Genomic DNA, 57,671 nt, shown 5'->3' with positions numbered 1-57,671 from the left:
GGACTACGAGTGGACACGGACCACCTTGATCTCGGGCAACTACGAGGCGGTCGGCGAGTGCTCGACCGGGGTGCACCAGATCGACAGCGACGCGCCCTTTGGCCTGTGGGTGTGGGGGTGGGGGACGCCGGAGACCCAGGAGTACACGCAAAACCGCTCCTACGGCTACCCGGGGGGCATGAACATCCGACCGATCAACGACGTGATCCTCGACCCGCAGGGGTGAGCGGAGCGGGTAGGGCGGATCAGGGCTCGAGCGCTGGGCTGGGGCGAGCTTCGCCCTGACCCTCGCTCCCAGCCTCGACCGCGTCGCGGGCGAGGCGAGCGATCGGCCGGAGCACCAACCGGGCCATCGCCCGGGCCTGGGGCACGTCACGGATCATCTTGGCCAGGGTCGGGCCGTAGGCGTAGTACATGCGAACCATGTCGTGGGCGAGGGGCTTGCCGACCATGTACTCGTCGCGGAACCATCGCAGAGCCTGGAGCTCCTCGCCCCAGCCCTTGCCCCACGCGGCCGTAGCGATGAAGCAGGCGCCGTCGATGGTCTGGAAGGGTTGGACCGGGGTGGTGACGTCCATGTAGGCCGGCGGCGACTCGTTGGTGCAGTTGTCTTCGTAGGTCACGCCGACCGTGTAGGTGTAATTGCCGAAGAGCTGGGGGATCGAGACGCTGATCTCTTCGCCGGGCAGGGCGTCGACGCACAGGCGGGTGTCGACCCCGTTGCAGACCGTGGGCACGCCGCTGATCTCGGTCGACTGGGTGGGGTCGAGGACGGCGACCTCGGGGGTCTTGTAGTAGGCGTGCAGGTGGGTGATCTCGACGCCCTCGGGGAGCTCGGGGACGCGGAAGCTGGCCTCGACCTCGTCGAAGGAGGTGGCCTCGACGACGAGCGCTTCGAGTGGGGGGAGGTCGACGTCGAAGCAGCTCCCGCCGGTGTCGCTGTCCTCGCCGGGCTCCGTCCAGCCGTGGCTGTAGACGCCAAAGCGCGCGCTGGCGTCGAACTTGTCGAAGGCCTGGAGGCGGTCGGCGCCGCTGCCCTCGGTGGTCGAGATGGTGTCGTCGGGGGGGTGGATGGTGCCCGTGGCCCCGTCGAGGTCGGCGTAGCCCTCGTACGCGGTGATCGGGTAGTAGCCGGGCTCGGCGGGGTCGAACTCGACCTTGTAGACGACCGCCGGCTGGCCGAGGAACTCGCGGCCGTAGGCTGGGAGCTTGGGGTCGACCCAGTGGTCCTCCTCGCGGTCGAAGTCCCAGTCCTCGTTCTCGTCGCGCTCGAGCGAGACCTCGATCCACGCGGTCAGCGGCCCATCGGCGATGTCGCCCCGGCGCAGGCGGTGGCCGAGGAGGTAGGGGCCGGCCGAGGGGGTGGCTCGGGTGACGCCGTCGAGCTCGTTGAGCGCGGCATACTCCTTGGCGTCGGGAGAGTCGTCGTCGTCCTCGAAGCTGGTCAGGTCGTTGCGCGGCGGGTAGACCGAGGTCTGGTCGGAGAACTCGCCCTTGTCCGACTGGAAGGTGGCCGGCGAGGGGCAGGTCATGGTGTCGACGATCGCCTCGTCCTCGCTCGGGGTCAGCGGCCGGCAAAAGTAGGTCTCGGCCGAGCTCGAGCCCTCGTGGAAGCCCAGCGAGGTGTGGTTGCTGGTGTTGGCGTCGTGGAAGATGATCTTTGGGTAGGTCTTGCCCCGGCGGTGGGCCCAGATCGGGAGCACGCTCTCGCGCGGGCCATAGGGCGCGCGCCAGCTCGACACGAACTCGAACAGCCCGGGGCGGTTGGCGATGCCGAGCTTGCCGGTGGCCTGGGTGACGAACACGTCCTCGATGAAGTTGCCCTCGGCGTCCTCGAGCCAGATCGCAATCTGGAGGTCGGCGACGGGGCTGAAGTGGAACTCGAGCAGGGCCTCGTCGTCGGCGCTGTCGGCCGCGCTGGGCTCGGGGGTGGGGGCGTCGGGCGTGGGGCTGTCGCTGGCGCCAGGGGCCGCGTTGACGGGGGTCACGGCCCACGCGACGGCGAGGGCGGCGGCGCCGAGGGCCGGGGCGGCCAGGGCGAGGGCTCGGAGGGGTCGGCGAGGCGAGGCCATGAGCGTGCTCAGTATAGTGGAGGCGCCGCAGGGGACCGCGCGAGGCGGCGGCCTGGCGGGCGCGAGGCCACGTCGCAGGCGACGCGGAGCGAGCCGCGAAGGTGCGCCGTGCACGGCTGGAGTGATCGAGTCTTCACGCGACGCGGCGTGCGGAGAGGGCTTAGAGGCGCAGGCGTAGCCGTGAGCGAGATGACCTGCGCGGCGGTGAAAGGTGCGGCGGAGCACGGAGGCGTTCGCTCGCGGTGTCGCGGGTGCGGCGGATCACGGGGGTCCGCGAGGGCCCTGCGTATGCTGGCCCGGCATGGTGAGCACGGCCACGACGCAGCTCGGGGCGGACGCCCGGCGGCGGCTGATCTGGGGCATCGCGCTGCTCGGCCTGGGCGTGCTCGCCCCGGCCATGGCGGGCGTCGTCGCCTGCTCGGCCAGCGGCGCGTCGGCGAGCCAGCCCGCGGCGGCGATCCCTGCGGTCGGTGAGCTGCCCGAGGGCCCGCCGGCACCGGTCGACGGCCTGCCCATGCCCAGCCTCGACCTCGACTGGCAGCCGCCGATCGCGGTCGCGGGCGACCTCGAAGGCCTGCGCGAGGCCCTGACCAGGTACCCGCGCGTGGGCCTCGGCGTCGCGCCTGATCTCGCGCGGGCGGGGGAGCTCGACGCGGCGCAGGTCAGCGCCGCCATCGCTCGGCTGGCGCCGGGCACCGCGCTGCGCTCTCTGGTCGGGCGGGGCGGGGCGGGCGTGGCTCTCGACGAGGTCGTGCTCGAAGACCCGCCCCTCGTCGCGAGCCTCGGCGAGGACGGGCGCACGCGCTGGCAGCTGCCCGAGGACCTCGACCTCGACGAGGAGCGCCTCGCCAGCTGGGCAGAGAGCGGGGACCCTGCGGTGCTCTTGCTCGGGCCGGTCGCGGTCGACAGCGCGAGCTGGCGCGAGCTGGCCGTCGGCGCCGTGGGGAGCTGCGAGCCCGCGCTCGCCGGCCTGCTCGACGGTCAGGCCCGCAGCCTCGAGCTGATCGAGCCGTTTTTGGATCACGCCGACGCGGTCCTCGGGGCCATCTATCTGCGCGAGCTCGCCCCGGTGGTCGCCGAGCTCGACGGGGCCCTGAGCGGCTACCAGACCCCGCGCGGGCGCGAGGCCTTCGCCAGCGACGAGGCCTGGGCGCGGCAGCAGTGCGGGGAGCGCTACCACGCCTACCTCGAGGGCTTCGCCGGGTGCGTGGCCGGGGGCGACCCGCAGGCCTGCCCCACGGCGCCGCGCATGTTCCTGACCGGGGCGGCGCGGATCGGCAGCGTCGAGCCCGGCGGCTACATCCCCGACGACTGCCCCGCGAAGTTTGGCCGCGACGTGGTCGAGGATCTGCGCGGGCCGGCCCGGGTCGCGGCGGAGCTCGGCGGCGAGCAGCTCGACGCGCGCTGGATGATCCTCGCCGAGCGCCTCGCGACCTTGACCGAGGTCTACGGCGCCCTCGACGAGCTGTGCACCCCGGCGCGCAGGCGCTTCTCGCCGGGGGATCTCGAGACCTTGAGGACCGAGGTCGCGGCCCTGGGCGAGCTCTACCGCCGCGAAGAGGCCCCGGCCTACGACGCGCGCTTTTTGGCCAACGACGGCAGCTTCCGCGTGCCCGGCCTGGGCATGGTCCGCCAGCTCGCGCGCTACGACGCGGGCACGGGCAGCGCCGCGCGGGCCCTGTCCGTGGGCGCCAGGCAGCTGCGTCGCTTTGGCGACGAGCGGGCGCGCTGCGAGCCGGCCGTGGGCGCGCCGCCGGTGATGGCGCTGCTCGTCGACACCAGCACGGCCGAGGCTCGGCTGCTCAGCTTCTTCTACGCCGAGGAGCTGTGGTGCGGCACGCTCGGCGCCCTGGAGCGCTGACTTGCACCGCGCGCGCGCGTGCCGGATCATCGTTGGGTGACGCCACCTTCGCGCGCTCGGCTGCGTGGCTCGTCGCTGGCGAGCGCGCTGTCGATCGTCGCGGTGACGCTGCTCGCCGCGCTCGCGCCGACCCGCGCCCAGGCGAAGCTCCCCGCTGAGTCCCCGCTCTACGGCGAGCCCTACCGCAGCGGCCCCGGCCTGGAGGTCGCCATCGGCGTGGCGCTGTGTCAGCCCGGGCTCGTCTTTCAGGGCCGCTGCGCCCGGGGAGACTCGGACAGCCCCGCGCTGCCTGGGCTGGCCTTGCGCCTCGGCCTGGGCTGGCGCCTCGACGATCACTGGTGGGTCGGCGGCGGCTGGGTCCGGCAGATGCACCGCCCGGCCGGGCCCTTCGTCGGCGGGAGCGCGGACGGGGGCGTGGTCACGGCTCGGGGGATCGTGATCTTGCCGCGCCGCGATGGCCGCGACAGCGCCGCGGAGCTCGGCTTCGAACTCGGGCTGGGGCTGTCTCGGCGGGTGCTGCTCGCCGACGCCGCGCCCGCTCGGCTGAGCTCCTTTGGCGCGCTGGTCCGCCCGGCGATCGTGCTCGAGGGCTGGGTGATCGCAGATCTCGCCTTGGGGGTGGAGATCGCCAGCCACATCAACATGCACTGGCGCCACTGCGCCGACGCGCTGTGCGAGGGGGCGCCAGGCCCGTGGATTGGAGATGGGCTCGACGCGCGCTTCGTCGACGGGTTCACGGTCGCTCTGCGCGCCACCGGCTTGATTGTCGGTTTGTTCCGTTGAACGGCGTTATGGAGGGGGGAGCTAATGGGATCGTTCGTCGTGATCACTACCAAAATCGATGCAAGCCACGCTCGTGACCAATGGCCAGACCCCCGCAGCGCTCCGCCCCGTGTTGGCTGTGAGCTCGCCGCGCTCCACGTCACTGCGAGACTCCCTCGAGTCCCTCGCGGGCGAGCTCGAGTCGATGGTCGCCGATGACGGGGTCGAGCAAGCGGTCGAGATCGGCCGGCTGATCATCGATCGCCTCTACGACGGCGACCTCTCGAGCTGGCGGCGGCGGGGCCCCAAGTCCGTGTCCCTGCGCGAGCTCGCCCGCCAGCTCGACCGCCCGCTGAGCTGCTCGGGCCTGTACCGCGCCATCGCGCTCTACGAGCTCAGCGAGGGCCTGGGTGGCATCGATCGCTGGGTCGACGCGGGCATGGGCAGCAGCCACCTGCGCGTGGTCCTCGGGCTCCCTCGGGAGGAGCAGCGCCGCCTGCTCGACGCCGCCATGGAGCGGGCGTGGACCGTGGCCGAGCTCGAGCGCGAGGCCCAGCCGATCCGCGAGCGCCTGCCCCAGCGCGCGCGCCGGGGCGGGCGCCCGCGCCTGCCTCGCTTCGTCAAGAGCCTCAACCGCCTGCGCAAGTGCGTGGCGGACCGCGGCGAGTTCTTTGGCGACCTCGACGCCGTCGGCGAGATGTCGAGCGAAGAGCTCGCCGCGCTGCGCGAGCAGCTGGCCGAGGTTCGCGAGCGCTGTGATGAGCTCGAGCAGGCGCTGGCCACGGCCAGCTGAGCCTCCCCGCCCGGGGGAGGACATCTCGTTCAAGTCTGGAGGCTGCGCTCGGGCTCGTGGCGCTTGGCCTCGCGGGCGACGCCGCCGAGCGCGGCCAAGGTCGCGCCCACGCTGTCGCGCAGCGTCGCGCTCGGCAGCCCGCCGCGGCTGAGCACGCCCAGGCCGTGGATGGCGTTGGTCAGCAGCCGGGCGAGGGCGCGGAGATCCTGGTGGCTGCGCAGCTCCCCGGAGGCCTGGGCCTGGGCGAGGGCGGTGAAGAAGCGCTCCTCGACGCGCTGGAGGTGCTCGCAGACGCGCTCGCGAACGGCTTGATCACGCTGACCGAGCTCGAGGGCAGAGTTTGCCATCAAGCACGAGCGGTGATCTGGATGTTCGACGACGGCGCCGAGCACCCAGTCGAAGACCGCATGGATCCCCGCGAGTCCGGAGTCGTGCTTGGCGAAGATGTCCTCGAGGGTCTCGTGGGTGCGCTCTTGGTAGCGGTCCATGACCGAGAGGAAGAGGCTCCGCTTGTCGCCGAAGGTGTCGTAGAGGCTCTGGCGGCTGATTCCCATGAACTCCAGCAGCTTCGCCATTGACGTCCCGTCGTAGCCGCGACGCCAGAATAGCTCGACTGCACGATCGAGGGCTTCATCGGGATTGAAGGCTTTGGCCCGGGGCACGGTGCCAGAATGGGCGGACTGACCGAATTGGTCAATCCGCCGAAGTGGCTAGATCACGCTTTGAGCCTCGGGTTGAGGGTGTAGGTACCCGTGAGGCTGGCCTCGGCGAGGATGTGCCCGCGGATCGCCTCCCGGGCCAGCTGGCCGGTAAAGTTCCCATCGAGATTTAGACTCTCGATGTCGAGGGCGTAGATCGTGAAGTGATAGTGATGGAGCAACTCGTCATTCCAGGGCGGGCAGGGGCCATCGTAACCACCGTAATCTCCCGACATATCCGCGTCTCCAGCGAACCAATTGGTGTAATCGTTAATACCCTGTTTGCCGGCGGGGGCAGGTCCTGGAGACTTTCCTCGCGCAGTCACACCGTCACTATGTGTGCCCGCGCCAATCTCGCGCAAGCCGGCTGGCAGGTTGATCAATACCCAGTGGAAGAAGTCGACACGAGGGAGCGCGGCGGGGACGCTCCTGTCTTCTCGATTGACGTCGTCACCCTTCGAGGGGACGTCGGAGTCGTGACAGATGATCGCGAAGGACTTGGTGCCTTCGGGGACATCGGACCAGGCGAGGTGCGGGTTGCGGTTGGGCGCGAAGGTCACGTGGCCTTCGTCGGCGGGGACACAAAATGCGAACTCTCCGGGGATGCGGTCGCCGTCGGTGAATGACTCGCTGCGCAGCTTCATGGTCGCCAGGGTACCGACTGGCAACCCGCGGTGAAAGCCGCCGGTGCCCATGGCCAAAACCTCGCGGTGACTATGGGTCTTCGAAGTCGAGCTCGTGATCGAGGCTCTCGCCAAAGGCGAGATCTTCGTCCGCTGGTTCGAACGCGTCGAGGACCTCGGGGGGGAGGTCTTCCCACCAGGGGGCGTCGAGGTGCGCGGGTGGAGCGTCGAGCTCGTGGGGAGGAGCATCGAGATGGTGGGGAGGAGCGTCGAGATGGTGGGGCGGGGCGTCGAGCTCGTGGGGCGGGGCTTCGAGATGGTGGGGAGGAGCGTCGAGGTGCGCGGCGTCTGGGCTCGAGGGGGGCGCGTCGAGATGTGCGAGGGGGGCGTGTGCGGGGGCGCCATCCGCGGGGGGCGGGGGCGCCATGTCGGCGGGAGACTCGGTGTCGTCTCGCTCGTCTCGAGTGTCAGGCGCGAGGCTCCAGCAGCGGCCGAGGTGCACGCAGGTGCCACAGCGAGACTGGTGCTCGAGCTTTGGCCACGGCTCCTCGTCGACCCCCGGTGCCCCTCCGGCGTCGGCGAGGAGCTCGACGGCGAGCAGCCGGCCGGCGCTCCGGCGCAGGCGCTGTTCGAAGCTGGCCAAGGTCGCGGGCGCGAGGGTGACGAGGCCGGGGTCGGCCGCGGCCTCGCGCAAGAACACGGCACCGGCGCGCAGGGGGATCTCGGGGCCCCACATGCGGCGCAGGGCCCAGGCCTGGGTGAGGCGGCGGAAGCCCGCGACGGACTCGGGGTCGAGGGCGAGCTGGGCGAGCTCGCTGCTGTCGTCGTCGTTGCCACCGCTGTCGTCGTCGCCGCGCGGCGCCCGGGCGTACTGCCAGTCGACGAGGTTGAGCCGGCCGGCGTCGTCGATCCACACCAGGTCCATGCGGCCGCGAACGATCACCCGCCCGCTGGGCAGCGCGGCCGGACCCGTGGTCGGTGGCGGGGCGAAGAGGTCGAGCTGCGGCCGCAGCCGGGCCTCGTCGTCGCGGGCGGGGGCCTCGTGCTCGGCAACGACCTCGAGGGCGAAGGGCAGGCCGCGGAGCACCCGGCGAGGATCGCTGCGGTGGATGGCGACGAGCTCGCGCACCCACGGCCGCTCGGCCAGGCGCAGCAGGTCGCCGCGCAGCTCCTGCCACAGCCCGTCGGGGATGTGGTCTTGGCTGGCGAAGGCGTCGAGGGCCTGCTGGGGATCGCGGCCGAGGCGATCGAGGTCGACGCGGCCGAGCAGGTAGTGGACCAGGCGACCGCGGGCGCGGGCCTCGGCGAGGCTCGGCGGGCGGTGATCTCCGGGGTCGTCCTCGTCCGCGCCGCGGCGGGGCACGAAGGGCAGGAGCTGGAGGCCGCGCATGGCCTCGCGCTCCTGGGTGGCGGGGGTGTCGACGCCGACGACGTGGGACAGGAGGTAGCGCCGGGGGCACTTGTCGAACTCGGCCAGGCCGGAGAGCGAGAGCTCGAGCTCGCAGTCCGTCAGGCTCAGGGCGTCGCTGCGCGCGAGGGCGGCGTCGAGCTCGGCGAGGTCCTCGCGCGGGCCGAGGGGATGCTGGCGCTCGGGCGTGGGCGCGGCGGTCTGGTCTGGGTTTGGGTTTGGGTCCGAGTCTGGGTCTGGGGTCTCGTCTCGATCCCGATCCTGCTCCGCGCGCGCGTCCTCGGCCGCGCTCGCCTGGCCGCCGCTCGACGTCGCCGCGCGCACTCGAGCCACGCGCTCGAGCAGCCAGCCCATGGCGTCGTCGCTGCCCTCGTCGTCGTCACGGGTCGCGCCGGGGGCCTCGACGACCTCGACGAGGTCGCCGAGATCCGGGAGCAGGGTGTCGAGCATCCGCCGCCAGTTGCCCTCGCTGCCGCGGCCCTCGGGGGCCTCGCCCAGGAGGATCAGCAGGTCCCGCGCGCGCGTGGTCGCGACGTAGAGCAGGCGCCGGCTCTCGGCGTCGCGGCGCGCGGCGAGGCGCTCGTGGATGGCTTGCGCGTGGGGGCTGGGCCGGCGGCGGCCGACGAGGTCGGGGCTGAGCACGGCCAGGCCGAGCTCGCGCTCGAAGACCACGGGGCCCTCCTGGCCGCGCGGCTCGGCGCCGAGCTCGGGGACCACGACCACGGGGAACTCGAGGCCCTTGGCGGCGTGCACGGTCATGATGCGCACGGCCTTGGGATCGGCCGCGGCGGCGACCTCGGCCGGGGCCTCGCGGTCGAGCACGTCCTCGCTGCGCTCGAGCAGGCGCCGGGCCGCGGCCTGGGCCCCGAGCCCGGCGAAGGCCCGCGAGCCGAGCAGGCTCAGCAGCTTGTCGACGTTGGCGATGCGCTGCTCGCCGGCGTCGTCCCAGGCCAGGACCTCGCGCACGGCGAGGCGGTCGACGGCGAAGCGCAGCACTCGGGCCGGGCCGAGGCGATCGAGCTCGTGGTGCAGGCGGTTGACGAGCCGACCCATGTGGGTGATCGCGGCGACGGCCGCGGGGTCGTCGAGGTCCTCGACGCTGCAACCCTCGGCGTGGGCCGAGAGGGCGACCTCGCCGGCGCTAGCGAGGGTGACCAAGCTGGCGTCGTCGATGCCCCAGATCGGCGAGCGCCACACGGCGGCGGAGGCCAGCTTGTCGCCGGGGTCGGCGATCGCCAGCATCAGGGCGACGAGCTCGCGGACCTCGCGGGCGGCGTAGAAGCCCCGGCCGCCGACGACCACCGAGGCCACGCCGCGCTCGCGCAGGGCTCGGCGGTAGCGGGCCACGTGGCCGTGGGTGCGCATCAAGATCGCCACGTCGGCGCCGCGCAGGGGCGCGGGGGCGCCATCGGGTCCGGCCCGGCCGAGCGGGGGCGCGGCCTCGAGCAGCAAGGCGATGTGCTCGGCGAGCAGCTCGGCCTCGTGGCCGCGGCGCAGGCGAGGGTCGAGCTCGGGGTCGCTGCACAGCAGCTGGACCGCGGGGAGCTCGGCCTGGCTGGGGTGATCCTCGCGCACGGGCTCGAGGGTGTCGACCTCGTCGATCCAGTCGACGGCGAAGCCGGCGGGGTCGTCGCTGATCAGCAGGCGCGAGAAGGTGGTGTTGGCGAAGGCGACCAGCCCGGGGCGCGAGCGCCACGAGCGGCGCAGGGCGGCCAGGCGCAGGCCGTCCTGGCCGCCGCGGGCCTGGGCGGCGAGGCGCTGGAAGATCGCCACGTCGGCGCCGCGAAACTCGTAGATCGACTGCTTGCGATCGCCGACCGCCGCGAACAGGCGCGCGCCCAGGGGCAGGTGCTCGCTCGCCCGCTGGCCGCGGCCGAGCTCGCGGAGGTGATCGCGGGCCTCGGCGAGCAGGTGGACCAGGTCGAGCTGGAGGCCGTTGGTGTCCTGAAATTCGTCGACGAGCAGCGCGCCGACCCGGCGCTGGAGCTGGTCGCGGACCATGCGATCGTCTCGCAGCAGATCGTGAGCGCCGCGCACGAGGTCGACGAAGTCGAGCACGCCCTGGCGGCGCTTTTCTTCGGCGTAGGCCCGCGACAGAGCCGAGAGCAGGGCGACGAGGCGCGCGGCCAGGGCCTGCTCGGCGAGGCTGGCGACGGCGTCCTGGACCCGCTCCCAGGCCGCGGCGAAGGGCTCCCAGACCCGGCGGGCGCGCTTGGGCAGGCTGCCCTTGCCGCGGCGCTGGGCGGCGACGCGGACCAGCGCCGGGTACCAGCGCTCGACGGCCTCCGACTCACAGCCCCCGATGCGCCGGCGCTCGATGGCCAGGGCGCGCAGGGTCGGCTGGAGCCGGTCTTCGCTCGACGGCTCGAGCAGGGCGATGGCTTCGGCGAGGGCCTCGCAGGCGTCGACGAGCTCGCGGCGAGACGCGAGGGCGTCGAAGCCCGACTGCGGCCGGCCGTCGCCGTCGACGAGCAGCGACTCGGGGTCGCGGCCCTCCTCGCCGAGCTTGGCGTGGAGCCGGCGCAGGGCCCCGCGCAGCTGGGTCGGCCCGCCCAGGGCCCGGGCCACGGCGCGCGCGTTGGAGTCCTCGGTCTCGAGCTCGCGCAGCAGGACCTCGTCGAGGACGAGCTCGAAGAGCTCGCCGGCGCCGGCCTCCTCGAGCACCTCGAAGCTGGGATCGACGCCGGCCTCGACGGCGAAGCCGCGCAGGACCTGGGCGCACAGCGAGTGGAAGGTGCCGATGGGCGCGAGCGGGAGCTGCTCGACGATCGCTCGCCAGCGCCCGGGGGGGACGGGCGCGCCGCGGGCTTCGATCAGCGCGGCGAGCTCGGGCTCGGCGAGCAGGGCCGCCTGGGGATCCGCGGCCAGTGCCGCCGCGCGATCGAGGATGCGCTGGCGCAGCTCTCGGGCGGCCTTGTCGGTGAAGGTCACGGCCCAGACCTCGGCGGGATCGAGGGCAGGGCGGCCGCTGGCGCCGGCGCCCACATAGAGGCTCAGGGCCACGGTGACCAGGGCGTGGGTCTTGCCCGCGCCCGCGCCCGCGGCGAGCACCAAGTTGGCGTCGAGCTCGAGGTTGGGGCCCGCGTCGGCGGGTTCGCTGGCTTCGCCGAGCTCGCTGAGCACGTCGGTCATGCGCTCGGCTCCTCGCGATCGTCGCCCCGCTCGACGCGACAGATCGCGCCGTAGGGGCAGTAGCGGCACACCCGGCCGGGGTCGTAGGGGCGCACGTCGAAGCGCCCCGCGGCCACGCCCGCGAGCAGCGACCACACGTTGTCGGCCAGGTTGCGCTGGCCCGTGGTCGGGAGGTCGAGGGCGCCCACGGCCACCAGGCCGTCGCGCTCGGCGTCGGTCGCTGCGCGCGGGTCCGTGCCCGTGTCCATGTCCGGAGCTTCGTCCGCATCGTCGAGCGCCCCGAGCTCGCCGCTGGGCTCGAAGCGGCGGGCGCGTAGCTCGGCCCGGGTGGCGGGGTCGAGCTCGAGCAGGCCGTCGAGCTCCATGCTCGACAGCGAGAGATCGAGCAAGCTCGCCCGCGAGCGCTCGCCGTCGCGCAAGGACACGTAGGCCGCGTCGGTGTAGCCGAGCTCGGGGTGGCGCGTGGCCAGCCAGGCGGCGTAGAGCGGGAGCTGGAGCTGGGTGCGGGCGAGCTGGTCGTAGCGCAGGCGATCGCCGACGCGCCCGGACTTGTAGTCGAGGATCAGCCCCTCGCGCTCGCGCCTGTCGCCGCGGTAGTCGATGCGGTCGACGCGACCGACGAGCTCGAGGCGGCGAGCCCCGCGGCGATCGGGGATCGCCAGGGGCGGGCCCTCGATGCGCGCGGGCGCCTCGGGATCGGGCAGACCAAAGCCGCGCTCGAATTCCTCGGGCTCCCAGCCCTCGATGGCCACGCGGCGCTCGCCCTCGAGCAGGCGCCCGAGGTCGCGGTGGACGAGGTCGCGGTGCAGCAGCCACAGCGGCCACGGCCCGGTGCGCTCGACGCCCTGCCAGCGATCGAGGATCTCCTCGCATATCTCGTGCGCGCGGCGATCTTCTCGCTGGGTCTGGTCGCCGCCGATCAGCGGCGTGAGCCCCTCGCGGCGCATGGCCTGCATGGCCGCGGCGAGGACCTCGTGGCGGATGCTGCCCTGCTCGGCGGTGCTCAGGTCGTCGCGGATCGAGGGCCGCGGGCGCAGGTGGAGCACGCGGGCGGCGTGGAAGCGGAAGGGGCAGGCGGCGTAGTCCTCGAGGGAGGTGGCGGAGCCGCGCCAGACCAGGCCGGGGGTGAGCGGGAGGGTGGCGAGCGCGGGTTCGGGCGCTGGCTCGGGTTTGGACTCGGGGACAGGCGGGCGCTCGCCGGACCACACGAAGCCCAGGCGCGCGTGGGCGCGGTCGAGGGCGGGGCCGTCGAGGTTGATCTGCGCGCCCTCGAGGGTCTCGGCCCGGGCCTGGGCCCAGTCGAGCGCGCGGGCCAGCTCGGGCCGCGTGCGCGCGGCGGCCTCGAGGCGGGCGCGCGCCGAGTCGGGGCTGGTCCGCAGCATGACGACCCGGGTGAGCACCTGCCCCCGGGCGCTGCACTCGACGAGGCTGGGGACGACGCCGGCGGGGCGCGGCTCGACGCTGGCGTGGCCGAGGGCCGTGGCCAGGGCCACGAAGTAGCGCGAGCGCACGACCTCGCGGCCGCCGGCGTCCTGGCGGTGGCAGGTGATCATCGCGCGCCCGCGGACCGCGGCCATGGCCATGGCGAAGGCGCCCGCGTCGGCGCCCCGGACCGCGGCCAGCACGGGCCGACCGGCGGCGCGATCGAGGGCGGCGCGATCGTCCTCGTCGAGGAAGGGCAGCGGGCGCCCGGGGCCGGGGAGCTCGCCCTCGACGGCGTGGAGCAGCACGAGCACGTCGCAGCGCGAGCCGGCGACCTCGTCGAGGTCGCGCAGGGCCACGCCGGCTCCGCGCACGCCGGGGGGGCGCTCGCGGACGCCGGCGAGGGCGGCCTCGAGGTGCGCGCGGAAGTCGGCGAGGGGGACGGGCTCATCGGCGAGGCCGACGGCGGCGGCGGCCTGGTCGAGGCCGTGGCCGGCGATCTCGAGGGACTCGAGGGCGGCGCGATCGCGGGCCAGGGCCGCGACCGCGTCGCGCTCGAGGCGACGCTCGCGGCTGCCCTGGCCGAGGTCCGGGAGCGAGAGGCAGCGCCGCGGGATCCCCAGGGCGCGCAGGGCCGCGAACACGGCGTCGAGGTGCGCGCGCAAGGTCGCGCGCCGAGGCAGGCGCAGGCGCTCGAAGAGCCGCTCCCAGCGATCGGCGAGCATGAAGTAGCGCGCAGACTTGGCCGCGCGGCGCTCGGGCTTGTCGAGGCCAAAGGGCGAGGGCTGGGCGAGCTTGGCCGCGTGGGCGCGCAGCCGGCCGAGGTGACCGACGCCGCGATCGTCGCGCGAGCCGGCGTCGCGCAGGGCCGCGAGCAGCAGCGGGGCGTCGCGGCGCGCGACGTAGGCCGACTCGAGCACGGCGGCCAGGGCCTCGCGGGGGAGGTCGCGCTCGGCCGCCTCGATCAGGGCGAAGGCCAGGCGCAGCGGGGCCGCGTCCATCACCGGCTGGCCGCGCGACTCCTCCACGGGGATCTCGGCCGCGTCGAAGGCCGCGAGCACGCGGGCGCGGGCGATGCCCAGGCGCGGGAGCGCGACGGTGATCCGGTGGGGCGCGACCTTGGCCTGGAGGAGGGCGCGGATCTTCGCGCAGGCCGAGCGCAGCTCGGCGCGCTCGTCTCCTGCGTCGATCAGCTCGAGCTTGCCGCGCAGCGCCGGGTCGACGAGGCGCGCGGCCTGGGTCTCGGGCACGAAGGGGATCAGCCCGGCGGCGGCCAGCGGGCCCGCGCCCTCGCCCGTCAGCGGGCGCGAGATCAGCTCGACGGCCGGGGCCTCCTCCACGAGGTTGCGGCGCAGGATCTCGAGGGCCGTGGCGAGCTCGGTGGTCAGCCCCGCGCCGCCGAGCTCCGCACCGGCGAGCGCAGGGGGGAGCACGGGGACCTCGGCGCGGACCTGGAGGCCGCGGCGGGCGAGGGCCTGCCACAGCCGCGCGCGGATCACCGGGAGCTCGCCGCCGACGACGACCTCCAGGCAGCTCGCCCCGTCGACCAGGGCGCGCAGCCGGGCGTCGCCGAGGCGCTCGCGATCAGCCACGCGCTCGGGCAGGCGGGCCCGAGCGCCGACGCCATCGAAGACCCCGCGCTGGCCCAGTTTTGTTTCATAGGCCGTCGCGATTTCTGCGAGGGCCGTGAACCGCCGCCCGGTCAGGCTCTGCCCGCGCCGCGAGAGCCGGGCCGCGAGCTGCGAGAAGCCGCGGGCGTCGAGGCCCGCGCGGCGCAGGTTGTCCCAGAGCACCAAGAAGGACTCGGCGAAGCCCGGCTCGCGGGCGAGCTGGGCGAGGGTGGTCCCGCGCGCGGCCGCGGGGGCGACGGCGGCGAGGGCCAGGCGCGCCTCGGTGGTGCCCACGGGCTCGAGCGCACAGGCTCGCAGCAGGCGATCTTCGAGGCTGCGAAGATCGATCAGCCCCAGCGCCAAGGCCACGCCCTGCGCCCGCACGCGCTCGCGCAGCGCCTCGGCGACGTGCTCGCGGGTCGGGAGGACCCGCAAGACCCGCTCGGGCGGGGCTGCTCGGCCGAGGCTCATCCGCGCAAGATAACCAAAGCTGCGCGCGCTTGTCCGCGCTCGGTGCCCGGGATATAGCTGGGGCGAGGATGTCGACCGTAGACGAGGACGAGGGCAACGATGATGGCGACGAGCGTCACCTGTGCACGGCCGCGGAGCACCCCGAGCACCCCAGGCCCCGCTACGACGACGCTGCGCGCGAGCGCGCCGTCCGCTTGTTCAAGATGCTGGGGGACGAGGCGCGCCTGCGCACCCTCGAGATGCTCGTCGATCGTGAGGCCTGCGTCAGCGAGCTCGCGGCCGCGGGCAACGAGCAGATCTCCACGGTCTCGCACCGGCTGAAGCTGCTGCGCGCCGAGGGGCTGGTCAGTCGTCGTCGCGAAGGGCGCCACGTCTACTACGCCCTCGCCGATCGCCACGTGTTCGAATTGATCCAAAACGCGCTGGCCCACGCGACCGAGTAGCAGCGACCCCCGAGGCCCGCGCCAGACCTCGCGGCCAGCTTGTCAGTGGATTGGAGCTGGTCCAAGGTCGAGCGTCGGTAGCGACGAGGATGTCTGCGGTCGTCTTGCACTACCCGGAGCGCTGGCGCTCCGAGCTCAGCCCACACGCGGAGGAGATGGAGCGTCAGACCCTCGCGCGTGCACACGAGGCCGGGCTGGTGATCCGCGGGACCGGGCTCCACGAGCGCCTCAAGATCATCCGCGTGGGCTACTTTGGCGGCTACTCCTACCCGCGGGCGGACCAGGTCCACCTCCAGCCGATCTGTGACTTCTTCGCGGTCTGGCTGCTCCTCGACGACGAGCTCGAGCACGCCTTGCTCGAGCTCCCGCCGGCCTCGCGGCGCAGCTACTGTGCGCGCTACATGGAGGCCCTGGCCGCGGGCTACAGCGGGGACGAGGCCGACGTGTTCATCCGTGGCCTGGCCAACGTCGGCCGGCGGATCAAGGCCAACTCGGCGACCCCGGCCTGGTATCGCTTCTTGACCTCGATGGCCGAGTACTTCGAGGGCTTGCTCATGGAGATCGAGGTCCGCGAGCGCGGGGTCGAGCCCACGCCGCAGCGCTACATCGGGTTTCGGACCCACGCCGCGGGGGCCTTCCCGGTGCTCGAGCTGATCGAGTGTGCCCACGACTATGTGCTGCCCCTGACCGTGCGTGACAGCCACGAGATGGCGGCGATCCGCCTCAACGCCGCCAAGGTGATCTGCTACTCCAACGACCTGGCCTCGCACACCAAGGACGTGGCCGAGGGCACCACGAACATGGTCATCGCGCTTCAGGGGCAGGGCATCAGCGAGCACGAGGCCCTGACCGAGACCGCGCGCATGCACGACCAAGCCGTCGCCGAGCTCGACGAGATCGCTGACGGGCTGGTCGCCGCGCACGGCGACGACCAGATGATCCGGGCGCACTTCGGTCATGTCCGGGCGCTGGTCCGCGGGCTGATCGAGTGGCAGCTCCAGGCCAAGCGCTACCAGTCGCTCGAGAGCGGGCGATCGGTGACGATCTCGAGCAGCGTCGTGGCGAGCGGCTGAGCCCCGCGCTCGAATTGGGACACAGGGAGGCGAGTCGCTGTGTTCGAGCGCGACGCAGCCTGGGCGCGCGTGCTCGACAATCTGCGCTCTGGCGAGCGTCACCCTCACGCCAGATCAAATAAAGACACGCGGGCGCGCCGCTCGCCGATGAGAGATTGGCAGGCCCCCTGCCCATGGGCTAGCTTCGCTTCGACGCGATGCCTGATCTCGAGATCAACGTGCCCGACCCCAGCCGCGACGAGGTCAAGCTCGGCTGGGCCTTCATGGGCCCGGTCATGCTGACCTGCGGCGCCTCGGGAGACATGCCCCCGCGGCGCTTCGACGAGTGGATCACGGCCATGGAGACCCACGACTTCGAGTATGTGCTGGGCTCGACGATCGGCGCGACGAGCATCAGCGGCATGCAGCGGAGGCGGGTGGTCGAGGCCCTCAAGCACCGGCGCAAGACCGTGGTGATCATCGACAGCCGAGTGATGCGCGGGATCCTCACCGCGCTCGGTTGGCTGGGTCTCAAGGTCCGCTCCTTCAGCTGGGACGCCCTCGACGAGGCCGAGGCCTACCTCGACGTGCCCGGCTTCGACAAAGGCGCCCTCGTCGACGCGCTGTGGACCCTGCGTCAGGCGACCACTGGTGAGCGGCGAGCCACGGGCTCCTAGAGCGCGCGCTGGCTTGTGGGCCGCCAGCGTGTGAGGATGGCCCGAGGATGAGTGGCACCCAAGAGCGCCAGCCAACCCGGGGGGACGCCCTCGAAGGTGACACCGAGCGCGCACCGGTCATCGAGGTCCGCGACGTCGACATGGGCTTCGAGGACAAGATCCTCTTCGAGGGCCTCGAGCTCACGGTCCGCGAGGGCGAGGTGCTGGTCATCCTCGGGTTCTCGGGCTGCGGCAAGAGCGTGCTGCTCAAGCTGATGAGCGGGCTGATGCGCCCGCAGGAGGGAGAGATCCTCCACCTGGGTGAGGACATCGCGGACATGGACGAGGCCAGCCTCGTCGAGATGCGCAAGTCGATGTCCTACGTGTTCCAGAACAACGCGCTCTTCGACTCGCAAAGCGTGCTCGAGAACGTGGCCTTTGGCCTGCTCGAGCACACCAAGATGGGCGACGCGGAGATCCGCGAGCGGGTGCTGGAGTGCCTCGGCTACGTCGGCCTGCACCCCGACGTGCTCGGCTACGACATCCTCCCGCGCATGCCGGCCGAGCTGTCCGGCGGCATGCGCAAGCGCGTGGCCCTGGCGCGGGCCGTGGCCACGCACCCGCGGGTGATCCTCTACGACGATCCAACGGGCGGCCTCGATCCCCAGAGCGTGACGCGGATCGGGGACATGATGGAGAAGCTCCAGTCGGACCTGAACTTGACCTCGGTGGTGGTCACCGGCGACATGAAGATCGCCTTTCGCGTGGCCGACCGCATGGCGCTGATCCACGATCATCATGTCGCGCACCTCGGTACGCCCGACTACTTTCGTGAGTGTGACGCGCCCGAGGTGGTCGAATTCGTCCGTGATCCCGAGGGTCGAACGGTCCGCTATTGATATCGCATGCTCGTGGTGGCCAGTCTGGCGCTGCGGCTGTGTTCGCATGCTGATAGACTGGGGCATGACCTACATTCGTAATATTGGGCCGTGTCTGGCGCTCGTCGTCGCTACGCTCACCCTTGGCTGTGGTGACGACATCGCCATCGGCCAGACGGGCTCTGGTTCGGGATCTGGTTCGGGATCTGGCGACGACGAGATCGGCGGCTCGGGGACGGCGGAGTCCGAGAGCGCGGGCGCGGAGCAGGGCTCGACGAGCGAGGACGCGGACACGGACACGGAGTCGTCGAGCGCGGACACGGACACGGAGTCGTCGAGCGAGACGGGGACCGACACGGGCACGGAGACGGGGACGGACACGGACACGGAGTCGACGAGCGAGACGGGCACGGACACGGGGACCGATACCGATACCGATACCGATACCGAGTCATCGAGCGAGGACACGGGGACCGACACCGACACCGACACCGACACATCGAGCGAGGACACGGGGACCGACACCGGCACGGACACTGACACCGGTACGGACACGGATACGGACACGGAGACCGACACCGACACGACCGACACCGGCGGCATGGAGATCTGCGATCCCCAGGTCGACGACGGGCTCTGTGTCAGCTGCGTCAAGGACTCGTGTTGCACGCAGCTCGAGAGCTGCCTCGATGACGCGAGCTGTGCGTGCGCCTACGAGTGCGTGGCCGGAGGTGGGGACCCGCTGACTTGCCAGACTCAGTGCAGCGCGAACAACAGCGTGACGAACGCGCTGCTCTTTTGCGGTCAGGTCAACTGCTCCGTCGAGTGCCTCTGAGCGCGCCCAGGACAGCCCTCGACTCCCGCGTGCACCACTGGAGGTGAGCGCGGGAGTCGTCGCGAGGCGCCTCTGCATACCGCTGCTCCTCCTATGGATGCATCCGCGCGTCGTGACTCTGCGCCGTCGAGCGGGGGAGTCTGGCGGCCGTTTTGACATGGCGGATCCGCGTGCGTTGCTAGGCTAGATAGATGAGCTCTAGTCGCAATGTTGCAGGAATGCTGACGCTCGTCGTCGCCACGCTCGGATCGGGTTGCGGTGGCCACATCTTGGACAAGGAGTCGGGCTTCGGCTCTGGCGAGGACGAGATCGGGGACTTTGGGGGGACGGACGCAGAGTCGGAGAGCTCGGCGAGCGGTGATGCCGATGCGGGGACGGAGGGGGGGACGGACGCGGAGTCGTCGAGCGAGGGCGCGGAGATGGGGACGGACGCGGAGTCGTCGAGCGAGGGCGCGGAGGTGGGGACGGACGCGGAGTCGTCGAGCGAGGGTGCGGAGATGGGGACGGACGCGGAGTCGTCGAGCGAGGGCGCGGAGATCGGGGAGGAGACGGAGTCGTCGGACGAAGATACGGACGCGGGTACGACGGACAGCGGCGGCGGGGAGAGCTGCAAGCCGGAGTCCGACGAGAACCCCTGCTTCGACTGTGTCAAGTCCGCGTGCTGTGCAGAGATCGTGGACTGTCTGGCCAACGAGGCTTGTGCATGCGCCTACGCGTGCGCCGAGAGTGGCGTGCATCCGCTGACTTGCCAGGATCTGTGTGACGCCCACAACGACCCGGCGGATACGCTGTTGTTCTGTGGTGAGGATAACTGCCTGCTCATCTGCATCGACTGAGCGCGCCCTCGAGCTCGTGCGGGGGGCGAAGGCGCCCCTGTGGATGCACTCGGCGCAGGGGTCGAGGAGCTCGTGGTGAAGCCCAGCGAGGTGTCGTGTTGGATTTCACCACGGGCTCCTAGAGCGGCGACCAGTTTGAATTCGGTGAGCTACGCCGCATTTGCCAGCTTCGGGCACTCCAGCTCATGCTGGATGACCTGCAGATTGACGAGCACTGCCGCTCGCGTGGAGTCGTACTCATTCTTGCGTATGCCGAGGTAGCGAGCTCGGTTGCCTTGGCGCTGGCCGACATGAGCGAGCGTATGCTCGACGACGACGCGCTGTCGCAGTCGCGCGCGTCCGCGCGGTGCTCGTTGGAGGACCCGTAGTTTCGCTTGCAACGGCTCGTTGGCGGCGATTCGGAGGCCTCGGCCCCGGTCCGAGGTCGTGCACTTGGGCTTGAGCTCGCAGGCGTTGCAGACATCAGCCTCGAAGCGGGCGCTCTCGCCGAGGAGCATGGGTTGGGTCTGTCCCCCTGGGCAGGTCACCGTCTGGCTGACGAAGTCGAGGCTGAAGTCGGTCTTGGCGAATTTGTCGCCGTTGGACTGCCGCCATGGCTTGCAGATGACCTCGACGCCGCTGGCCACGAGTTCGGGGACGTCCGAGCTCTCGATGTAGCCCCGGTCGAAGTGCAGGCTCGCGAGTTCGAGGCCCAGATGTTCGACTCGGTCGACGAGCGTGGGGAGGCTGTCTTTCTCCGGCTGGTTCGCCGGAGCCACCGTCACAGCGAGGATGAGCTTGGTGTGAAGACTGACGACGACGTGGCGCTTGTATCCGTTGAAGGACTTCGTCTTGGTCTTGCGACCGTGACGCATGTCGGGGTCCTCGACGGACACACGCCGGTCTTTCGCCACGCCCCGCTTGATGCGCTGGCCTCCGCGGTCGGGGTCGGGCTCGAGATCCTGTCCACGTAGCTGCTCGAGTAGCGCGAGCTGGTCTTGCAACGGAGGCTTGCTGCTCTCGCTCGACAGGTTCGTCTCGACCCACTGTTCGAGCGTCTCAATCTGTCCGAGCAAACGGTTCAACGCCGCGCTCTTGGCCGCAGGGTTGGACCAGTCGATATCGAGCGCCTTCTTGATGCTCGGCTCCGCGAGCAGCGGGATGCCGAGCTCGTCGACGAGCAGCTCCGCCGGTCGAGCGCGTAGCTCGGCGACGCACAGCACGACCTTCCACGCCGCGTGAGCGAGGAGGTTGAAGGTGTCCTCGACCCGACCCGCACCTCGAAGCGGGCTCGAGTCCACGGCGACGTCGAGCTTCTTGGGCAGCTTCTTGAAGTCGAAGGCGCCAGTTCGCTTGGCGAGCTCCCGAGTGCGCTCGAGCAGCTTGCGGTCCATGTCGTGAGCGATGAGCCGCTCGCGGAAGTTGAACAGCGAGCCCTGGGAAAACGGCGGGTCATCGCAACCAAGGCAGCCGAGGACCAGCTGCCATCGAGCATCACAGGCGGCGAGTTCGACGGCCTCCGAGTCCGACGCGTTGGAGTAGCCCTGAAGCAGTAGGGCCATGGCGAGCAGTGCGGGCGGCATCGGGTTCTTCCCGGCTCCGGTGTCGCGGTACATCTGCTCGAGTTCGGCTTGGAAGTCGTCGTCGAACAGCTCGAGCCGGTGGTCACACAGGAAGCCAAACAGCTTGCGCTTCTTGCCGACGCGCTTGCGGATGCGGGCTTCGCGGGGAGACAGAGTGACGGGAGGGTTCCAGCGGGGGAGCGTCATGCGTGGCCTCGTGCGAGGCCTACGGGATCACGACCGCCAGACGTTGTCGAACCGCGCCGCTAAGCGATCGGAATCTATTAACAATTCAAACTGATCGCCGCTCTAGATGGCGCCTGGGGACTCACGGGGGCGGGATTGGGCGCGCATGTCCGCGAGCGAGGCTTGCGCGCCGGCTCGGTCGGGGGGACGCTATTGGCCGGTGCCGGCACAGATCCATGAGACCCGCGTCGATCTCGACGGTCTGCTGAAGGTCCTCGGGGACCACCTCTATTCGACGCCCACGGTCGCCCTGCGCGAGCTCGTGCAAAACGCCCACGACTCCTGCGGGCGCCGGACGCTCGAGGACGCGGGCGAGTTCTCGGCGCAGATCCAGGTGCTCGCCGACCCGGGGGCGCGGACCTTGGTCATCGAAGATCGCGGGGCGGGGCTGACCGCCGACGAGATCGAGCGCTACCTGGCGACGGTCGGGGCCGGCTACACCCGCAGGCTGCGCCAGGCCGAGGGCGACCAGGGGCCGCGGCTGATCGGCTACTTTGGCCTGGGCTTCCTGTCGGCCTTCGTGGTCGCCGAGCGCGTCGAGGTCTGGACCTGCTCCTACCAGGAGCCCGAGCGAGCGTGGCACTTCTCGTCGCGAGACGGGCGCCGCTACTCGCTCGAGGCCGGCGAGCCGCGCGAGGTCGGCACCCGGGTCACCTTGCACCTGCGCGCCACCCACCTGGCGCTCGCCAACCCCGTGGCCGTCCGCCGCCTGCTCGCGCGCTACGCCTGCCTGCTGAGCGTGCCGATCTTCTGCCCGCTCGACGCCACGCTGGCGCGGGAGCAGGGCGCCCTGGGCGAGGCGGTCAACGCCCAGCCGCCGCCCTGGCGCGACGCCGAGGACCACACTGTGCTGCGCCAGCGCAAGCTCGCGCTCGAGTTCGCCGGCCGCTTCGAGACCGACTTCGAGCCGCTGTGCACGATCGCGATCGCGGGGGACCCCGACAGCGCGGACGCGCCGGTCCAGGGGCTGCTGTGGATCCAAAACGCGCTCACTTATGGCAGCTCGGACAACCGTCGGGCCTGGGCCTTCGTGCGCGGGATGATGATCTCCGATGACATCCGCGAGCTGCTCCCGCGCTGGGCGGGCTTCGTGGGCGGGGTGTTCGAGAGCGACGTGCTCACGCCCACGGCCAGCCGCGAGGACATACAGCGCGACGCGGTCTTCGATCGCGCCCAGGCGCAGATCGAGGAGGCGCTGATCACCGGCCTCGCGCGCCTGGCCAAGGAGGACCCCGCGAGCTGGCGGCGGATCACCTCCCGCCACAACCAGGCCCTGCTCGGGGCCGCGCTGTGCGACGAGCGGCTGTTCGAGATCGTCACGGCCGAGGCGACCTTGCCGACCTCGCAGGGCGACCTGAGCTTGGCGCGGATCCAGCAGCGCTCGAGCGGGCGACTCTACGTCAGCCTGGCCCGGCGCGGGGGCTTCGAGGAGCTGCTCTTTCAGGCGCTGAGCGTGCCGGTGATCCAGGGGTTTTTGTTCGCTGCGCTGCCCGTGGCCGAGCGCTACGCCGAGCGCCGCGGGCTCACGCTGATCCGCTTGGGCACCGAGGCCGGCGAGCGGGCGCTGTTCACCCGGGTCGAGGACGACGAGCTGCCCACGGGGGTCGCCGCGGCCCTGCGCGAGGGCTTCGCGGGGGAGGGCGTGGAGGTGGTGCTCAGCCGCTTCGCCCCGGGCCACCTGCCCTTCGTGCTCGTCCCCGACCGCGAGGTCGAGCTCAAGCAGCGGATCGAGGCCGACGAGGCCGACAAGCGGATCGCCACGGCGGCGCTGGGCCTGGCCCGGTTGTTCACGGCCAAGATCGCCGACGGGCCGCCGGTGCGCCTGCACCTCAACCTCGACTGCCAGGCGATCGTCACGCTCGGCGCGGGCCTGGCCGGCGGCGAGGGGCAGGCTCGCGGCGGCGAGGCGCTGGGCCTGCTGCGCGCGCTGGTGCCCCTGCTCTCGCAGTCCGAGGAGGCGCGCTACATGAGCAACGAGGACGCGCTGCGGGCGATCTGCACCCTCGCCGAGCGCCTGGCCGGGGGAGGCGGAGGCGACCCGGGCGAAGATGACAATCGAGAGGAGCCGGGACGATGAGCGATCTATGGGGTTGGGTACACGCCAGCGTCGCGCGCCTGCGCGAGGGCGAGGCGCCGCAGCAGCGCCTCGCCGAGCTCATCGAGGCGCTGCCCTCGGCGACCGCCGACGACGCCCACAGCCGCGTCGACACGCTCTTCCCCGAGGCCCTGGCGCTCGCGCGCAGCCTCGAGGAGCCGTGGCTCGAGCTCTTCATTCGCCACTGGAACCTCCAGAGCCGGGTCTTGCATCGCTACCGCGCCCAAGAGGAGCTGCGCGATGCCGTCGAGCTGCTCGAGTTCGCCAGCCGCGAGGACACCAAGCGCTGCCCCCAGAGCGTGTGCGTGGTCCAGGATCTGGCCTGCTGCTACTCGATCAGCGACGGCCCCGGCTACGTCGACGAGCGCCTCGCCGTCGCCCGGGAGACCCTGGCGCGCATCGATCCGAGCTGGCCGTGCTTCGACTGCATCTCGGCCGAGTACTTCTCGGCGCTGATGGACGATCAGCGCCCGCAGGAGGCGCTCGCGTTCGTCGAGGCCCAGCGCGCCGCCCTGGCCGAGCGGGGGATCTTCGAGCTCGGCTCGAACCTGAGCCACGACCGCATCCGAGCCCTGCTCGTCCTCGGCCGCGCCGAGCAGGCCGAGGAGATGATCACCGCCATGCGCGATGTCGCGGAGCTCGGCGACAGCTACGCCATGGACCATCGCAACCTGCGGGTGGCGGTGCTCCTCGCCCTCGGCCGCGTCGACGAGGCCGAGGCGCTGCACCCTTCGCAGGAGGCGATCGTCGACACGCCCAGCCACTACGAGGTCTGGCTCGACAACCTCGCCGAGTTGATCGCGGCCGGGCGCGTGACCAACGACGCGCGGGTCGGCGTCGACGTGCTCGAGCTCCAGCAGCGCCTCGAGCAAAACGGGGCCAAGGCGGACGCCGTCCATGCCTGCGTGGTCGGCCTGCGCCTGGCGCTAGCGCGCGAGGCTCGCGAGGTCTCGCGGCTGCTGGTCGAGGACCTCGAGCGTCTGCGCGCGCGCCTGCGTCGGCCCGAGCGGGTGCTCCCGCAGGCGCAGCTCGACGCCCTGAAGCAGCAGCTGGCGGCCATCCCTCCCATCGTCGATCCGCAGCTTCCGCCCGAGCAGCGGGTGGCCGTCGCCGAGGCGATGCTCGGGCGCGCGGACATGGAGCCGTCCTTCGATCTCTTCGTCCTGCTCGACACCCTGGGCGCGGGGGATCCCCTGGCGCTGGCGTCGATCCTGCGCCAGCTGGGTCGCCCGGGCGCGGCGCTCGGCGAGCTTCGGGCCCAGCTCGAGGCGAGCGCGACGGCGGAGGTCGGGGAAGGGGGGATGCGCCTCGAGATCCTGGTGCTCGAGCTCGCGGCGGCCCTGAACGATCTGGGCGACTACGCTGGCTTCGACGCGCTGCTCGACGAGCACGCAGACACGCTGCGCACGGACATGAGCCGCGAGCGCCTGGCCTGGGTGCGCGGGACCAGCCTGGTCGCCCGCGGTGATCTCGAGGCGGCCATGGCCAACGACGAGCGCACGATCGAGGCGCTCGGCGAGGACGCGTACGGGGGCGGGTTCCTCGAGCGCCTGGCCTGGACGGCGCGCTCGCGCAAGGACTGGCCCCGGGCCCTGGCCGCGCTCGATCGCCTCGTGGCCACGCGGGCGCCCGGCGACCTCGACTGGGATCGCATGACCGTCGCCACGGCGCTCGGAGACTGGGCGCGGGTGCGCGACTCGGGGGGGCGTCTGGCGGTGCTCAGCAGCGAGGTCGAGGACCCGCACGCGCCCATCGAGCTCCAGCGCGGACGCGAAGCGATCCGCTGTGAATTCGTCGAGGACAGCGGCGAGCGCCAGCGCTACTGGGCGCTGCGGACCTCGCCTTGCGGGGCCCGCGTGGTCGAGCTCGCCTTCCCCCACGATCCGCAACACTACGGTGACGAGGTGGCCTTCGACGCCTTCGACCTCGACCCCGACGCGGGCGACGCGAGCGAGGGGCCGCCCTGCTTCGAGGTGGTGGCCGTGTGTCGCCGCGGCGGCTGGCGCAGCTTCTTGCTGCGCGGCTTCAACCCGGGGGCCGAGGGCCTCGCGGCCTTCACCGCGGCCATCGCGGACGCGGGCTTCGTCATCGAGCGGATCTCCGCAGAGGATCGCAGCGCGATGGATCCGCGCGAGATCGCGGTAGGCGAAGCTGCGACCGAAGAGTCACCATCCGAGGTTCCGACCCTCGCGCTGCTGATCGGCCTGCCGGAGGACGAGCCACCCCAGCGGCTGCGCTCGATCGTCGCTGCGGCCATCGCCAGCTGGCCGCTCCCGCTGCTGTGTCCGCAGCTCGATCGTGCCTGCGGCGACGAGCAGGCCGCGAGCGCGGCCGCGGCCTATCTCGAGCGCTGGGATCCCTGAGAGCGCTCGGCGCAGCCCATGAGCGAAGGCGAGCTAGCGTGTAGGGCGCATCTGATCTCGAGGTGAGCCGGCTGGCCGTTTTTGCGGTGACGGCGGTCGTTTCGACTCTAAAAATTTGCACGCGTGGGTCGAGTGCTATCGACCTGTCGTGTTGTCGACTAGCTCTACTCGTGACGAGGTCATCGAGTTCTATGGCTATTTCCCGCTGCTCTTCCAGACCATGGAGCGGGTCGGGGAGCTCGAGGAAGCCTGGCCGCCGATCCGCGCGCTGCACCTCGAGCACGAGCCGCTGCCGCGCCCCGTCGTCGACGCGATCTTCGCGACCATGGGCCTGCGCTGCGGCAGCGACTTTTGCTTCGTGTTCCACTCCCTCGCGCTGATCGGCGCGGGCGCGAAGAAGGTCGAGATCGACGATCTCGGGCGCTTCTTGCAGCTGCCCGACGTGGTCCCCGACCGCGAGCGCTGGGACCGGATCGTCCGCCTGAACTGGCTGGCGGAGGCCCCGGGCCGGCACCAGCGCGCGGCCGCCTTCGCCCTGGAGCAGGCCTGCTCGCCTGCCGAGTACGCCAAGGTGCGTCTGACCTGCACCGTCAGCGGGCTGCTCAGCAAGTACACCGAGCTCGGCAACATCGACGCGAACGCCGTCCTGGGCGAGCCGCCGGTGCTGGCGATGCCGCCGGAATTCCGCGCGCTGATCCCCGACTTCGTGCAGTTCCACTCGGAACTCCACCGCGTCTTGGATCCCAGCGCGGCGGCGATCCCCGTGGCCAGCATGTGCAGCTCGTGCAAGGCCGTGCGGACCAAGGACGGCGAGTGGTACCCCGGGGACGTGGCCAGCGAGCTGCTGCCCGCGGACGTGATGTTCAGCCACGGGCTGTGTGAGCGCTGCGTCGAGGAGCTGGGCCTCGAAGACTACATCGACTGAAGATCAGCCGATCGGGATGGTCTCGCAGCCGAACAGGATGTCGACCTGGGCATCGGTCGCGCTCTGGACCCGCTCGCAGGTCGCCGGGCAGATCCGGATGGTCTCGGGGCTGTCGGCGTCGGGGTAGTAGTACCAGCCGTCCCCGCCGGCGCAGTCGTCCGCGCTGCCCACGTAGTAGACGCTCTCGGGCACGCCATCGAGCTCGAGCTCGATGTTGACCTTGCCGGCGTCGAAGCTCTCGCCCTCGGGGGGCGTGGGGATCGCCCACTCGCAAGACAGCGGCGTGGTCGTCTGGACCGACTGGGCGATCTGGGTGAACACGGGGCCGAACTCCTGCTCGCAGAGGTCGCCGGACACGCCGCCGGTGAGCGCGACGAGGTCGAGGTAGACCTCGCCGACGTCGGCCGAGAGCGGGAGCAGGCCCGAGCAGCACTGGGCGGTGCCCGACCAGCACTCGATCGGGTTGGGGTTCTCGTAGGCGACGATCGCGTGGAAGTAGTAGTTGGCGAAGCTCGGGTCGAGGGCCTTGAAGGCGGCGTCGAAGCTCGCCGCGTCCATGGCCGAGTCGTCGTCGCTGACCACGACCACGTGCTTGACGGAGTTCGAGCGGATCGAGCTGGCCCAGTCGGGGTAGGTCGAGATCAGCAGCTCGAGGGCGTTGGTGCTCGCGACCTCCTGGAACACGTGGAGGTACTCGGGCGGGTTGTTGTCGTCGGGGCAGTTGCCGGTGCCGAGGGGGACGTTGATGCAGGGGCCGTCCGGTGACTCGCCGGCGATCATGACCACGTGGTGATCGATGTTGGCCAAGAAGATCTGCGTCGAGAAGGTGTTCATGTTGTTCTGGACGAAGTCCTTCTCGTCGCTCATCGATCCCGAGGTGTCGATGGCGAAGATGATGTCGACGGGCGCGAGCTCGTTTTGAGCGGTCTCGCTCACGGCCGCGCACTCGTTGTTGGTGTCGGCCTCGTCCTCGCCCTCCTCCATCATCGAGTCGAGCTTGGGCCCGGTCTCCTCGGCGTCGAGGCTGTCATCGTCCTCGTCGGTGCCGTCCCCGGCTTCGTCGCCGCCACCGCCGAGGGTCAAGGTGCTGCCCTGGCTGCCGGCGTCATCGCGGGGCTGAGCGTCGCCAGAGCAGGCGAGGGCGAGGGCAGGGGTGAGGGCGGTCAGGGCAAGCAAAGGGCGGCAAGCGAGCATGGTCGGCATGGTACCGATCCGCGGGTTGGGAGGCTGTAGACAAGGTCACCGCGGTCAAAAACGGCTTTTGACGGGTGAGCGCGCCGGTCCGCGCTCGACCCTCGGGCGGGCAGCCGCGAAGACCCCGAATGACGCGGGTGCTGCGCAAAACCCTTCACGGTCCGGGTTGGAGCGCTTCTTGATAAGCTGGCTTGCGATGCCCTTCGTCCGCCTCACCTGGTCTTCGGGTCTGACTGCGACCGTCGCGCTGCTGAGCGCGCTGAGCCTGGCTTGCAAGGGGGACACGAGCGCCGACGACGATACGAGCGACGCGGGCACGACCACCGGTGAGGAGGGGGAGGAGGAGGCCACGGAGGAGAGCGCGGGCGACGAGAGCGACACCAGCGACTCCAGCGATGTCGGCGACGACGGCCCGACCACCGGGGGCGAGTGCACGTTTTGGGTCCCGGACGACTGCAACGATCCAAACCTCAAGTGCATGCCCTGGTCGGAGAAGGCCGACCGCATCCCCGACGAGGCGCGCTGCTGTAGCCTCGATCCCAGCCCCGTGTCGCTGGGCGAGCGCTGCGAGGTCGAGGACTACGACGGCAGCTGCCTCGACAACTGCCCGGAGGACTCGCTGTGTGTCATCGATGACGTCGACGGCCTCGAGGGCTTTTGCCAGACCTACTGCGAGCCCGGCAACTCCGACTCCTGCCCGCCCAACGAGATCTGCAAGGCCTTCTTCGAGATGATCGAGGCCGCCGAGACCGTGCCGGTGTGCATGGCCCGCTGTGACCCGCTGCTTCAAGACTGCGAGAGCTACGGCCGGCCGGGCTGGTCCTGCCTGCCCGAGGGCTCGCTCTCGCCTTCGTTCTTGTGCATGCCGCCGGCCGAGGACCCCAGCCTCGAGGGCCAGTCTTGTCTGCTGCAAAACGACTGCGAGGTCGGCCTGACCTGCATCCCGGCGAGCTCCGTGGATCAGGAGTACTACCCCGAGTGCGGCAGCGCGATCTTCTGCTGCTCGCGCTACTGCGACCTCACCGAGCCCAACATCTGCGGGGGCTCGCACATCTGCGTGGACCTCGAGTCGGACGTGCCTGGGCTGGAGAACGTGGGGATCTGCGCGCTGCCGCCTTGAGCTGCCGCCCTGATATGCGAGCGCGCTGGCCCGCGCGCCCGCTATGATCCCGCGCGATGCCCATCGAGCGCTACGGAGTCCTCAAGGCCCGACCGATCGCAGGCCGTCCGGGCCGCGGTCGCACGCCCCACTACCAGATCCACGCCGTCGATCGCGGCGAGGACTACCGGGTGGCGATCAACGTGCGCTCCAAGCCGTGGCCCTCGGAGCTGCTCTACTTCGTCGACGATCGCTTCGAACACCCGCTCCTCGACGGCCTGCGCAACCTGTCCATGGGCTTCTCGGGCCAGCACCAGGGCCACGGCTCGCTGGCCGTGGACTATGTGCGCGGGAACCTGTTCGAGCGCCGGCACATGCGGGCGCTGCCCCACGACGTCCCCGGCCCCGACAACGACCTCAACGAGCTGATCGATCTGTGGGTCGGCCGGGCGCTGCGCGACGAGGACGCGCTGCTCTTCGCCTTTGGCGAGCGCTTTGGCCCCGACGCCGAGCCGGATCCGCACTTTGGCTTTCGCCCGGCCACGGGGATCCACCGCGTGCACATGAACCAGGGCAGCGCCTCGGCCTACGCCGAGTCCGACGGGCCGTGGCAGGACGGCGCGCTGCTGCTCTACTTCCCGCCGGTCCGCGGCGGCGGGCGGGTGCTGGTCCGCGAGCGCTGGGTCGCGGTCTTCCTCGCCTTCCAGTCGCAGGCCTGGCACACCGACGATCGCAGCGGTCGGGCCGTGGAGCAGTGGCGCCCGCGCCAGGGCGAGGCCGAGGAGGCCGCGGCCGCGGAGCCCCGCGGTGGGGTCGGGCCGCTGCGGATCGTGGCGGCGGCGGTCGAGCCCAGCGCACAGGTCACGCTCCTCAACGCCGGTAGCGAGACCGTGACACTCGAGGGCTGGGCGCTCATGGACATGGCGCGCCGCCTCGAGCCCCTGTCCGGCGCGCTCGAGCCCGGCCAGAGCCTGCGCGTGCGCCTGTCGGGGCAGGGCGCGCGCCTGGCCGCGAGCGGCGGGCTGATCACCTTGGTCGAGCCGGCTGGCTTCAAGGCGGACGGGGTCAGCTACAGCGCTGCCCAGGCTCGGCGCCTGGGTGGCCGGCTGGTGTTCTGAGCCCGCCAGGTCCTCTGAAGCACACACTAGTTTCTCAACGCCTGGGTATGCTCCAGGAATGAGCCACCTCGGGTCTTCTGGTGTTCGCTTCATCGCCTTGTTTGCCCTGCCTCTCGCGGCCTGCGGGGGAGACCCGGGGGGAGGTGAGAGCGACGACGAGATCGGCCTGTCGGGCGGGAGCTCGGACAGCGAGAGCGCAGAGGAGACGGCGGAGGACGAGGGCACGACGACGCAGTCGACGACGACCCTCGACACCAGCTCCGAGACCGACTGCGCGCAGCCCTGCGGCGACGAGTGCTGCGGCGACGAGGAGGTCTGCGACGTCGACAGTCAAAGCTGCGTGCCCGACTGCGGCGAGGATCCGATCTGCGGTGACGACCCCGGCGAGTGCTGCGGCGCGGGCGAGGTCTGCTACGCCGGCGGCTGCATCGTGCCCGGGGCCGCGTGCGAGGTCTCGACCTGCGCGACGGACACGAGCAGCAGCTGCGGCGAGGGGGAGGTCTGCGACCCCGACCTCGAGGCCTGCGTGCCCGACCTGGCCGATCCCTCGTGCACCTTTCAGCCCGAGGCGGGGGTCTTCGATCCCGTGCCGCGCTTCTCCTGGGGCGCGCGCCAGGCCCGGGCCTGCACCGAGGACGCCGACTGTCAAAAGGAAGAGGTCTGCGACATGGGGACCTGCGCCGTGACCTGGCCGCACATCACCCCGGCCGACGACGACGTCCCGACCGCGGTCCAGTCCGTGGGCACGCCGGTGGTCGGGGACCTCGACGGCGACTGCATCCCCGAGATCGTGTTCAATTCCTTCACCCCGCCGGACTACACCCAAAACGGTGTCCTGCGGGCGATCCGTGGCGATAACGGGGCCAAGCTGTGGACCCTCGAGGGCGAGGAGTGGCAGACGGACTCGGCCTCGAGTCCGGCGATCGGCGACCTCGACTACGACGGCGTGCCCGAGGTCATCACCCCCGGCGAGGGCAGGTACCTGATCGCGGTCGCGGCCGACGGCACGCCGCTTTGGAAGTCGGACCTCTACGAGGGCAACGGCAAGTCCGGGGGGGCGAGCATCGCCAACTTCGACCTCGCCGGTGACGCCGAGGTCGCCTACGGCAAGGCGGTCTACGACAGCGCGGGGACGCTGCTGTGGGAGGGCGACCTCGGCGAGGGCAACAGCGGCGGCGTCGGCAAGATCAGCTGCGTGGCCGACATCGACGGCGACTTCCGCCCGGAGCTGATCGCCGGGGCCACGGCCTACACCTTCAGCGGGACCGTGGGCGTGGACTTCACGGGCTCGGTGCTGTGGCACAACGCCGACCACAACGCCGGGAGCCTCGGCGACGGCTACTGCGGCCTCGGTGACCTCGACCTCGACGGCGTGCCCGAGGTCGTGGTCGTGCGCGCGGGCTGGATCGACGTGCTCGACGCCATCGACGGGGTGACCCTGGCGAGCATCTCGATCCCCGGCGGCGGGGCTGGGGGTCCGCCCAACATCGCCGACTTCGACGGCGACGGCCTGCCCGACGTCGGCCTCGCCGGCGGCGACTACTACGTGGTCGCGCAGTTCGACGGCGGCGGGCCCTCGCTCACGGAGCTGTGGCGGGCCGACACCAAGGACGGGTCGTCGAGCCGGACCGGATCGTCGGTGTTCGACTTCGACGGCGACGGCCGCAACGAGGTCATCTACTTCGACGAGTGGTACCTGCGGATCTACCCCGGCGTCGAGCCCGACTGCGCCATGGACCCGCCCGGGCCGGCCTGCGACGGGATCATGACCGACGAGGAGGTGCTCTTCCGCGACATCAACTCGTCGCAGACGCGCAACGAGTACCCCCTGGTCGCCGACGTCGACGGCGACTTCAAGGCGGAGATCGTCGTCTCGACCAACAACTGGTCGAACCAGGGCAACATCGGCGACGCGGGCGTCGAGGTGTTCGAGGACCGCCTGGACAATTGGGTGGCGACCTTGCCGATCTGGAATCAGCACACCTATCACGTCACCAACGTCGACGCGAAGGGTGGCATCCCGGTCGCCGAGCAGCCCAACTGGGCCTACCCCGAGGGCGACCCCTACAACTCCTACCGCCGCAACACTCAAGGCGCGGTCGAGAACTGCGCGCCGGACCTCGTGGCGCAGGACCTCGACGCCGAGGGCGTGTGTGCGCCCGACCTGAACCTCGGCGTGCGGGTCTGCAACCAGGGCTGCCTCGGGGTTGGACCCGGGGTGGCGGTCACTTTCAGCGAGGCCGAGGCGGGGACCTTGGGGGTGGTGGAGACGACCACGGCGATCCCCGCGGGGGCTTGCGCGAAGGTGACGCTGAGCGTGCCGTCGCCGGGCGAGAGCCCCTACGAGGTCAGCGTGGTCGTCGACGAGGACGACATGGGAGCGGGGTCGCTCAACGAGTGCATCGAGGACAACAATGCGCTGGGGCCCAAAGAGGTGTGCCCCAATATCGGCTGAGCTCGGCTGAGCTCGGCGGGGCGCCGAGTGGGGCGTGAAGCCACACTTGGCGCCCTGAGCAACGCCCGGGCAACTCCGCGCCACGTGGGCGTTTGTTGCGCGAGGGTGCGCGCCAATGACAGCACCTGTCCAAAAGGTCCGATGACGATTCGATCGTCGTGAACGCGACGATTGTGTTGTGATGTCCGCGACCCTGATCGTAGGATGTTGGTCCGCTCGGGACACGCTGCGATGCTCTACACACAAGCACCGAAGGCGACGAGGACCTGGGTCGACTGTCCGCAGCCTCGCCCCGACGCTTCGGTCAAGCTGATCTGCCTCCCCCACGCTGGCGCGAGCCCTCGAGCCTTCTATCCCTGGGTGGACGATCTGCCCGAGAGCGTGGAGCTGATGCCGGTGTGCCTCGCGGGTCGAGCAGGGCGCATGGACGAGCCGCTCGCCGAGAGCATCGAGAAGATCGTGGCCCCGCTGGCCCGCGCCGTCTCGCCGCTGATCGAGGGGCGGGTGGTCTTCTTCGGCCACAGCCTGGGGGCGCTGCTCGCCGTCGAGTTGGTGTTCGAGCTGCGTCGTCGGGGGCTGCGGCTGCCGCAGCTGCTGGTCGTCTCGGGGCGGATGGTCCCCGGCGCCGAGCGGCGCCTCAAGGTGCACACACTCCCGGACCGCCACCTCGTCCGCGAGGTCCAGCGGATCTACGGCGGTATTCCGCGGGAGATCCTCGTCGAGCCGGCGATGCTCAAGCGGACCTTGCCGATCTTGCGGGCGGATCTCTCGGTCAACGAGACCTATGAGCCTGCGCATCAGGAGCGGCCGCTCGAGTGCTCGCTGCTGGCGCTCGGGGGCACCGACGATCCTCACGTCACGGGCACGGAGCTCGAGATGTGGCGCGATCAGACCACGGCGCACTTCGACTGCGCGCAATTCCAAGGCGGCCACTTCTACCTGTCGTCCCCCGAGGGGCAGCGCTGGGTGATCGCGCGGATCATGCGGGCGATCGAGGCGGTCTCGGCCTGATCCGGCTACAATCCCGGGCCCGATGTCCAAGGTCCTGCCCGGAGTCGTCGCGTGAGCGACGAGACTCGCGAACCCAGCTCGGGGGACGACCCCGAGCACGCCGAGTCGAGCCGCGAGGGCACGGCGCCGGCCATCGGCAACGTGCTCGGCTTCTCGCTGCTCTTTCGCGAGCGCCGGGCTCTGCTCGCGCTCAAGTCGAGGAGCCTCGCGCCGGGCGTCCGCCTGCGCGAGTACGAGGCGGTGATCCCCGGCGTCCGCTTCCCGATGCGCGGTCCGCTGACGGCGACGCGCTTTCGCAACCACCGCTGCCGGGTGGTCCGCGCGGAGATCGGCGTCGAAGAGCGGGCGCTGCGGCCGTGGCTGCGCGGGCGCCTGGTCGGCCAGCGCGTGCTCGGGGTCGAGCTCGAAGATCTCGAGCTCGAGCTGCGCCGAGAATTCCCTGGTGCCGAGCGCCCGCGGCCCTGCCTGATGCTCTCGGGTCAAAACGGCGAGGGCGGGCAGGTGTGGCTGCTGGTCGCCTTCGACGTCGAGGTCGCGCACCGCCTGCTGGTCCTGCGCCCCGCTCGGCTGTGGCTGGTCGGGCACCTGCCCCAGGCAGCCAAGGCCCTGACCGAGGCCGGGCCGCGCGGGCTCGAGGCGTCCATCGATCGCCGCGGCCGCGACGCGTCGGCGCGGCGGCTGTGGCGAGGGATCGCGGCGCGGCTGGCCGCGGGCAGCGTGGCCGGGGTCGGCAGCGGGGTCGTCGTTGGCGAGGACGGGGCGCTGCGCGTGGACGCGGGCCGCCTGGCGCTGACCCGGGCCTTCGCGGGGGTCGGCTGGAAGGCGCCGAACCTCGAGGGCTGCGCCGTCGAGTCGCTGAGCGCCAGCCGCAGGGGGCTGCGCGTGGGGCTGCGCGGGCGCATCGACTGGGGAGAGGCTGGAGACGGGGTCGACGATGAGGTTGGCGAAGCGGTCGGCGACGAGATCGGGGGGGCGCTCGGGGCCGCGCCCGAAGCAGACGTCGGCGAAGCCTGGCCGGAGCCCAGCGAGGCGGCTCGCCAGGTGTTCGCGCCGGGCCCGGACGAGCCCGGGCTCCTCGACGAGCCCGTCGCTCGGGCCCTGGATCGCGCGCGCGAGCTGCTCCGCGCCAGCCGCATGGCCGAGCGCAGCGACACGGACTCGGGGATCCGCGCGGACATCGGCCCGGCCCTCGAGGTCCTCGCCGAGCTCAGCCGCGTGCTCTCGGGCTTCCCCGCGGCCCACCTCGCCCTGGTCCGCTGGCGGGTCGAGCTCTCGCGCTTCTTGGATCGTCAGGCCTGCCTCGAGGCGGTCTACGAGTGGCTCGACATTCAGCCGAGCGCGCTCGCGGCCCGGCGCCTGCTCGCGGTGCTGCTCGCCGCCGAGGGCCGGGCGCAGGAGCTCGCGCGGCTGCTGGCCGCGGACTGTCGCCAGCCCCACTCGCCCGAGGTCCTCGCCCACCTCGAGCTCGCCGTCGCGCGGCTGCTGATCGATCACCTCGACGATCCTCGCAGCGCGCTGACGATCGTCGGCCCGCTGGTCACGCGGCTGCGCGATCACCTGGCGGCGGCCCGCGACCGCCGGGCGCGGGCGCGGGGCGCCACCGATCCTGGCGTGAGCGTCTCGCCGGACAGCCTGGCGGCGCTCTTGCCCGAGGCCCTCGTCGTCCTCGCGCAGGCGCGGGTCGCCGAGGTCGCCCGCGAGGGTCGCTCGCTGGCCGCCGTCCCCCACGTGCTCGGGGCCCTCGACGAGGCCCTCGAGGCCACCGCCAACCCGCGGCGGCGGGCGGACCTGCGCGCCCAGCTGGCCGAGAGCTTCGCGCTGCACGGCGAGCAGCACGATCGCAGCGGCGACGAGCAGGCCCTGGCCTTGCTGCGGGCGGCGATCGCCGACGACCCGGAGGCCCTCGAGCTCGTCGATCGGGCCATCGAGCTCGCGCTGCGCGTGGACGAGCGGGCCGTGGCCGCGGCCCTGCTGCGTCGGCGCCTCGAGCTCGCCGACGAGGCCGCGCGGCCGGGGATCCGCAGGCAGCTGATCGCCGTGGCCGCAGACCTCGACGACCGCGAGGCCCGGGAGCTCGCGCGCCGCGAGCTCGCCGTCGCCCTCGAGCAGGAGCCCGACAACGTCGAGCTGCTGCGCTGGGCCGCCCAGCTCGAGCGGGCCCTGGGGCGGGCCGCGGGCGCGGCCGAATTTCTCGCCCGGCTGCTCGAGCTCGACGAGTTTGGCGAGGTCGAGCTCGACGACCGCGACCTCCTGGTGCTCGAGCGCGCCCAGCTGCTCGAGCGGGCCGGCCGCGTCGATGAGGCCTGGGAGAGCCTGCGCCCCGCGCTGGCGCGGATCCCCGCCGGCGACGTGACCATCGAGCTCGCGGAGGACGAGCAGGCCTGGGTGCTCGATGTGCTCGAGCTCGCCCTCGGCCTGGCCGCGCCCACGGATCGCCCGCGGATCCTCGACTTGCTGATCACCTGGTCCGAGGGCCCGCGTCGCGGCCAGGCCCTGGTCGAGCGCGCCGCCCAGGCCCTGCGCGTGGAGGAGCGCCTCGACGATCTCTGGCTCGCCGTCGAGGAGCTCGAGCGCCCGCAAAAGGTGCTCGCGCAGATCGAGCAGCTGCTCGGCGATCGCGACCGCGAGGGCCTGGGCCGGCTGGCCGGGGTCGCCGCGACCCACGGGGAGCGCGACACGGAGCTGCGCGCGCGCTCGCGCCTGGGCCTGACCTTGATCGACGAGGGCGCGCTGGGGGCTGGGGCCGAGGAGCTCGAGCGGGCCCTCGCGCTGACGCCCGAGCGCCTGGATCTGCGCCGCGCGCTGGCCGGGGCCTACGAGGGCCTGGGCGAGGCCGCGAAGGCGGCCCCCGAGCTCGAGCGGCTGCTCGCGGCGCAGCGCTCCGGCGAGGCGCGCGAGCAGGGCGAGGGGGTCAGCCTCGACGAGCAGGCCCGGCTGAGCTTGCGCCTCGCGGCTGCGCTGCGGGAGATCGGCGAGCGCGGCCGAGCGGGGGCGGTGCTCGCCGACTGCGAGCGGGCCCTGGCCACGGCCAAGGCCCCGGTCGAGCCGGCGCTGCGCGAGGCCGTGGCCGAGCAGGCCTTCGAACTGCTGCGCGCCCTCGGGGAGGACCGCGAGGCGCTGATCGTCGCCTTCGAGCAGGCCGAGTGCGCCAGCCGAGCGCAGGAGGGCGAGCTGCCCGTGCCCGGGACCGCGGCGGCGCGGCGCCTGGGCTCGTGGTTCGCCCGGGCCGCCCGGATCCTCGACGAGGCCGGGGTCGAGTCGACGGACGAGCTCGGGGAGCCGCTCGGGCGCGAGGTCTACGGTGAGCTGCCCAACACGCGCTCGGGCCTGCTGCGCGCGGCCCTGGATCTGCGCCCCGACGACCTCACCCTGGCCGAGGGTCTCGAGCAGGTCCTGCGCGAGCTCGGGGACCTCGCGGGCCTCGACGCCCACCTGCTCGAGCAGATCGCCCGGCACGGGGATCCCGACGTGCGGGCGGGGCTACTCGAGCGGCTGATCGCCGTGCGTGTCCGCGCCGGCGCGAGCGACCAGGCGCTTCTGGCCGAGGAGGTGGCCGAGGGGGTGGCCGAGGGGGTGGCCGAGGGGCTGGGCGAGGGGGCGCGCGAGGGCGCGAGCGATGCGGCCGAGAACGACGGGCCCGAGAGCGATGGCGCCGAGGAGCTCGCCGAGCTGCTCGAGGAGCTCCTGGTCCTGCGCCCGGACGACGCCGAGGCCATGCTCACCCTCGGCCGTCTGCGCCACCAGCAGGGCGAGCGCGCGGCGGCGATGCAGCTGTGGGCCCTGGCCGGCGAGCGCATCGAGGGCGACGACCCGCGCTTCTTCGAGCCGGCCCTGGCCCTGGCCCGAGAGGCGCTGAGCCTCGGCGAGCTCGAGCGCGCCCGCGAGCTGTGCGAGCGTGCGCGGGCCATCCGTCCGCAGGCTCGGGGCGTGGCGGAGGTCTCGGCGGCCCTCGCCGAGGCCCTCGATGATCCAGCCTCCCTGGCCGAGTCCCTCGCGCAGCTGCTCGCCCTCGATGAAGCCGGCGGGAGCGGGAGCGGGGAGGAGGGCGCGGCCGAGGACGCGCCGCGCTCACCGGAGCGCACGCGCCGGGAGCTGGAGCGGGCCGTCGCCCTGGCGCGGCTGTTCGAGCGCGAGGGAGATCGGGCCGTGGCCCGGGAGGCCCTCGACGCCTTCGAGGCGGCGGCGCGGCGCGGGGCGATCGGCGAGGCCAAGCTGCGCCGGGCGCTGAGCCTGGCCGAGGCCCTCGAGGATCTCGAGGCCCAGGCGCGCACGCTCGCGGGGCTCCGCGGGCTGCTCGGCAAGGAGCTGGGTGTGGAGGAGCGCCTGCGCGAGGTCGAGCTCCTCGACCGCGAGCTCGGGCGCCCGCGGGATGCCCTGGCGCTGCTCGAGCAGGCCATGCACGTCACGCCCGCGGCCCTCGGCGAGGTCCTCGACGCCCTCGCGGCGCTGCTCGAGGGCCGCGAGGACGCCCCCGAGCTGCGCGAGCGCGCCCAGCTGGGGCTGCGCGAGCTGCTGGAGACGCAGGGGCTGCCCGAGGCGCTGCGCCGGCGCGCGGCCACGATGTTGGTCGAGCTCGGGCGTAGCCTCGAGGACGCCGGCGCCGTGGCCTTCGCCCTGGATCAGCTGGCCGAGGTCGACGCCGACGCCGTCGAGACCGGGGCGCTCGCGGAGCTGCGCGAGTGGGCCGTCCGCAAGCTCGGCCGCGTGCAAGAGGCGGTCGCCGAGCTCGAGCTGCGCCTGGGCGAGGAGCCGGTCCGCGAGCGGCGGGAGAGCCTGGTCGAGCGCCTGTGCGGGCTCCTCGACGGTGAGCGCCAGGCCACGGCGACGCGGCTGCTCGAGCTGGCCGAGCTGGCCGAGCGGGAGGTCGCCGTCGGCCTCGCCGACGCGGCGCTCGGGCTGCTGATCTCCGAGCGGGCGGGCGGGGGCGCGGACGAGGGCGAAGGCGAGGGCGAGCTCGCGGCCGATACCCTGGACACGGCCCTCGCCTGCCTGCGGACCATGGCGCGCAAGGGGGGCGCGAGGGCTCTGCTCGCGCGCTGGCCCAAGGTCGAGGCGGCGGCTCGGCGCGCCGCGTCCATCGACGCCCTCGCGGCCCTGGTCTCCCTGGTCCGCCCCGGCGCCCACGAAGACGACGACGCGGCCAGCGAGCTCGCGGCGCGGGCCGACGCGATCTTGCACGAGTGGCTGCCCTCGAACCCCGAGGACCCCCGGCTACACGCGGCCCTGTGGACGCGCGCCGGCGCAGACCTGGCTGGGGTCGGCGCTCGCGCTGGCGTTGGGGCGGCCGAGGGCAAGGGCAGCGCGCTCGAGGAGGGCGGCGAGGAGCCGGCGACGCGCTGGCTCGAGGCCATGCTCCAGCGCTTCGCGATCGCCCCCGACGTGGCCGGGAGGTTGTTCGAGGGGCTGGCGGCGCACATCGAGGCGCGCCTCGGGGACGAGGCGCACCTCGGGGCCGAGGCGGCAGGGGCGATGTTGCGGGCGCGGGCGCGGGCGCACATGCGCGACGCGCCGACCTTGTTCACGGCGCTGCTCGACGCGCTCCATCGCCGCTCGCGCTGGGCCGCGCTGGCGGAGCTGCTCGACGAGGCGAGCAGCCTGGATCCCAGCCCCGGCGAGGCCGATCGCCCGGCCCCCTGGCTGCGCCTGGCCGCGGCCGCGGCCGCGGCCGAAGACCAAGGTGGAGAGAGCGGCGCCGTCGAGCTGCGCGCGCGGGTGCGGGCGGCCAAGCTGCTCGCGGCCGCGCCGCTCGACGAGGCCCGGGCGCGGCGCGCTCTCGAGGAGCTCGAGCGCGCCCTGTCCCTGGACCTCGGCCGGGCCGATCTGCGCTGGCGGGCGGCCGAGCTGCGCGCGCGCCTGGGCGACGCCCGCGGGGCCTACGGGGCGCTGCTCGAGCTGTGGGAGGGGGAGCAGTGGTCGGCCGCCGGCGTCGGCCGAGGTGAGCTCGCGCTGCACTGCGGGATCTTGGCGGCGGAGCTCGGCGAGCACGAGCGCGCCGCGGAGCTGCTGACCGTCGCCCACGCCCGGGAAGAGGCGGGGCGCAGCGAGCAGGTCACCGAGCTGCTGGTCTCGGCGCTGCTGATCCTCGATCGCCGCGACGAGGTCGTGCACCTGGCGGCGGTCCAGGCCGCGGAGCTCGATGATCCCCAGGCCGCGGTGCAGTGGCTGCGCCGCGGGGCGGAGCTGTCCGAGGGCTCGCGCCGGGCGGAGCTGCTGGCTCGCGCCCGCGAGCTCGATCCCGAAGACGAGAGCCTGCTCGACGATCTCGAGGGCGAGCTGGTCGCGCTCGGGGATCTCGACGCGCTCGAGGTCTTGCTGCGCGAGCGCCTCGAGCGTTGCCGCGAGGCCGGCCGCGCGCTGGCGGGGGCGTCCGGGGAGCAGCCCGCGGACCTACCCGCAGATCTGCTCGCGTCGTGGCAGACGACCCTCGAGGCCCTGGTCACCTTGCTGCGTCGGGCCCAGGGCCAGGCCGCGCTGGCGGCAGGCGGCGCGGGGGCGAGCGAGGACGGCGACGAAGACGAGGACGCGCCGCGGCTCGGGCTGGGCGAGCGCGACATCGAGGGCGAGCTGGTCGCGCTCCACGAGGAGCTGCTGACCCTCGAGCCCGACCACGGCCAGGCCCTGATGATCGTCGCCGAGGATCGCCGCCGTCGCGGTCGAGCGGCCGAGGCCCTCGAGCTGTGGGCGCGGGCCGAGTCGCAGCTCGCCGACGACGATCCCCAGCTCTTCGAGATCGCCATGCGCCTGGCCGAGCAGCAGCTGGCCGGGGGCCGCCTCGACCGCGACGCCCGGGCCGAGGCTCACCGCCTGCTCGGGCGCGCCCTGAAGCTGCGCCCCGACGATCTCGAGGCCCACGAGCGCCGCCACGAGGTCGCCTGCGCCCTCGACGTGCCCAAGCTGGTGCTCGACGCGGCCCAGGCCCTGCTCGCGCTCCCGGCTGGCCTCGACGACGCGCGCCGGGCCGAGCTCGAGGCCGACGTGGCCCGGGCGGAGGCGCTCCTCGATCACCCCAAGCGCGCCCTCGAGGCCCTCGATCGCGCGGTGGCCCTGGCCGACGAGGGCAGCGAGCAGCACCGCGGCCTGGCCCTGCGCCGCCTCGAGCTGGTCGAGTCGCTCACGACGAGCGGGGCGGTGGCCGGGGCCGAAGGTCGGGCGCTGCGCCGGCGAGAGCTCGACGCCCGGGTGGAGCTGCGGCGGGCCCTGGGGCCCTCCCTGACCCGGGAGCAGGCCGTCGCCGAGCTCGATCTCCTGACCGAACTCGGCGACCACGAGCGCGCTCTGGGCCTGCTCGAGTCCCTGATGATCGCCACGCCCGAGGACGCGCAGCTGCGCGCTCGCCTGGCGGCCCTCGGCGGTGAGGGTGATCGAGGGCGCGCCGCCAAGGCGGCGGGGGAGGGGGCCGACGAGAGCCTGGCCGTGCGCCGCCTCGAGACCCTGCGCCGGGTCGTCGACGCCATCGCGCCGGGCCTGGCCCGCGACGAGCTCGCCGCCGAGCTGGCCCGCTCGGCGCGGGCCGAAGAAGCCGCGCGCGCGACCTTGGAGGCCCTCGATCGCCTCTCGGGCGAGGCCGCGGGCGAGGCCGAGATGCTCGACCTGCGGGTCTGGGCCGTGCGCGAGCTCGACCGCGTGGAGGACGAGCTCGGTGAGCTCGATCGCCTGCTCGGCCACGCCGGCGACCAGGGCAGCCCCGGCGGCGTGCTGGGTGATCCCGTGCTGCTCGAGCGCCTGCTGCGGGTGCTCGAGCACGACGCGGGCGCCTGCGCCGAGCGCCTGCTCGGCCTCGCTCGCCGCGAGGACACGCGCGCCGCCACGCGGGTGTGGCTGCTCGAGTCGGCCCTCGAGCTCCTGCTCCAGCGCGCCCCTGGTCGCCTCGAGCTCGGGGTCCAGGCCCTCGCCGGGCTGCTCGATCTGCTCGGTGATCCCGGGGTCTTGCTCGAGGTCGACGCCGACGAGCGCGGCGCTCGGTCCCGGGTCGCGCGGGCGCGCCGGCACTGGCAGCAGCTGGCCGCGGCGGCCCTGAGCGCCGCCGCCCGAGATCGCCGGGCCCTCGACGCGGTCTCCACCCTGGTCGAGGTCGCCGATCGCGTGGCGGATCCCGAGGTCGCGCTGCCGGGCTTCGCCGACCTCGGTGACATGCTCGTCGAGCGGGCCACCCTCGACTTCCCCGATCACGGCCCGCTCCACGCCCTCGCGGTGCGCCGGGCCATGGGCGCCGCGGCGGGCGAGGCGGTCGCCATGGATCCCGGCCTGGCCCTGGACCGCATCGAGCGGCTGGCCGCGGCCCACCGCATGGACGCGAGGGGCCGCTCTCGCCTCTACCTCGGCCTCGCCGCGACCTTGGAGCCCGGCCCGCGGGCGGCCTTGCTGCGCGACCTGGCGGGCTTTCACGTCGACGAGCCGGCGATCTTCGGTCCGCTGCGCGAGGCCCTGCGCAAGCAGGGGGCCTACGCCGAGCTCGCCGCCTTGCTCGACTCGGTGGGCGCCGACGCCGAGCAGTGGCTCGACCTCGCCGAGGACGCCGCGGCCGCTGGCGAGGTCGCGGCCGAGGGCGAGGCCCGGCGCCAGGCTGGCCTGGCCTTCTTCGATCGCGTGCTCGCCGAGGAGCGGGCGGGGGTCGGCCTGTCCGAGGTGACCCTGGCGCGGGCCTGCACCCAGCTGGCGCGGGCCAGGGCCGTGCGCCCCGACGACCTCCAGGTCCGCTACACCCACGGCCGCGCCCTCGAGCGTGCCGGGCGGACGCGCGAGGCTTTCGAGGAGCTCGAGGGGGTGCTCGAGGTCCTGCGCAAAGAAGGCGGGGGCGCCCTCGAGCGCGCCGTGGAGCTCGGCCCGCTCGCGCGGCGCTGCGCAGGCCTGGCCGAGGCGCTGGGGGAGCGGGGGCAGGCCCTGGCGCTCTTCGAGCTGGCCTGGACCAGGCTGACCAACCCGCGGGCGCGGCTGGCCGTGGCCGAGCGCCTGTTTGGGTTGCTGTGTCGCGAGGCCGAGGCGCCGACGAGCGAGGACGCGGGCGGCGAAGGTGCGGCCGGCGAGGCCGCGGGTGCGCAGGTCGAAGACGCGCAGACCGAAGCCCGCGCGGCCGGAGAAGACGAAGGCGCACGGGCCGACGAGGCCGCGGCGACGCTGGAGACCTCGGCGGGGGAAGAGAGCGCTGGGGAGGCCGAAGACGGCGCGGCGACGCTGGAGACCTCGGCGGGGGAAGAGAGCGCTGGGGAGGCCGAAGACGGCGCGGCGACGCTGGAGACCTCGGCGGGCGAAGAGACCGCTGCGGAGGCCGAAGACGGCGCGGCGAAGGTCGAGACGCCCGAAGACGCCGCGGCTGCGCGCGCGGCCGCGAGTCGAGCCGCGCGCGCGAAAGCGGCCAGCTTCGTCGCAGAGGTCGCGCAGCTGTGCGTGACCTGGAGCGGCGAGGGCGAGCGCGCGGAGGGCATCGACGCGCTCCCCTGGCTCGAGCGGGCGGCGCGGCTGAGCGAGGACGAGGCGGCCCGCTCCGAGCTCCTCGCCCAGGCCCACGCGATCGCCCCGGACGAGGAGCGCGTCGCCGATCTCTACGAGGCCAGCTTGCGCAGCCTGGGAGACCGCGCGCGACTCGAGGCGCTGCTGCGCGGGCGCGTGGACGCGGGCCTCGAGAGTGGGGATCGCGGCCGGACGGTGGCGCTGCTCGAGCGCCTGCTGGCCGTGGTCGAGCGTCCGCGAGGAGAGGCGGGGGTCAGCGAGCGGGCGGCGCTGCTCGAGCGCCTGCTGCGGCTCGCCCCCGAGCGCCTGGATCCCCGCCTCGAGCTCGCGGAGCTGCGCATGCGCGAGGGCGACAGCGAGGCCGCGGCGGCGCACTGGCGGAGCCTGGCCCAGCGCCTGCCCGCGGGGGATCGGCGCTTCCTCGAGCCGGCGCGCGCGCTGGCCCGTCAGGCCCTCGACGCCGGGGACTACGAAGAGGCCCGCGGCTGGCTCGAGCGCGCGTCGAGCATCGAGCCGGGCTCGCTGCCCACCTCGTTCGCGCTGCTCGAGGTCGCCCGCCGCCTGGATCGCCCGGCGCTGCTGCTCTCGACCAGCGAGGCCCTGCTGACGCGCCTGGGCGAGACGCCGCCTTCGGCCCTCGAGCTGGCGGCGGAGCTCGATCGCGCGGCGCTGCTGCGAGAGCGGGCGCGGGCCTTCGAGCGCCTCGATCGCGTGGGCGAGGCCCTGGTCGAGCTGCGCCGCGCGGCGGCCATGGCCGAGCGCGGCTCCCAGGGGCACGTGGAGGTCGCGGAGCACTGGCTGCGCCTGGTCACCCGCGACGGTATGCGGGCGATGCTGCGGGCGGATCGCGGCCAGGCCGAGGCCGAGGCCGAGGCCCGGGCCGAGCTGCGCCGGGCCCTGGGGGAGCGCCTCCCGGCCGCGGCCACGGTCGCCGAGGCCGAGCTGCTCGCCGAGCGCCTCGAGCGACGAGACGAGGCCGCCGAGCTGCTGATCGCGGGGCTGCGCCGCCACGTCGGAGATCCCGAGCTGCTCGCCAGCTTCGAAGAGCTGTGCGCGTCGGCGGGGGAGCAGACCCGCTTTGTCCGCGTGCTCGCCGAGCGCCTGGACGAGCTCCCGGCAGTGGGAGCCGCGGCGAGCGAGGCGGAGCCCGAGCAAGGCGGCCTCGAGCAGGGCAGGGCGCGCCTGGCCGAGAAGCTGGCCCGCGCGGCGCGGGCGATCGACGATCCCCACAGCTGCCTGGGTGCCCTCGACGCCCTGCCGCCGGACAGCGCCGAGCGCCCCGAGCTGCTCGAGCTGCGCGACTGGGCCGTGCGTCGCCTGGGCAGCGTCGACGAGGAGCTCGCGCGCCTGGACGAGCGGATCCTGGCGACGGCCGGCGCGGCCGAGGGCGCCCACGAGCGCGTGCAGCCGCTGGTGGCTCGCATGCTGCGGCTGCTCGGCGAGGCCGGAGAGCCCTGCGCCCGGCGCCTGCTCGAGCTCGGCGCGCGGGCCGAGGACGCCGAGGCAGAGGCGCTGCGCCGGACCCTGGCCCGCACGGCCCTGCGCATCGCTCGCGAGTACGCGCCGGGGCAGCTGGACGTGGCCGTGGTCAGCCTCGCGGCGACCGTGGCCGGCGACGGCCTCGAGGCGGTCGCCGCCTGGTGGCCGGGGATCGAGCGGCAGGCGGTCGACGCCGCGGCCCGCGGAGAGCTCGGGCCGCTGGTCGAGCTGCTGCGTGTGGCGCTCGCCGCCGAGCGCAGCGGGGAGCTCTCGGCTCAGGTCGGTCAGGGCGGGCGGGTCGAGGCCCTGGCCGAGGCCGCGCTGGTCGTGGCGCCCGGTGAGGCGGGGGTGCATCGGCTGTTGGTCGAGCGCCTCGCGGGGGGGATCGTCGGCGATGATCCGAGCGCCGAGCTGATCGTCCAGCTCTCGGCGCAGCTCGAGAACTTTGGCGAGGCGCTCGGGCTGCGCGGGGCCGAGCTCGCGGCGCTGTGGTCGGCCTCCGCGGCGGTCGTGGACGCCTGGCTCGACGCCCCCGAGGCGCTCCCGAAGGTCGACGCCGGGCAGGCGCGAGAGCTGATCGCGGCGGGCCTCGTCGAGCGGGCCGACGCGGCCCTGGCCGACGAAGATCGCCCGGCCTTCGAGGGCCTGCTGGCGGCTCTGCGCGAGCGCGGGAGCTGGGCGCGGGTGCTGAGCCTGAGCCTGGCCGCCGAGGCGTGCTGGGGCGCGCGCGGCCCGAGCGAGCTCGAGGCGCTGGCGAGCGCGGCCGGGGCCGCCGGCGACGGAGAGACCCAGGCCCGGGCTCTGGCGATCGCCGGTGAGCGCAGCTTCGCGGCCGAGGACTTCGCCGCCGCGGCCGAGGCCTTCGCAAAGGCGCAGGCCCTGGTCGAGTCCGAGTCCGAGTCCGAGTCCGTGGACGCGGCGGTGCTGGGCGCGGCCGTGGCGATCCAAGCGCGCCTGGGCGAGGCCCTGGATCGCGCGGGCCGACCGGACGCGGCCCTCGAGCAGCTCTTGCCGCTGGTGGATGGGGCGGAGGCGGAGGCCCGCGCCGAGGGGGCGCTGGGCATCGACCGCATCGCGCTCACGGCCCGCTGCGCCGAGCTCCTGCAGCTCGTCGGTCAGGGCGCGCGGGCGGCCGTGCTCTTCGAGCGGGTCATGGCCGCTCCGGCGGCTCCGGCGGCCTTGCAGCGGGACGTGGCCGAGGCGCTCTTCGAGGTCTACCTCGAGCTCGACGAAGAGCAGGCGGCGGCCGAGCTCGCCGCGCGGGCGGCCGAGCTGCCCTGGGAAGCCACGTCCACCGAAGAAGACGAAGAAGAAGACGAAGACGAAGGAGGCGCGGACGCGTGGCGGCTCCGCTGGCTGCTGCGCGTGGCCGATCACGCCGACGAGGGCCGCAAGCTCGCCGCCCTCGCTACGGCGCAGGCCCTGCATCCAGAGGACGACGCCCTCGCGGCTCGCCTCGAGCGGGCGCTGCTCGCCGGCTCAGGCGAGGACGAGCGCCTCGAGGCCCTGCTGCGCAGCCGCGTCGAGCAGGCCCGGGTCAAGCGCGCGCGGGCCGAGGACCCCGCGGACGCCGAGGCGGCCCGGCGCGCCGGCGTGGAGGCCCAGCGCAAGCTGATCGCGCTGCGCGAGCGCGGCGATGGTGGTGGTGATGGTGGTGGTGATGGCGCGCTGGACCCGGCCGAGGCCCGCTCGCTGTGGACGGCGCTGCTCGAGCTCGAGCCCGAGGACGTCGACGCGCGCCTGGCCCTGGCCGAGCTGTGCGTCGACGAGGACCCCGAGCGCGCGGTGAGCTTGTGGCGTGAGGCGGGCGAGCGGCTCGCGGAGGACGACGAGCGCTTCTTTGCTCCGGCCTTGTACCTGGCCCGTCGCGCTCGCGCGCAGGGGGAGCTCGGCGAGGCCCGGGCGCTGCTCGAGCGCGCCCAGCTGATCGTCCCCGGCGAGCGCGAGGTCCTCGAGGCGCTCCACGGCCTGGCCCTCGACGCGGACGACCCCGAGCTGCAGATCCGCGCCGTCGAGGCCCTGCTCGAGCACGAGCAGGCGGGTGAGCGCGGGGCGGCGCTGATGCTCGAGGCCGGTCGGGCCCACGCCCTGCTCGCCCAGCGCGAGGCCCTGGCCGCGGGCGAGGGTCAGACCCGCGGCCCGCGGGTGGACGCGGCCGTGCGCATGTTCGAGCGGGCCTGCCTCGCCGCCGAGCCTGGCGGCGCGCTGCACCGCCGCGTCGTCGATGCCTGGCTCGCGCTCGTCGACACCGGCTTCGATCCCTGGGCCGAGGTCGAGGGCGAGGGCGAGGCTGCGGGAGGTGGTCTCCAGGCCCTCGAGCGCGAGGTCGCGGCTCGGGCTCAGCTGCGCGCGTTCTTCGATGCAGCGGGCGATGCAGCGGGCGATGCAGCGGGCGATGCGAGGGGCGAGTCCCTGCCCGCGGGGGAGCTGCGCCGCGAGGCCGCGCTCCTCGCCCTGGGTCTCGGCCGCGTCGAAGAGGGCCTGGGCGTGGTCGAGGCCGCGCTGCTCGCCGACCCCGGCGACGCGCTCTTGCTGTCTTCGTTCAAGGACCTGTGCCTGGCCTGCGGCGCCCAGCTCCGCTACGCCGACGCCCTCGAGGGGGCGATCGCGGCCCTCGGCGAGGCCCAGGCCGAGCTGCGCGATCGCCTGGCCGTCGAGCTCGCGTTCACGGCCATCGAGCTCGACGACGCCTCGCGCCTGCTGGTCCAGCTCGAGCGCATGAGCCCCGCGCGGGCGAGCTCGCCGGAGCTCCTGGACCTGCGCGAGTGGGCGATCCGCCGCCTGGGTCGGGTAGAGGACGAGCTCGGTGAGCTCGACGCGCAGCTGCTCGCGGCCGAGGACCCGGCGCACACCCAGCTGCTCGTCGGGCGGCTGCTGCGGATGCTGGATCAGGACGCCGAGCAGACCGGCCGGCGGCTGACGGCGCTGGCCGAGCGCGCGCCCGCCGAGGTCGCCCGGGCGCTGCGCGAGGCTGTCTTCGAGCTCGCCGTGGGCGCGGGCCCAGAGTTCTTCGACGTGCTCACGGAGGCCCTCGAGCAGGCCCTCGGCGACGCGCTCGCGCCCCCGGCGGGCCTCGTCGGGCGCTGGCCGGACTTCGAGGGCGTCGCGCTCTCGCGCGAGGACCCCGGGCCGCTGGCGCTGCTGCTCGAGCTCGGTCAGCGCCTGGTGGGCGCGGGCCTCGAGGCCCTCGGCGAGCGGGTCGCGGGTCTGCGCGAGCTCGCGCTGCGCCGCTACCCGGCCAGCCCCGAGCTCCACGCCCTGGTCCTCGGCCCCCTCGTGGCCGAGCTCGGGGCGCTGGCTCGGGACGAGCGTGTGGCTCGGTCCGACGCGGCCCTGGTCGAGCTCGCTGGCGAGCTGCTCGCGGTCGGCCGCGTCCGCGGCCAGCTGTGGGTGGGCTTCGCTGCCCTGCTCGATCGCCGCGACGGGGCGGCCCTGCTGGTCCACCGCGCGCGCCTCGAGTGGGAGGACGACGCGCTCTTCTCGGCCCTGGTCGAGGCCCTCGAAGACGGCAAGCACTGGACCCGGGCGCTCGAGCTGCTCGAGGACCGGGTCACGCGGGACACCAGCGCGGAGCGCCGCGTCGACGACCTCAAGCACCTCGCCCACCTGTGCGCGGACATCCTCGGCGATCCCGACGCGGCCATCGCCCACCTCGAGCGCGCCCTCGAGCATGCGCCGGACGACCCGGACCTGATGCTCCCGCTGCTCGACCACTACTACACCAAGCCGCAGCTCGATCGCGCCATCGACCTCAGCGAGCGGGTCCTCGATCTGGTGCCCATGGGCGCGGTGGCCTACGCGGCCCTCGGCCATCGGGCCGCCGACGCGGCCCTGGCCACGGGGGAGCACGCCCTCGCCGAGCGCCTGCTTCGCAAGATCCTCGCCCGCGTCCCCGACGAGGCGCGGACCCGCGATCGCCTGCGCGAGCTCGAGCAGCTCGCCGGGGATCCCGAGCACCGCGTCCGCATGCTCGCGGCGATCGCCAACCGGACCACGGGCAGCGCCCGGGTCGAGGCCCTCGAGGAGCGCGCGCGCCTGCTGGTCGCGCCCCTCGGTCGGCTCGAGGAGGCGATCACCGATCTCGAGGCCGTGGTCGAGGAGGCGCCGGGGCGGGCCGCGGCGGTCGCCGCCCTCGCCGACCTCTACGAGCAGCGCCAGCGCTGGATCGCCCTGGTCGGCCTGCTCGAGCGCGAGTATCCCCGGCGTCAGGGCCTCGAGCGCGTGCTGACCCTCGAGCGCGTGGCGACCTTGCTGCGCGATCGCATCGGTGATCTCTCGCGCGCCGAGAAGGCCCTGCGCCTGGCCCTCGAGAACCTCGACGGCCTCGACGAGACTCAGGCCCGGGCCCAGCTCGAGGCCAACGCGGCGCTGCTCGAGCAGCTCTCTCCCGGCGGCGTCGAGGCCCCGAGCGGGCGCGTGCTCGGGGTCCGCCCGGCGCGGGCCGAGGGCCGGGGCGCCGACGCGAGCTCGGCGATCGCCGACCTCGACATGGACGCGCTGCTCGACTCGATCTTCGAGGAGCCCACGCCCCGCGGGGGGGGCGAGGGGAGCGAGGGAGAGGGGAGCGAGGGAGAGGGGAGCGAGGCAGAGGCGGGCGAGGGCGCCGAGGCGATCGCTGCGGCCAGCCGGGCGGCGGAGGAGCGCGCCCGCCGGGCCCTCGCGCGCTTGCTCGATCGCCTGCACCTCGAGCTCGTCGGCGTGCTCGAGCGCCGCGGCCGGACCAGCGAGCTGATCGCCCACCTCGAGACCGAGCTCGCCCCCGAGCTGCGCGGCGGGGCCGACCCGCGCCAGCGCTTCCCCGGCGAGCTCGACAACCCTCGGCTCGCGCTGATCCAGCGCCTGGCCGCGGCCCTGCGCGAGCACGGCGGGGGCGAGCGGGCCGTCGCGGTCTACGTGGTGCTCGAGCAGCTCGACGCCCTGCCCGACGAGGGCCTCGCGACCTTGGCGCGCTGGTATCGGTCGCAGCAGCGCTACGACGACCTGGTCCGCATCCTCACGGTGCGCTCGCGCAAGCTCGCGAGCCTGGGCGACTGGGAGCGCAAGGCCGAGGCCGACTACCGCATCGGCGAGCTGCTCGAGGGTCCGCTGCGCCGGCCGCACGAGGCCGCGCGCTTCTTCGTCGACGCCTACCTCGCCAACCCCTTCGAGAACCCCCAGGCTGGCGCGCGCGCCCGCGTCCTGCTCGCGGGCACGGACTCGGTGGTCAACGTCCGCAACCGCCTGCTGATGCGCCTCGAGGAGCTGCCCGAGCTCTACCGCCCGGCGCTGCTGACCCTGCTCGCGGACCTGCTCTCGCCCCACGACGACCACGAGGCCGAGGCCGAGCGCCGCTACCGTCAGGCCCTGGACTACGACGGTGAGCGGGCCGGGGCGCTCGAGGGTCTGGGCCGGCTGCTCTCGCGCCAGGGTCGGCTCGAGGAGGCCGTGGATCCCCTGCGGGCCGCCGCGCGCAGCCCCGACCTGCCCGACGATCGGGCGGCCGACGACGCGGCTCTGGCCGCCCGGGCGCTCGTCGATCTCGAGCGCAGCGAAGAGGCCGAGGCCGCGCTCGAGGCCGCGCTCGAGCGCTCGCCCGAGTCGCAGCGGGCCCTGCTCGAGCTCGCCCGGCTCTACGATCGCCTCGAGCGCAGCGAGGACGAGGCGCGGATCCTCGAGCGCCTCGCGGCCCTGCCTCTGGCCAACATGCTGCGCGCCGAGGTCGGCTACCGCCAGGCGATGCTCCTGGCCGAGGACTTCCGCGCCGACCCCATGTCCGAGGCCGGCGAGAAGGCCCGGGCCTTGCTGCTCGAGGCCGTGGGCGCCGACGCCATGCACGCCCAGGCTCGCCAGGCCCTGCTCGAGCTGGCCGGGGCGCGCAGCGAGTGGTCGATCGTCGCGCACATGTACTTCCTGGCGATCCGCGAGCTCCCCCAGGGCCCGCGCCGCGCCCTGACCCACGTCGACCTCGCCGAGACCTACCTCGACCGGCTCAGCGACGCTCAGAGCGCGCTGCGCAACCTCGCCGCGGCGCTCCAGCAGGCGCCCGAGGACGTGGTCGTGGTCAACCGCGCCCACGCCCTGGTCGCGCGCCTGCCCGAGCCCGGTGAGTCGGCCCTGCGCTTCGAGCAGCTCGCGCGCAGCCCCGGCCGCCCCGACGCCGGGGAGCACATCGACGACGCCGCCCGGGCCCGGCTGTGGCTCGCGGCCAGCGAGCTGCACCTGCGCAACGACGCCCTCGAGCCGGCCGAGGCCGCGGCCCGGGAGGCGGCGGGCCTCGAGGGTCTGCCCGAGGCCCTCGCCGAGGTCGCGGGCGAGCGCGTCGAGCAGCTCCAGCGCATCGATCAGGGCGAGTTCGATCTTCGCAAGCGCCGCAAGGCCCTCAACGCCGAGTTCGAGGCCGAGGAGGACGCGCTCGTGCGCCTGCGCCTGCTCGGGCGCCTGCGCGAGACGGCCCGGGCCCTGGGCGAGCGGGGCGAGATCGAAGAGGCCGCCCGCCGCCAGCTCGAGCTCGCCCACGCCCTGCTCGAGGACGACCGCCGCCCCGAGGCCCGGGAGGCCGCGCTGGCCTGCCTGCGCGACGTGTTCGCCGAGTCCGGCGACTACGCCAAGGTCGTGCATCTCTACGAGGACCTGGCCGGGCGCACGGGCGACGCCGACGAGGCCGCGAGCTTGCTGACCGCCGCGGCGCGCTTCGCCTGGTCGGGGCTGCGCGACCCCAAGCTCGCCGTGGGCATCGTCCGCCGGGCCCTGGATCGCGCGCCCACCCACGATCCGGCCACGGCCCTGCTCGGCGAGATCGCCGGCTCGAGCGACGAGCGCAAGGTCGACGAGACGATCTGCGACGAGCTCAGCTTGCTGGCCCCGCGCCAGCGCGCGCCGCTGCTGACCTTGCGCCTGGCCGAGGCCGCGCTGCGCCTCGAGCGACGCGAGCAGGCCCAGGGCGTGCTCCGTCAGCTGCTCGCCGGCGAGGCCCCGGTCGAGCTGCGCCTGCAGGCCCTGAGCCTGCTCGACGGCCTGCTCGAGGGCGCCGGCCGGACCCACGATCGCGTGCCCTTGCTCGAGGAGCGCCTCGAGCTGTGTCGGCGCCACTGGCCCGATCGCGCCGCCGACGTGGCCCTGGAGCTCGCCTTGGCCCAGCGGGCCACGGGCAACCTGATCGACGCCCGCGCCACCTGCCGCATGAGCTTGCTCGACAAGCCCTCGGACTACCCGCTGACCAAGCTCTACGCCGAGCTGCTCGAGCAGACCGAGGACTGGATGGCGCTCGCCCGGGCGCTCGAGCAGCTCGCCAACTTGACGATCGAGACCCACGATCAGGCGCGCTGGCTGACCCGCGCGGCCCAGGTCCACCTCGATCACGGGGCCGACGCGCGCGAGTCCATGAGCGCGGCCCGGCGCCTGCTCGAGCGCGCCCGAGCGGCCTCGATGGAGAGCACCGAGTCCCGCGCCGTGCTCATCCCCCTGGTCTTTCATCAGGGCGACTGGGAGCGGGTGCTCGAGCTCGCCATCGAGCTGCGGGCCGTGGCCGGCGACGCCCACGAGGCGCTGATCTACGCCGCGCTCACCGAGGCCTTCGCCCGCGGCAAGCGGACCTTGGCGCGCTCGATCGGCGATCGCCACGACCGCGAGGTCCGCCACCGCGTGCTGTGGCCGACGACGGCGCGGATGCTCGACGTGATCGCCTTCGAGGGCCCGCTGCCGCGCCTCGACGCCCTGCTGGCGGCGGCGGCGGCCCTGTGCGGGGGCACCGAGGAGGTCCTCGACGAGCTCGGGGCGTGGGCCGCCGGCGAGCCGCTCCAGGCCGGCCTCGGCCTCGGCCTGGCCCGTCTCAACGAGGCCTTCCGACGCATGGAGCTGGCCCGGCACCTCTACCAGATCGCCGCCTTCATGGCCCCGGGCGGCCCGGTCCCGGTGCTCACCACCCGCCTGCCGCTGGCCGACCTCCCCCAAGATCCGATCCAAGAAGAGGGCTGGGTGCCGCTCGAGTGGCGCGGGGCCCTGCGCGAGGTCTTCGTCGAGCTGCGCGGGCAGCTGGCCGGGCTGCGCGGGCGCAGGGGAAGCTCCCGCGTCGCCAACACCCCCAAGGAGCGCCTGGCGATCCAGCACGCCAGCCGCCTCGTGGGTCCGTGGCGCGCGGCCCTGAAGATCGATCTGGCCATCGCCGTGACCGAAGATCCGCTGCCCGGCGGCGTGGGCCTGCGCAACCTGGCCAAGCCCACCTTGGTGGTCAGCGAGGACTTCGTCGACGTCACCGAGGCCGAGCGCCGCTACCGCCTGGCCTTCGCCGCCGCGGCCCTGGCCACGGGCCTGGGCGCGCTCTTCGACAGCGCCCCGATCGCGCTGACGGATATGCTCGAGGCGCTCACGGCCCTCGCTCGGCCGCGCCACGAGCCGGCGGGGGAGGGCGCCCGGGCTCTCGTCGACGCGCTCTCGGCCCGCGGGCTGACGGCCGCCAAGCTCAACGCCGACCTTCGCCGCGGCCTCGCCCGCGAGCTCGACCACTGGCGCGGCGCCCCGGCCAAGCTCGAGCGCGTGCTGAACCGGTCGTGCATGCTGCTCGCAACGCGTCTATCTGGGAGCGTCGACGGGGCGCTGATGGCCATGGCTCGAGATCGCGGGCTGATGACCGCGGCCGGGCGGCCCGGGGATCCCGCGGTGCTCGAGACCCCCGACGCGGCCTGGCTGCTGCGCGCCATGGGGGTGTTCGGGGGGCAGGTCTGATGGCCGCTGGGATCGCCTGGCTCGAGCTGCGGACCACGGCCCCGGCCGAGGCCGCACGCTTTTACGCCGAGGTCGTTGGCCTCGACCTGCGCGAGCTCGACGGGCGCAGCTTGGTGATCGTGGACGAGGTGGCCGTCGGCGAGATCAGCGAGCTCCCGGTCGCCCTGCGCGAGCGCGGGGTCCCGGCCAACTGGCTGACCCGCCTGAGCGTCGAGGATCTGCCCGCCACGCTCACCGCCGTCGAGGCCGTGGGCGCCGTGCGGCTGGGACCGACGCGTCGCTCGCCCGAGGGCTTCGAGTTCGCCGCGCTCTTCGATCCCTTCCAGGCGGCCCTCGCCCTGACCACGCAGCCGCCAGCGCCCCTGTCTCGCGTGCTGTGGCACGACCACCACAGCCACGACCACCCGGCCGCGACGCGCTTTTACGCCGAGCACCTGGGCCTCGTGCCCGTGGGCGCCGACTCGGGGAAATTCCAGGCCTTCGCCTGGGCGCCGGGCCAGCCCGTGGCGGGCGCCCTGACCAGCGCGGCTCAAAACCCGCTCGTCCACGATCAGTGGCTGACCGCCTTCGAGGTCGAAGACTTCGATGCTCGCGTGGCAGGGATCCAGGCTCGAGGTGGTGTTGTCGTGGGTACCTTCAGCCTCCCGGATGGATCACGTTTTTCGCCTTGCGACGATCCGCAGGGCGCAGCCTTTGGTCTACGCGAGCGTCGCCCCAGCTGAGGGCGAGGACTGGCCGGACCGTCGAGAAGTTTGCTCGACCCGGGCGTGTGCGTGGGTCAAGGTTATGTATGCGTAGTCTTTCATCTGTTACCTGCATCTACTTGATGCTGTCTCTGCCGCTCCTGGCCTCGGCCTGCACCGACGATGGTGGCGCCGAGGAGGACGCCGGCAGCGAGAGCGAGAGCGAGACGGAGAGCGAGAGCAGCGAGAGCGAAGAGACGGAGACCGGAGAGTCCGAAGAGACGGGGTCCGAGGAGACGGGCAGCGAGGAGACCGGGTCCGAAGAGTCGGGCAGCGAGGAGACCGGGTCCGAAGAGACAGGCAGCGAGGAGACCGGGTCCGAGGAGACGGGCACGGAGGAGACGGACACCGGCGAGACGGAAACCGGCGAGACGGACACCGGCGGGGAGGACCCCTGCGTGCCCCAGGAGGCCGAAGGTGAGGGCCCCTGTGACCAGTTCTTTGGCTGGCAGTGGAACGGGACCACCTGCGTGGGGCAGAGCGGCTGCGAGTGCGTGGGCCTGGACTGCGACGCGCTCTACCCCGATCTCGAGGTCTGCGAGCAGGCGACCTCGGGCTGCGAGGTGGAGCTCGACTGCGACGTGGACGACGCCGTGGGCGAAGGCGCGTGTGACCAGTTCTTTGGCTGGGCCTGGGACGGCCTCGGCTGCGTGGGCGTCAGCGGCTGTGAGTGCGTGGGCGCCGACTGCGACACCCTCCCCCTGGAGTTCGACACCTGCGTGGTCGACCACGAGCTTTGCAACGAGGTCCCGCCGCTGTGCGAGCCGATGGACGCCGCCGGCGTGGGCGCCTGCGAGCTCTTCTTGGGTTGGGCGTGGAAGGGTATGAACTGCGTCGGGCTCAGCGGCTGCACCTGCGAAGGCAGCGACTGCGACAACCTCTTCGAGGATCTCTCGGCCTGCTTCTCGACCTGCGCCGAGTAGGGATCACGCTGGGCGTCCTCACCACGGCCGTCGTGGCTGCGGTGAGGCGCCCCGCGCTGCTTGGCGCGCTCAGGGCTGGCGGCTCGCGGCCCTGCGCGCGGCCACGCGTCGGCTGACCACGACGAAGACCCCGCCGAGGATCGCGGCCAGGGCCGCCGCGAGGCCAAAGGTCGCCCGCGGTCCGGGCATCGCCATGGCCACGAGCGAGGACAGGAACTGCCCGAGGAAGATCGACACCGACAAGGCGGCGAGGTTGCGCCCGCGCCGGGCGGGGACGCTGCGCTCGACGACCTCGTGGCTGGCCATGGGCACCGAGAAGCCGAAGCCCGTGCCCAGGAGCAGGGCCGCGCCGGCCAGGGCCGCCGTGTGCGAAGACAGGCTGTAGACGGTGTAGGCCAGGACGTAGCTCGAGAACGCGAGCAAGAAGGTCCGGCGCTGGCCGAGGGAGGCGCGGACGCGCGGCATGATCCCCGCGCCGGTCACCGCGACCAGGGAGATGAAGGCGAGGTAGTAGCCGGTCATCGCCTCGCTGAGGTCGAGGACGGCGAGGTGCTGGGGCAAGGTCAGGATCGCGCTGAAGAACAGGGTCATCGACCCGCCGGCGGCCAGGTAGATGTCGCTGATCTCGATCAGCCCGCCGTCGACCTGGCCGTGGTCGGGCGCGGGCCCGAGGCTCTGGGGGCGAGGGACGAAGCGCAGGACCATCACCAAGAAGATCCACGCCATGAGGTAGAGGGCGAACGGCCAGCGCCAGCCGAGCGCGGCCAAGGTCCCGCCGAGGGCCAGGAAGAACACCCCGCCGAGCTCGATGGCCATGCCCCGCCAGGCCATCATCTCGAGCCGCGCCTCGCCGTGGAAGAAGTCGGAGATCAGCGCGGCGCCGCCGGCCATGAGCAGGGCCGTCGCGCCACCGAGCAAGAAGCGGTCGGCGAAGGTCAGCAGCGGGGGCATGCCCACGGCCCCGATCACGCCGAGCAGCCCGTAGAGCACGAGCCCGATCAGGATCGAGGGACGCGCCCCGATGCGATCGATCAGCCGCCCCGCGAGGGGGCCGAAGATCACCACGCCCAGCGAGGGCAAGGTGACCAGCCAGCTCGGCTCGTCGACGTCCAGGGCCCGGGCGATCGAGGGCAGGCCAGGGACGATCACGCTGCCGACCATGATGGTGAGGGTCGCTACGCACAGCAGCGAGAAGGCGCCGAGTCGGCTGATCGTGGGGGCTTGGGTCATCGCGGGTTCGGTCGTCGTGGCGGGCTCCGATGTCAGCCGAGGCGGAAAAACACAGTTTTTCGGGTTCGAGCTGGTTTTTGGAACCGTGGTCTCGTTATAATACGAGACCGGAGTCTTTCAATGGGAAGCAGGCAAGATTGAGCTCGGAACGCAGCCCAGGCCGCCCCCGCGACGAGTCCGCGGCCCCCGCCCTCAAGGCCGCCGCGCGCCGGCTCGTAAACGCGCGCGGCTACCCCAAGGTCAGCGTCAGCGAGCTCATCCGCGAGGCGGGCGTCTCGCGCCAGTCGCTCTACCGCCGCTGGCCGACCAAGGCCGACCTCGTGCTCGAGGCCTTCTTGGAGGTCGCCCCGAGCCCCGAGCCCGAGGACGAGGTCGACAGCCGCGCGGCGCTGCTGACCTTGCTCGAGGCGATCTTCGACCACCTGGCCCAAGACGGCGCGGCGATCCGCAGCCTGATCGCCTCGGCGCAGGAGGACCCCCAGTTCCTGGCCACCTTCCGCGAGGGCTTTTTGATCCCCCGCGAGGCCTTCATCACCAGGGTCCTCGAGCGGGCCAAGGCCGAGGGGGCGCTCCCGCAGACCGCCGACCTCGAGATCCTCTTGACCATGGTGTCGGGGGCGTTTTGGTATCGCCTGCTCAACGGGCAGGCGCTGGACAGGGCGTTCGCGCGTGGGCTGGTCGCGGGGGTGTTTGGCTGGTGAGGCTCAGCCGGGCTGACTGGGCTCGTTCGACGCCGGGAGTGCGTGCAGGTCTTTGTCTTCGAGAGCGAGCCTTTGTGCGGCTCGGATGGATGAGGCGAGGGCTTGGTGATCGGGGCTGCCGAGATAGTGCGTGCGCCGCCTGCCTCCTGCGTCGCGCCAGACGATCTTCACAGCGCGTCCCTCGTCTCCGGCGATCGAGTAGAGCCACTCCCCTCGGCTCAGGGGGGAGATCCCCCAGCGGAGCCAACTATCGCGGCCGTGGGTGACGGCCTCTACCGTCTCGATGGCCTCCAGGGGGATCTTTGGACCCAACAGTCCGTAGTGGACATCGATGAACTCGGGCGTGACCTTGATGCGCAGTACCGCGAAGAACAAGCTGAGAAGCAAGACCCCGGCGCTGAGCAGGAGTCCGAGAGGTAGACCCAAGCTGGCATGGGTCGCGCACCACAGCAGGATGAAGAGCGCGGTCGCGCTACCAAAGGCCGGGGCCTGCCAGCTCGCGCGAGTCTTGCTGAGCACGACCGCAGGCGAGTCACTGGCCATGTACTTGGCTGCGTAGAGGTCGAGCTTCGCTGGCGTGGACTCGGATGAGCTCTGCTTCTCGCTCACTCGTCCATGATACCTGTGGGCAACGAGAACGGTAGGTATTCTACAGGCCATCTTCGGGCCTTCGGGGAAAATCTCGTGTTTCGACATCATGAATGTTCTTCACGCTGGAGAATGTGTTGACAATATTATGGTCGCCTGAATCCTGTGCGTGCTTCATTTGGTCCTGATGACGTCGAGTGGACCTTGGGAGAAAATGGGGACTGGGAGTTGGACTTGCTCCATCCCAATGACGGCGTCACG

The 57,671-nt window shown here is 72.9% G+C and carries 30 protein-coding genes (1 of these 30 cut by a window edge); 21 read left to right on the top strand and 9 right to left on the bottom strand.

Annotated elements, in window-relative coordinates:
* On the top strand, window positions 1-226 hold the 3' end of the coding sequence (locus G6O69_RS34365; protein ID WP_172307695.1) for an IgGFc-binding protein. It extends 1,652 nt beyond the left edge of the window; 226 of the gene's 1,878 nt are visible here — the last part of the coding sequence; its start codon lies beyond the left edge, outside the window; the stop codon is at window positions 224-226.
* 19 nt (window positions 227-245) lie between these two features.
* Here G6O69_RS34365 and G6O69_RS34360 read toward each other — a convergent pair whose 3' ends face one another.
* On the bottom strand, window positions 246-2,297 hold the full coding sequence (locus tag G6O69_RS34360; RefSeq protein WP_176397257.1) for a CFI-box-CTERM domain-containing protein: 2,052 nt from the start codon (window positions 2,295-2,297) through the stop codon (window positions 246-248).
* A 76-nt stretch (window positions 2,298-2,373) separates the two neighbouring features.
* Here G6O69_RS34360 and G6O69_RS34355 point away from each other — a divergent pair, with 76 nt between their 5' ends.
* Genes G6O69_RS34355 through G6O69_RS34345 form a run of 3 tightly spaced genes read left to right on the top strand, consistent with a single transcriptional unit; the run spans window position 2,374 to window position 5,488 of the window.
* Complete coding sequence (locus tag G6O69_RS34355) at window positions 2,374-3,933, top strand: hypothetical protein (protein WP_172307693.1); 1,560 nt, start codon at window positions 2,374-2,376, stop codon at window positions 3,931-3,933.
* Between the two features lie 36 nt (window positions 3,934-3,969).
* The gene (locus G6O69_RS34350; protein WP_172307692.1) at window positions 3,970-4,716 is read left to right on the top strand and encodes a hypothetical protein; all 747 of its coding nucleotides are present in this window, start codon (window positions 3,970-3,972) and stop codon (window positions 4,714-4,716) included.
* A 58-nt stretch (window positions 4,717-4,774) separates the two neighbouring features.
* The gene (locus G6O69_RS34345; protein WP_172307691.1) at window positions 4,775-5,488 is read left to right on the top strand and encodes a hypothetical protein; all 714 of its coding nucleotides are present in this window, start codon (window positions 4,775-4,777) and stop codon (window positions 5,486-5,488) included.
* A gap of 29 nt (window positions 5,489-5,517) precedes the next feature.
* Here G6O69_RS34345 and G6O69_RS34340 read toward each other — a convergent pair whose 3' ends face one another.
* From G6O69_RS34340 to G6O69_RS41720, 4 genes are all read right to left on the bottom strand, one after another.
* The gene (locus tag G6O69_RS34340) at window positions 5,518-6,150 is read right to left on the bottom strand and encodes a TetR/AcrR family transcriptional regulator (protein ID WP_172307690.1); all 633 of its coding nucleotides are present in this window, start codon (window positions 6,148-6,150) and stop codon (window positions 5,518-5,520) included.
* Window positions 6,151-6,203: 53 nt separating this feature from the next.
* Window positions 6,204-6,830 (bottom strand): YbhB/YbcL family Raf kinase inhibitor-like protein, encoded by a 627-nt coding sequence (locus G6O69_RS34335; protein WP_172307689.1) that lies wholly within the window; start codon window positions 6,828-6,830, stop codon window positions 6,204-6,206.
* A gap of 70 nt (window positions 6,831-6,900) precedes the next feature.
* Entirely contained in the window at window positions 6,901-11,349 is a 4,449-nt protein-coding gene (locus G6O69_RS34330; protein ID WP_172307688.1) for a UvrD-helicase domain-containing protein, read from the bottom strand.
* Complete coding sequence (locus G6O69_RS41720) at window positions 11,346-14,852, bottom strand: PD-(D/E)XK nuclease family protein (protein ID WP_172307687.1); 3,507 nt, start codon at window positions 14,850-14,852, stop codon at window positions 11,346-11,348. The genes G6O69_RS34330 and G6O69_RS41720 overlap by 4 nt, the downstream gene beginning before the upstream one ends.
* Before the next feature lie 68 nt (window positions 14,853-14,920).
* Here G6O69_RS41720 and G6O69_RS34320 point away from each other — a divergent pair, with 68 nt between their 5' ends.
* The 6 genes from G6O69_RS34320 (at window position 14,921) to G6O69_RS34295 (ending at window position 19,552) form a co-directional block, all read left to right on the top strand.
* Window positions 14,921-15,295 (top strand): metalloregulator ArsR/SmtB family transcription factor, encoded by a 375-nt coding sequence (locus tag G6O69_RS34320; RefSeq protein ID WP_217909975.1) that lies wholly within the window; start codon window positions 14,921-14,923, stop codon window positions 15,293-15,295.
* Window positions 15,296-15,384: 89 nt separating this feature from the next.
* Complete coding sequence (locus G6O69_RS34315) at window positions 15,385-16,368, top strand: hypothetical protein (protein WP_172307686.1); 984 nt, start codon at window positions 15,385-15,387, stop codon at window positions 16,366-16,368.
* Window positions 16,369-16,565: 197 nt separating this feature from the next.
* Window positions 16,566-17,024, top strand: coding sequence for a hypothetical protein (locus G6O69_RS34310; RefSeq protein WP_172307685.1), 459 nt, complete (start codon window positions 16,566-16,568; stop codon window positions 17,022-17,024).
* Window positions 17,025-17,071: 47 nt separating this feature from the next.
* Window positions 17,072-17,902: an ATP-binding cassette domain-containing protein gene (locus tag G6O69_RS34305; RefSeq protein ID WP_172307684.1), complete on the top strand. Its 831-nt coding sequence runs from the start codon at window positions 17,072-17,074 to the stop codon at window positions 17,900-17,902.
* Window positions 17,903-17,948: 46 nt separating this feature from the next.
* The gene (locus G6O69_RS34300; protein ID WP_172307683.1) at window positions 17,949-18,716 is read left to right on the top strand and encodes a hypothetical protein; all 768 of its coding nucleotides are present in this window, start codon (window positions 17,949-17,951) and stop codon (window positions 18,714-18,716) included.
* Between the two features lie 191 nt (window positions 18,717-18,907).
* Window positions 18,908-19,552 carry a hypothetical protein gene (locus tag G6O69_RS34295; protein ID WP_176397256.1) on the top strand — a complete coding sequence of 215 codons (645 nt, stop codon included), beginning with the start codon at window positions 18,908-18,910 and terminating at the stop codon, window positions 19,550-19,552.
* Between the two features lie 149 nt (window positions 19,553-19,701).
* Here G6O69_RS34295 and G6O69_RS34290 read toward each other — a convergent pair whose 3' ends face one another.
* Window positions 19,702-21,300, bottom strand: coding sequence for an IS1182 family transposase (locus G6O69_RS34290; RefSeq protein ID WP_172302407.1), 1,599 nt, complete (start codon window positions 21,298-21,300; stop codon window positions 19,702-19,704).
* Between the two features lie 199 nt (window positions 21,301-21,499).
* Between G6O69_RS34290 and G6O69_RS34285 the strand changes: the two genes are divergently transcribed.
* From G6O69_RS34285 to G6O69_RS34275, 3 genes are all read left to right on the top strand, one after another.
* The gene (locus G6O69_RS34285) at window positions 21,500-23,416 is read left to right on the top strand and encodes an ATP-binding protein (RefSeq protein WP_172307681.1); all 1,917 of its coding nucleotides are present in this window, start codon (window positions 21,500-21,502) and stop codon (window positions 23,414-23,416) included.
* On the top strand, window positions 23,413-25,797 hold the full coding sequence (locus tag G6O69_RS34280) for a hypothetical protein (protein ID WP_172307680.1): 2,385 nt from the start codon (window positions 23,413-23,415) through the stop codon (window positions 25,795-25,797). The genes G6O69_RS34285 and G6O69_RS34280 overlap by 4 nt, the downstream gene beginning before the upstream one ends.
* Before the next feature lie 148 nt (window positions 25,798-25,945).
* Window positions 25,946-26,722 (top strand): hypothetical protein, encoded by a 777-nt coding sequence (locus G6O69_RS34275; RefSeq protein WP_172307679.1) that lies wholly within the window; start codon window positions 25,946-25,948, stop codon window positions 26,720-26,722.
* A 3-nt stretch (window positions 26,723-26,725) separates the two neighbouring features.
* Here the strand turns inward: G6O69_RS34275 and G6O69_RS34270 are convergent, their stop codons facing one another.
* Complete coding sequence (locus tag G6O69_RS34270) at window positions 26,726-27,916, bottom strand: vWA domain-containing protein (protein WP_172307678.1); 1,191 nt, start codon at window positions 27,914-27,916, stop codon at window positions 26,726-26,728.
* A 196-nt stretch (window positions 27,917-28,112) separates the two neighbouring features.
* On the opposite strand from G6O69_RS34270, the gene G6O69_RS34265 reads away from it, so the two are divergent.
* The 7 genes from G6O69_RS34265 (at window position 28,113) to G6O69_RS34235 (ending at window position 54,891) form a co-directional block, all read left to right on the top strand.
* Window positions 28,113-29,036: a hypothetical protein gene (locus G6O69_RS34265; protein ID WP_172307677.1), complete on the top strand. Its 924-nt coding sequence runs from the start codon at window positions 28,113-28,115 to the stop codon at window positions 29,034-29,036.
* 56 nt (window positions 29,037-29,092) lie between these two features.
* A complete protein-coding gene (locus tag G6O69_RS34260) occupies window positions 29,093-30,133 on the top strand; it encodes a DUF2278 family protein (RefSeq protein WP_172307676.1) in 1,041 nt (346 codons plus the stop codon).
* Window positions 30,134-30,191: 58 nt separating this feature from the next.
* Window positions 30,192-32,588 carry an FG-GAP-like repeat-containing protein gene (locus tag G6O69_RS34255; RefSeq protein WP_255215950.1) on the top strand — a complete coding sequence of 799 codons (2,397 nt, stop codon included), beginning with the start codon at window positions 30,192-30,194 and terminating at the stop codon, window positions 32,586-32,588.
* 231 nt (window positions 32,589-32,819) lie between these two features.
* Window positions 32,820-33,599, top strand: coding sequence for a thioesterase (locus G6O69_RS34250; protein WP_172307675.1), 780 nt, complete (start codon window positions 32,820-32,822; stop codon window positions 33,597-33,599).
* A 51-nt stretch (window positions 33,600-33,650) separates the two neighbouring features.
* Window positions 33,651-53,225, top strand: coding sequence for a tetratricopeptide repeat protein (locus tag G6O69_RS34245; RefSeq protein WP_172307674.1), 19,575 nt, complete (start codon window positions 33,651-33,653; stop codon window positions 53,223-53,225).
* Window positions 53,225-53,947, top strand: a complete 723-nt coding sequence (locus tag G6O69_RS34240) for a VOC family protein (protein ID WP_172307673.1) — start codon at window positions 53,225-53,227, stop codon at window positions 53,945-53,947. Before G6O69_RS34245 ends, G6O69_RS34240 begins: the two co-directional genes overlap by 1 nt.
* Before the next feature lie 101 nt (window positions 53,948-54,048).
* Window positions 54,049-54,891, top strand: coding sequence for a hypothetical protein (locus G6O69_RS34235; RefSeq protein WP_217909974.1), 843 nt, complete (start codon window positions 54,049-54,051; stop codon window positions 54,889-54,891).
* Window positions 54,892-54,960: 69 nt separating this feature from the next.
* Here the strand turns inward: G6O69_RS34235 and G6O69_RS34230 are convergent, their stop codons facing one another.
* Window positions 54,961-56,121: an MFS transporter gene (locus tag G6O69_RS34230; RefSeq protein WP_172307671.1), complete on the bottom strand. Its 1,161-nt coding sequence runs from the start codon at window positions 56,119-56,121 to the stop codon at window positions 54,961-54,963.
* A gap of 137 nt (window positions 56,122-56,258) precedes the next feature.
* Between G6O69_RS34230 and G6O69_RS34225 the strand changes: the two genes are divergently transcribed.
* Entirely contained in the window at window positions 56,259-56,822 is a 564-nt protein-coding gene (locus G6O69_RS34225) for a TetR/AcrR family transcriptional regulator (RefSeq protein ID WP_172307670.1), read from the top strand.
* A 3-nt stretch (window positions 56,823-56,825) separates the two neighbouring features.
* On the opposite strand, the gene G6O69_RS34220 is transcribed toward G6O69_RS34225, so the two are convergent.
* Window positions 56,826-57,431 carry a hypothetical protein gene (locus G6O69_RS34220; RefSeq protein WP_172307669.1) on the bottom strand — a complete coding sequence of 202 codons (606 nt, stop codon included), beginning with the start codon at window positions 57,429-57,431 and terminating at the stop codon, window positions 56,826-56,828.
* Window positions 57,432-57,671 lie beyond the last annotated feature (240 nt).

This window comes from Pseudenhygromyxa sp. WMMC2535 (assembly GCF_011083025.2).
Note: the sequence above shows the minus strand (reverse complement) of the source record. Positions and strands in the feature narration are given on the sequence as shown.

Coding starts and splice junctions, on each gene's coding strand:
- G6O69_RS34355 (WP_172307693.1), top strand. CDS start 2,374: ATGGTGAGCACGGCCACGACGCAGCTCGGGGCGGACGCCCGGCGGCGG.
- G6O69_RS34345 (WP_172307691.1), top strand. CDS start 4,775: ATGCAAGCCACGCTCGTGACCAATGGCCAGACCCCCGCAGCGCTCCGC.
- G6O69_RS34335 (WP_172307689.1), bottom strand. CDS start 6,830: ATGAAGCTGCGCAGCGAGTCATTCACCGACGGCGACCGCATCCCCGGA.
- G6O69_RS34330 (WP_172307688.1), bottom strand. CDS start 11,349: ATGACCGACGTGCTCAGCGAGCTCGGCGAAGCCAGCGAACCCGCCGAC.
- G6O69_RS41720 (WP_172307687.1), bottom strand. CDS start 14,852: ATGAGCCTCGGCCGAGCAGCCCCGCCCGAGCGGGTCTTGCGGGTCCTC.
- G6O69_RS34320 (WP_217909975.1), top strand. CDS start 14,921: ATGTCGACCGTAGACGAGGACGAGGGCAACGATGATGGCGACGAGCGT.
- G6O69_RS34315 (WP_172307686.1), top strand. CDS start 15,385: ATGTCTGCGGTCGTCTTGCACTACCCGGAGCGCTGGCGCTCCGAGCTC.
- G6O69_RS34310 (WP_172307685.1), top strand. CDS start 16,566: ATGCCTGATCTCGAGATCAACGTGCCCGACCCCAGCCGCGACGAGGTC.
- G6O69_RS34305 (WP_172307684.1), top strand. CDS start 17,072: ATGAGTGGCACCCAAGAGCGCCAGCCAACCCGGGGGGACGCCCTCGAA.
- G6O69_RS34300 (WP_172307683.1), top strand. CDS start 17,949: ATGCTGATAGACTGGGGCATGACCTACATTCGTAATATTGGGCCGTGT.
- G6O69_RS34295 (WP_176397256.1), top strand. CDS start 18,908: ATGAGCTCTAGTCGCAATGTTGCAGGAATGCTGACGCTCGTCGTCGCC.
- G6O69_RS34290 (WP_172302407.1), bottom strand. CDS start 21,300: ATGACGCTCCCCCGCTGGAACCCTCCCGTCACTCTGTCTCCCCGCGAA.
- G6O69_RS34280 (WP_172307680.1), top strand. CDS start 23,413: ATGAGCGATCTATGGGGTTGGGTACACGCCAGCGTCGCGCGCCTGCGC.
- G6O69_RS34270 (WP_172307678.1), bottom strand. CDS start 27,916: ATGCTCGCTTGCCGCCCTTTGCTTGCCCTGACCGCCCTCACCCCTGCC.
- G6O69_RS34265 (WP_172307677.1), top strand. CDS start 28,113: ATGCCCTTCGTCCGCCTCACCTGGTCTTCGGGTCTGACTGCGACCGTC.
- G6O69_RS34260 (WP_172307676.1), top strand. CDS start 29,093: ATGCCCATCGAGCGCTACGGAGTCCTCAAGGCCCGACCGATCGCAGGC.
- G6O69_RS34255 (WP_255215950.1), top strand. CDS start 30,192: ATGAGCCACCTCGGGTCTTCTGGTGTTCGCTTCATCGCCTTGTTTGCC.
- G6O69_RS34250 (WP_172307675.1), top strand. CDS start 32,820: ATGCTCTACACACAAGCACCGAAGGCGACGAGGACCTGGGTCGACTGT.
- G6O69_RS34240 (WP_172307673.1), top strand. CDS start 53,225: ATGGCCGCTGGGATCGCCTGGCTCGAGCTGCGGACCACGGCCCCGGCC.
- G6O69_RS34230 (WP_172307671.1), bottom strand. CDS start 56,121: ATGACCCAAGCCCCCACGATCAGCCGACTCGGCGCCTTCTCGCTGCTG.